The 56003-nt window shown below is 70.9% G+C and carries 52 protein-coding genes (2 of these 52 running past the window's edge); 18 read left to right on the plus strand and 34 right to left on the minus strand.

Going from position 1 to position 56003, the window contains the following annotated elements; all coding sequences use genetic code 11:
- Positions 1 to 21, minus strand: partial view of a hypothetical protein gene (locus ACFYWX_RS03460; protein ID WP_389422272.1) — the beginning only. The gene continues 561 nt to the left of window position 1, outside the view; 21 of the gene's 582 nt are visible here — the first part of the coding sequence; its start codon is at positions 19 to 21; the stop codon falls past the left edge of the window.
- A 92-nt stretch (positions 22 to 113) separates the two neighbouring features.
- Between ACFYWX_RS03460 and ACFYWX_RS03465 the strand changes: the two genes are divergently transcribed.
- A complete protein-coding gene (locus tag ACFYWX_RS03465) occupies positions 114 to 272 on the plus strand; it encodes a hypothetical protein (protein ID WP_389422273.1) in 159 nt (52 codons plus the stop codon).
- Between the two features lie 3 nt (positions 273 to 275).
- On the opposite strand, the gene ACFYWX_RS03470 is transcribed toward ACFYWX_RS03465, so the two are convergent.
- From ACFYWX_RS03470 to ACFYWX_RS03485, 4 genes are read right to left on the minus strand one after another with little or no spacing between them, the layout of a single operon-like run.
- Positions 276 to 1886: a hypothetical protein gene (locus ACFYWX_RS03470; RefSeq protein ID WP_389422274.1), complete on the minus strand. Its 1611-nt coding sequence runs from the start codon at positions 1884 to 1886 to the stop codon at positions 276 to 278.
- A complete protein-coding gene (locus ACFYWX_RS03475) occupies positions 1883 to 3805 on the minus strand; it encodes a hypothetical protein (protein ID WP_389422275.1) in 1923 nt (640 codons plus the stop codon). The genes ACFYWX_RS03470 and ACFYWX_RS03475 overlap by 4 nt, the downstream gene beginning before the upstream one ends.
- The gene (locus ACFYWX_RS03480; RefSeq protein WP_389422276.1) at positions 3802 to 5553 is read right to left on the minus strand and encodes a caspase family protein; all 1752 of its coding nucleotides are present in this window, start codon (positions 5551 to 5553) and stop codon (positions 3802 to 3804) included. Before ACFYWX_RS03480 ends, ACFYWX_RS03475 begins: the two co-directional genes overlap by 4 nt.
- Entirely contained in the window at positions 5550 to 5903 is a 354-nt protein-coding gene (locus tag ACFYWX_RS03485) for a hypothetical protein (RefSeq protein ID WP_389422277.1), read from the minus strand. The genes ACFYWX_RS03480 and ACFYWX_RS03485 overlap by 4 nt, the downstream gene beginning before the upstream one ends.
- Positions 5904 to 6105: 202 nt before the next feature.
- Between ACFYWX_RS03485 and ACFYWX_RS03490 the strand changes: the two genes are divergently transcribed.
- Positions 6106 to 6957, plus strand: a complete 852-nt coding sequence (locus ACFYWX_RS03490) for a hypothetical protein (RefSeq protein WP_389422278.1) — start codon at positions 6106 to 6108, stop codon at positions 6955 to 6957.
- A gap of 77 nt (positions 6958 to 7034) precedes the next feature.
- On the opposite strand, the gene ACFYWX_RS03495 is transcribed toward ACFYWX_RS03490, so the two are convergent.
- Together ACFYWX_RS03495 and ACFYWX_RS03500 are read right to left on the minus strand one after the other, a co-directional pair.
- Positions 7035 to 8381, minus strand: coding sequence for a hypothetical protein (locus ACFYWX_RS03495; protein ID WP_389422279.1), 1347 nt, complete (start codon positions 8379 to 8381; stop codon positions 7035 to 7037).
- A 190-nt stretch (positions 8382 to 8571) separates the two neighbouring features.
- The gene (locus ACFYWX_RS03500) at positions 8572 to 10281 is read right to left on the minus strand and encodes a lysyl oxidase family protein (protein WP_389422280.1); all 1710 of its coding nucleotides are present in this window, start codon (positions 10279 to 10281) and stop codon (positions 8572 to 8574) included.
- Positions 10282 to 10472: 191 nt separating this feature from the next.
- On the opposite strand from ACFYWX_RS03500, the gene ACFYWX_RS03505 reads away from it, so the two are divergent.
- Positions 10473 to 10967 (plus strand): hypothetical protein, encoded by a 495-nt coding sequence (locus ACFYWX_RS03505; protein WP_389422281.1) that lies wholly within the window; start codon positions 10473 to 10475, stop codon positions 10965 to 10967.
- Between the two features lie 90 nt (positions 10968 to 11057).
- Here ACFYWX_RS03505 and ACFYWX_RS03510 read toward each other — a convergent pair whose 3' ends face one another.
- Positions 11058 to 12536 (minus strand): MFS transporter, encoded by a 1479-nt coding sequence (locus ACFYWX_RS03510; protein WP_389422282.1) that lies wholly within the window; start codon positions 12534 to 12536, stop codon positions 11058 to 11060.
- Between the two features lie 336 nt (positions 12537 to 12872).
- Here ACFYWX_RS03510 and ACFYWX_RS03515 point away from each other — a divergent pair, with 336 nt between their 5' ends.
- Complete coding sequence (locus ACFYWX_RS03515) at positions 12873 to 13097, plus strand: hypothetical protein (RefSeq protein WP_389422283.1); 225 nt, start codon at positions 12873 to 12875, stop codon at positions 13095 to 13097.
- 49 nt (positions 13098 to 13146) lie between these two features.
- On the opposite strand, the gene ACFYWX_RS03520 is transcribed toward ACFYWX_RS03515, so the two are convergent.
- The 3 genes from ACFYWX_RS03520 to ACFYWX_RS03530 all read right to left on the minus strand — a co-directional run bounded on the left by ACFYWX_RS03520 (position 13147) and on the right by ACFYWX_RS03530 (position 16878).
- Complete coding sequence (locus ACFYWX_RS03520; protein WP_389422284.1) at positions 13147 to 13656, minus strand: hypothetical protein; 510 nt, start codon at positions 13654 to 13656, stop codon at positions 13147 to 13149.
- A gap of 338 nt (positions 13657 to 13994) precedes the next feature.
- A complete protein-coding gene (locus ACFYWX_RS03525; RefSeq protein ID WP_389422285.1) occupies positions 13995 to 15023 on the minus strand; it encodes a chitinase in 1029 nt (342 codons plus the stop codon).
- A gap of 244 nt (positions 15024 to 15267) precedes the next feature.
- The gene (locus ACFYWX_RS03530; protein ID WP_389422286.1) at positions 15268 to 16878 is read right to left on the minus strand and encodes an alpha/beta hydrolase; all 1611 of its coding nucleotides are present in this window, start codon (positions 16876 to 16878) and stop codon (positions 15268 to 15270) included.
- A 127-nt stretch (positions 16879 to 17005) separates the two neighbouring features.
- On the opposite strand from ACFYWX_RS03530, the gene ACFYWX_RS03535 reads away from it, so the two are divergent.
- Complete coding sequence (locus tag ACFYWX_RS03535; protein WP_389422287.1) at positions 17006 to 17638, plus strand: phosphoribosylanthranilate isomerase; 633 nt, start codon at positions 17006 to 17008, stop codon at positions 17636 to 17638.
- Positions 17639 to 17702: 64 nt separating this feature from the next.
- Here ACFYWX_RS03535 and ACFYWX_RS03540 read toward each other — a convergent pair whose 3' ends face one another.
- From ACFYWX_RS03540 to ACFYWX_RS03555, 4 genes are all read right to left on the minus strand, one after another.
- Positions 17703 to 19460, minus strand: a complete 1758-nt coding sequence (locus ACFYWX_RS03540) for a SpoIIE family protein phosphatase (RefSeq protein WP_389422288.1) — start codon at positions 19458 to 19460, stop codon at positions 17703 to 17705.
- 152 nt (positions 19461 to 19612) lie between these two features.
- Positions 19613 to 21190, minus strand: a complete 1578-nt coding sequence (locus tag ACFYWX_RS03545) for an alpha/beta hydrolase (protein ID WP_389422289.1) — start codon at positions 21188 to 21190, stop codon at positions 19613 to 19615.
- 334 nt (positions 21191 to 21524) lie between these two features.
- Positions 21525 to 21905, minus strand: a complete 381-nt coding sequence (locus ACFYWX_RS03550; RefSeq protein ID WP_389422290.1) for a hypothetical protein — start codon at positions 21903 to 21905, stop codon at positions 21525 to 21527.
- 79 nt (positions 21906 to 21984) lie between these two features.
- Positions 21985 to 22272, minus strand: coding sequence for a DUF4190 domain-containing protein (locus tag ACFYWX_RS03555; protein WP_389422291.1), 288 nt, complete (start codon positions 22270 to 22272; stop codon positions 21985 to 21987).
- A gap of 189 nt (positions 22273 to 22461) precedes the next feature.
- On the opposite strand from ACFYWX_RS03555, the gene ACFYWX_RS03560 reads away from it, so the two are divergent.
- The 3 genes from ACFYWX_RS03560 to ACFYWX_RS03570 all read left to right on the plus strand — a co-directional run bounded on the left by ACFYWX_RS03560 (position 22462) and on the right by ACFYWX_RS03570 (position 25281).
- Positions 22462 to 23295 carry an LLM class flavin-dependent oxidoreductase gene (locus ACFYWX_RS03560; RefSeq protein ID WP_389422292.1) on the plus strand — a complete coding sequence of 278 codons (834 nt, stop codon included), beginning with the start codon at positions 22462 to 22464 and terminating at the stop codon, positions 23293 to 23295.
- Between the two features lie 114 nt (positions 23296 to 23409).
- A complete protein-coding gene (locus tag ACFYWX_RS03565) occupies positions 23410 to 24252 on the plus strand; it encodes a PP2C family protein-serine/threonine phosphatase (RefSeq protein WP_389422293.1) in 843 nt (280 codons plus the stop codon).
- Between the two features lie 33 nt (positions 24253 to 24285).
- A complete protein-coding gene (locus ACFYWX_RS03570; RefSeq protein ID WP_389422294.1) occupies positions 24286 to 25281 on the plus strand; it encodes an MASE1 domain-containing protein in 996 nt (331 codons plus the stop codon).
- Positions 25282 to 25292: 11 nt separating this feature from the next.
- Here the strand turns inward: ACFYWX_RS03570 and ACFYWX_RS03575 are convergent, their stop codons facing one another.
- On the minus strand, positions 25293 to 25706 hold the full coding sequence (locus ACFYWX_RS03575; protein WP_389422295.1) for a VOC family protein: 414 nt from the start codon (positions 25704 to 25706) through the stop codon (positions 25293 to 25295).
- A 148-nt stretch (positions 25707 to 25854) separates the two neighbouring features.
- Here ACFYWX_RS03575 and ACFYWX_RS03580 point away from each other — a divergent pair, with 148 nt between their 5' ends.
- Positions 25855 to 26568: a flavodoxin family protein gene (locus ACFYWX_RS03580; RefSeq protein WP_389422631.1), complete on the plus strand. Its 714-nt coding sequence runs from the start codon at positions 25855 to 25857 to the stop codon at positions 26566 to 26568.
- Between the two features lie 178 nt (positions 26569 to 26746).
- Here ACFYWX_RS03580 and ACFYWX_RS03585 read toward each other — a convergent pair whose 3' ends face one another.
- The 13 genes from ACFYWX_RS03585 to ACFYWX_RS03645 all read right to left on the minus strand — a co-directional run bounded on the left by ACFYWX_RS03585 (position 26747) and on the right by ACFYWX_RS03645 (position 38817).
- Positions 26747 to 26950 carry a cold-shock protein gene (locus ACFYWX_RS03585; RefSeq protein WP_389422296.1) on the minus strand — a complete coding sequence of 68 codons (204 nt, stop codon included), beginning with the start codon at positions 26948 to 26950 and terminating at the stop codon, positions 26747 to 26749.
- A gap of 166 nt (positions 26951 to 27116) precedes the next feature.
- Entirely contained in the window at positions 27117 to 27803 is a 687-nt protein-coding gene (locus ACFYWX_RS03590) for an SDR family oxidoreductase (RefSeq protein WP_389422297.1), read from the minus strand.
- Entirely contained in the window at positions 27715 to 29430 is a 1716-nt protein-coding gene (locus ACFYWX_RS03595) for an MFS transporter (RefSeq protein ID WP_389422298.1), read from the minus strand. Before ACFYWX_RS03595 ends, ACFYWX_RS03590 begins: the two co-directional genes overlap by 89 nt.
- On the minus strand, positions 29427 to 30341 hold the full coding sequence (locus ACFYWX_RS03600; RefSeq protein WP_389422299.1) for an NAD-dependent epimerase/dehydratase family protein: 915 nt from the start codon (positions 30339 to 30341) through the stop codon (positions 29427 to 29429). Before ACFYWX_RS03600 ends, ACFYWX_RS03595 begins: the two co-directional genes overlap by 4 nt.
- A 3-nt stretch (positions 30342 to 30344) precedes the next feature.
- Positions 30345 to 30887, minus strand: coding sequence for a hypothetical protein (locus ACFYWX_RS03605; protein WP_389422300.1), 543 nt, complete (start codon positions 30885 to 30887; stop codon positions 30345 to 30347).
- Positions 30884 to 32575, minus strand: a complete 1692-nt coding sequence (locus tag ACFYWX_RS03610) for a class I adenylate-forming enzyme family protein (protein ID WP_389422301.1) — start codon at positions 32573 to 32575, stop codon at positions 30884 to 30886. The genes ACFYWX_RS03605 and ACFYWX_RS03610 overlap by 4 nt, the downstream gene beginning before the upstream one ends.
- Positions 32562 to 33500 carry a hypothetical protein gene (locus ACFYWX_RS03615; RefSeq protein ID WP_389422302.1) on the minus strand — a complete coding sequence of 313 codons (939 nt, stop codon included), beginning with the start codon at positions 33498 to 33500 and terminating at the stop codon, positions 32562 to 32564. The genes ACFYWX_RS03610 and ACFYWX_RS03615 overlap by 14 nt, the downstream gene beginning before the upstream one ends.
- Complete coding sequence (locus ACFYWX_RS03620) at positions 33497 to 34675, minus strand: beta-ketoacyl-[acyl-carrier-protein] synthase family protein (RefSeq protein WP_389422303.1); 1179 nt, start codon at positions 34673 to 34675, stop codon at positions 33497 to 33499. Before ACFYWX_RS03620 ends, ACFYWX_RS03615 begins: the two co-directional genes overlap by 4 nt.
- Positions 34665 to 34952 (minus strand): acyl carrier protein, encoded by a 288-nt coding sequence (locus ACFYWX_RS03625; RefSeq protein ID WP_389422304.1) that lies wholly within the window; start codon positions 34950 to 34952, stop codon positions 34665 to 34667. Before ACFYWX_RS03625 ends, ACFYWX_RS03620 begins: the two co-directional genes overlap by 11 nt.
- Positions 34949 to 35224, minus strand: coding sequence for an acyl carrier protein (locus ACFYWX_RS03630; protein WP_389422305.1), 276 nt, complete (start codon positions 35222 to 35224; stop codon positions 34949 to 34951). Before ACFYWX_RS03630 ends, ACFYWX_RS03625 begins: the two co-directional genes overlap by 4 nt.
- Positions 35225 to 35311: 87 nt before the next feature.
- A complete protein-coding gene (locus ACFYWX_RS03635; RefSeq protein WP_389422306.1) occupies positions 35312 to 36754 on the minus strand; it encodes a class I adenylate-forming enzyme family protein in 1443 nt (480 codons plus the stop codon).
- A gap of 6 nt (positions 36755 to 36760) precedes the next feature.
- Positions 36761 to 37978: a 3-dehydroquinate synthase II family protein gene (locus ACFYWX_RS03640; RefSeq protein WP_389422307.1), complete on the minus strand. Its 1218-nt coding sequence runs from the start codon at positions 37976 to 37978 to the stop codon at positions 36761 to 36763.
- On the minus strand, positions 37975 to 38817 hold the full coding sequence (locus tag ACFYWX_RS03645; protein ID WP_389422308.1) for a 2-amino-3,7-dideoxy-D-threo-hept-6-ulosonate synthase: 843 nt from the start codon (positions 38815 to 38817) through the stop codon (positions 37975 to 37977). Before ACFYWX_RS03645 ends, ACFYWX_RS03640 begins: the two co-directional genes overlap by 4 nt.
- Before the next feature lie 380 nt (positions 38818 to 39197).
- Here ACFYWX_RS03645 and ACFYWX_RS03650 point away from each other — a divergent pair, with 380 nt between their 5' ends.
- Both ACFYWX_RS03650 and ACFYWX_RS03655 read left to right on the plus strand, forming a co-directional pair.
- Positions 39198 to 40604: an MFS transporter gene (locus ACFYWX_RS03650; protein WP_389422309.1), complete on the plus strand. Its 1407-nt coding sequence runs from the start codon at positions 39198 to 39200 to the stop codon at positions 40602 to 40604.
- A gap of 112 nt (positions 40605 to 40716) precedes the next feature.
- Positions 40717 to 41505: an Fpg/Nei family DNA glycosylase gene (locus ACFYWX_RS03655; RefSeq protein WP_389422310.1), complete on the plus strand. Its 789-nt coding sequence runs from the start codon at positions 40717 to 40719 to the stop codon at positions 41503 to 41505.
- A 35-nt stretch (positions 41506 to 41540) separates the two neighbouring features.
- Here the strand turns inward: ACFYWX_RS03655 and ACFYWX_RS03660 are convergent, their stop codons facing one another.
- Positions 41541 to 41732, minus strand: a complete 192-nt coding sequence (locus tag ACFYWX_RS03660; RefSeq protein WP_389422632.1) for a hypothetical protein — start codon at positions 41730 to 41732, stop codon at positions 41541 to 41543.
- A gap of 212 nt (positions 41733 to 41944) precedes the next feature.
- Here ACFYWX_RS03660 and ACFYWX_RS03665 point away from each other — a divergent pair, with 212 nt between their 5' ends.
- Positions 41945 to 43084 carry a glutathione-independent formaldehyde dehydrogenase gene (locus tag ACFYWX_RS03665; RefSeq protein ID WP_389422311.1) on the plus strand — a complete coding sequence of 380 codons (1140 nt, stop codon included), beginning with the start codon at positions 41945 to 41947 and terminating at the stop codon, positions 43082 to 43084.
- 107 nt (positions 43085 to 43191) lie between these two features.
- Here the strand turns inward: ACFYWX_RS03665 and ACFYWX_RS03670 are convergent, their stop codons facing one another.
- The 3 genes from ACFYWX_RS03670 to ACFYWX_RS03680 all read right to left on the minus strand — a co-directional run bounded on the left by ACFYWX_RS03670 (position 43192) and on the right by ACFYWX_RS03680 (position 48799).
- Complete coding sequence (locus tag ACFYWX_RS03670; RefSeq protein WP_389422312.1) at positions 43192 to 45153, minus strand: glycoside hydrolase family 97 catalytic domain-containing protein; 1962 nt, start codon at positions 45151 to 45153, stop codon at positions 43192 to 43194.
- Between the two features lie 168 nt (positions 45154 to 45321).
- Complete coding sequence (locus ACFYWX_RS03675) at positions 45322 to 46599, minus strand: PE-PGRS family protein (RefSeq protein ID WP_389422313.1); 1278 nt, start codon at positions 46597 to 46599, stop codon at positions 45322 to 45324.
- A 4-nt stretch (positions 46600 to 46603) separates the two neighbouring features.
- Entirely contained in the window at positions 46604 to 48799 is a 2196-nt protein-coding gene (locus ACFYWX_RS03680; RefSeq protein WP_389422314.1) for an McrB family protein, read from the minus strand.
- Positions 48800 to 48928: 129 nt separating this feature from the next.
- Between ACFYWX_RS03680 and ACFYWX_RS03685 the strand changes: the two genes are divergently transcribed.
- Positions 48929 to 49873, plus strand: coding sequence for an RNA polymerase sigma-70 factor (locus ACFYWX_RS03685; RefSeq protein ID WP_389422315.1), 945 nt, complete (start codon positions 48929 to 48931; stop codon positions 49871 to 49873).
- A gap of 101 nt (positions 49874 to 49974) precedes the next feature.
- A complete protein-coding gene (locus ACFYWX_RS03690; protein WP_389422316.1) occupies positions 49975 to 51180 on the plus strand; it encodes an NAD(P)/FAD-dependent oxidoreductase in 1206 nt (401 codons plus the stop codon).
- A gap of 161 nt (positions 51181 to 51341) precedes the next feature.
- Here ACFYWX_RS03690 and ACFYWX_RS03695 read toward each other — a convergent pair whose 3' ends face one another.
- Positions 51342 to 51662, minus strand: coding sequence for a GYD domain-containing protein (locus ACFYWX_RS03695; protein ID WP_389422317.1), 321 nt, complete (start codon positions 51660 to 51662; stop codon positions 51342 to 51344).
- Between the two features lie 222 nt (positions 51663 to 51884).
- On the opposite strand from ACFYWX_RS03695, the gene ACFYWX_RS03700 reads away from it, so the two are divergent.
- From ACFYWX_RS03700 to ACFYWX_RS03715, 4 genes are all read left to right on the plus strand, one after another.
- Positions 51885 to 52373: a hypothetical protein gene (locus tag ACFYWX_RS03700; RefSeq protein ID WP_389422318.1), complete on the plus strand. Its 489-nt coding sequence runs from the start codon at positions 51885 to 51887 to the stop codon at positions 52371 to 52373.
- 219 nt (positions 52374 to 52592) lie between these two features.
- On the plus strand, positions 52593 to 53270 hold the full coding sequence (locus tag ACFYWX_RS03705; RefSeq protein WP_389422319.1) for an HNH endonuclease family protein: 678 nt from the start codon (positions 52593 to 52595) through the stop codon (positions 53268 to 53270).
- A gap of 389 nt (positions 53271 to 53659) precedes the next feature.
- On the plus strand, positions 53660 to 55714 hold the full coding sequence (locus ACFYWX_RS03710) for a flavin monoamine oxidase family protein (RefSeq protein WP_389422320.1): 2055 nt from the start codon (positions 53660 to 53662) through the stop codon (positions 55712 to 55714).
- Positions 55711 to 56003 carry the start of a thiamine pyrophosphate-binding protein gene (locus tag ACFYWX_RS03715; protein WP_389422321.1) on the plus strand. 1576 nt of this gene lie beyond the right edge of the window, so the window shows 293 of its 1869 coding nt (coding positions 1-293); the start codon lies at positions 55711 to 55713; its stop codon lies beyond the right edge, outside the window. Before ACFYWX_RS03710 ends, ACFYWX_RS03715 begins: the two co-directional genes overlap by 4 nt.

Genomic DNA, 56003 nt, shown 5'->3' on the forward strand with positions numbered 1-56003 from the left:
TGTGTGGTGGTCTCGTCGCATCTTCGGATCGTCGGACAAGGCGGGCCGACTGGTGGGATGGCCCGGGATTACACGCCGCCGTGTTCCTCCAGTTGGGCTAGGCGTCGACGGATATGGGTAACTCGGTCTCGGAGGTCGACCTCAGCCGCGGCGTCCGCTTCTGTGTCCAGACCACCGACGGCCGCACCGCCTACCTGCGTGTGCTCAGCGCCCCGGCGGAGGGGGAGGGCACGGTGACGTTGAAGACGACGGTGTGGGAAGTGCCTGAGTGACGACTACGCGGGCGCGGTCTTCGTCGGTGACGGCTGCTCGACCTGGTGGACGAACTCCACCCCGTTGACGATCACCTTGTCGTCCACCGGGCACACCCCGTCGTCACCGGGCGCCTGCGGGTCGTACGGCTCATAGACGATACGCAGGGCCCGCACGACTCCCCGTTCGACGGATTCCGGGCTGACGTGGACCGTGCCCTCCCCCGAGGGGTAGAGCTGCTCCGTGGAGAGCGAGCGCTGCCCCCAGAGCGGGATCGGCCCCAACTCCTGGGCCAGCAGGGTGTCCTGGTCGCCCTCGTCGACATACCGGGCGACCAGCCAGCCGTACATCTTCGGGTTGCGCCGTCGCCGGGCGTACACGGCCCCGACCGCCCAGACCACGGCGATACCGAACGCGCCGCAGGTAAGCGTCGGCCACACCCATCCCGGGACGCCCACCTGGCCCGTGCCCGACACGGTGGTGGGCGTCGCCTCCAGGGGCTGCGGGATCGTCCGGATCCCGAGGGCCGTCAGGTTCGGCTCCCAGGGCGTGGTCACCTTGGCGTGGACGGCCAGGCGCCCGGTCATCCGTACGGTCCTGCGCTCACCCTCGTACTCGTCCGACTTCCAGGACAGCTCGACCGTCACCCGCGCGGTGGCGCCGGGTTTCAGCTCCCCCGAGGTGCTCTTGCCGGCGGGGAGCTTCGCGGTGATCGGTACCGGGTCGTCCGTGACGGTGAACCCGAGGTCGGAGATCCACAGCGGCACCTTCGTCATGGTGGACCGCAGGGTGAAGGTGACCGTTGCCTTCCCCTCTTTCGGGGACAGCCGCACAGGCTGCTTCGGCCACTCGACGACGAGTCGCCCGGAGCGGTCCCTGGCCAGCGCGTCGAGGGCCGCGTGCCGCAGGACGTCGTCCCGCACCTGTGCCAGGTCCGGCCGGTCCCAGGGCGTCCACGATCCCGTGGTGATCGCGGCGGGGAAGACCCGTACCAGGGTGTCGAGGTGGCGGGCCCGGTCGTCGGCCGCGCCGAAGAGCGGGAACGGGTGGACGGTCAGCCTGGTGCGGGCTTCCAGGGAGTCAGCCCGTGACCGCAGTTCGGAGACCGGGTCGACGCCGGTTGTGGTCTGCTCCCCCGAGGCGAGTACGGCGATCGCCGCCCGCTTGGGGAGGTCGCCCTTCAGGGTCGTCAGCGCCGCGTCCAGGGCGGGCAGGAGGTCGATCCTCCGGTCCGGCGGGGCGGGCTGAGGCGCGCGAAGGGAGCCGACGTCCGCCCGGGTCAGCCGGGGGATGGTCCGGCGGACCCCACGGTCGTAGAGGATCAGGGTGACGTCGTCCTGGCGGGGCACCGCGTCCAGGAGGGTGGTGAGCTGGGTGCGCGTCTCTTCGAGCTGGGTGCCCTTGAGGGACGGGGTGTCGACCAGGACGACGTAACGCGTCCGGACGTCGGCGACGCCCAGCTCGTCGTAGAACTCGTCGGGGCTGAGCCGGCCCGAATGCGGCTCGGAGCTCTTGGTGGGGGTGGGTTGCCCGGCGGCCGTCGCGGCCGGGGCCAGCAGGGCCAGCAGGGCCGGCAGGGTCAGCGTGGTCAGCAGCCCCAGGAGTACGGCGGCGGTGCGGGTGGTGTGCCTCATGTGCGGTCTTCCTCGCCGGACGGGCCGGGGTCCTTCGAGCGTCGTCCCAGGCGGGGGCGCGACCAGCGGGCGGACCGGCGCGGGCCGCGGCGTTGCTCGGCGACGGCCTGCCGTACGCGGGGGTGGCTGAGCCTGCGCAGATGGTTCAGGAGCCAGTGGTCGTGGGGCAGGGTGGTGACCAGCGCGAGGGCCATGCGCTCGCGCCGCCCCTCCAGCCGTGGGAGGAGCCACACGCTCAGGAGGCCGGACAGGTAGAGCTCGGAGTCCGCCCTCGGCGTCCGTGCCGCCCAGGACGGCTCACGGCCGAACAGCGGGGCCAGCGCGTCCATGACGCTGCGGTTCCACGGGTCCCGGGGCTTCAGCAGGCCCAGGACCTCCCCGGCCAGGTCCCGGAGCGGCGGCGGGCCGGCGTCGGCGATCGAGATGATCTCGTCCCAGCATCCGAACAGGGCCACGTCGGCCTCCCCGGTCCGTGCCGCGGTCCGCAGCAGCGTCACCAGGGCGTCGGGGCCGAACCGGCCCACCAGGGCGCCGACCCAGTCCGGCCGTACGGCGGTGGAGCGGCCCGGCAGCAGCGTGCCGAACGCCCTGAGCCAGCCCGGGGTGTCGTACGCCGGTCGCCCGGGCGGGCACAGCCAGGCGAGCCACGCCTCCAGCGGGGCACGCGGGTCGGTGACCTGCCGGCACAGCAACGTGTAGGCGACCTCGGGGCGGGACAGGACGGTGGCGTGCAGCTCGGGCGACGTACCGGGCTTCGGTGGCTGCGCGCCGCTCAGGAACTCCGCCTGGGCGGCGGTCTCGTGGGACGGGGGGCACAGCGCCAGGACGTCGTCGATGAAGGACCCGGCCTGCCGTCCACGGGCGGCGACGGGGAGGTAGGTGCGGGCCAGGCCCGGTCGTCCTGCGGCCAGTTCGAGCCCGGCGGTGGTGACGATGTGGTCCCTGGTGTCGCTCCAGCGGCGCCGCAGCGTCTCGTCGTCCAACGACTCCGTCCGGGGGAGCAGCGCGGCGAGTGCCTCCCGCCGGTACCTCGCGCCGGACGACAGACAGTCCAGGGCGTCCAGAAGGGCCCGGTCGTCCAGTTCCCGCGGGGTACGGGCCCGCGCCAGCCGCTCGATGACGGGGGCCGGCCCGCCGTGCCGTGCGTAGTCGTCGAGCAGGGCGGACCGGTAGACGTGTCCGACGGTGCCCGCGGCCGGCTCGGCGTGTGCGTCCCAGCGGACCCGGTGCTGGTGCGGCTTGCCGACCCACTCGCCGAAGAACAGGCGCACGCCGTGGTCGGCGAGGTTGTCCGCCCAGGTGCTGGTCCGCAGGGCCGCCCGCATGCCGTACGGCAGCAGCGCGACGACCGCGTCCAGGCAGTCGATCCGTTCCGTCAGCGGCAGCGCGCCCGCCTCGGTGAGCGCGACGGGGCCGTCGAGGAGCAGGGCGGCCGCCGTGGCGTACCAGCCGAACCCGCGCGCGTCGGCCCGCATCCGTTCGGCCAGCGCGTCCGCGTCGAACGCGGGCAGGTCGAGGGGGACGGCGGCCGCGGCGGGGCGCGGCAGGGGAACGGGCGCCACCTGGTCGTACAGGCCCCGGTAGGTGACGGCGGGTCCGGCCGCGTCGGCGAACGGGAAGGTGAAGTAGCGGGTGGTGGTGACGGGGCGCGACGAGCGGTCGAGCTCCGTCGACCATTCCTTCAGCGCGATGCCCGACCAGTACGGTTCCCCGGCTCCGCCCGCGACGTCGAAGGTCACCCAGGGCAGTGCGCCGGGCTCGTCCGTGCCGCCGCGCTGCGGGGTGCCCGGGGCGGCACGGCGGATCAGGCCCTCGAAGTGGGCGTCCTCGGCGCGGTCCCGGCTGGAGCCGAGTATCCGGTAGTCGTGGGCGTCCCCGGCGTGTTTGCCGTGGACGGCCCACTCGGCGTAGACCGTCACGGGCTCACTCCGGCGCCGAGGCGGATCAGGCGTTCGAGTGCGATGAACGGTTCCAGCACGTTGAGGGGGCGCACGCTTCCGCGTATGCGGACATCGTCGGTGTTGGCGAAGTCGGAGGCGTCGAAGACGCCGTCGGCGCCGACGTGGAAGCCGATGGAGGAGGTGGCGAAGTACACCGTCCGGTCGGGGTCGAAGTGGTTCTCGATCAGATGGCAGAGCCGCCCGCCGCCCGCCCCGGCGAAACGCTCCGCCGCCCAGCCGAAGAACTGCCGGGCGTGCTGGTCCTTCACCCGGGGGAAGCGGTAGCGGTCGTCGCCCTGCGTGCCCCAGCGAGCGGCGCGGGCCTTCGGGAACACCTCCTTGGAGTCGAACTTGGTGACACAGACCGCGAGATGGTGGGGGAGGTAACGGCCGGACGGACGTCCCGTCTCCTCCAGGTGGGTGGTGATGCGCTGGATGATGCCGAAGAGGTACTCGGCGCTGGAGTTGGCGGGGCCGCCGGTCGGGTCGAAGAGGTAGACCAGCCCGTCGGACTCGGCGAGGCGCTGGGTGAGGGAGGCGTCGTCGATCAGGCGCAGGTCGTGGAAGTACTCGCCCGGCACGTCCTGCACCTCCACCACGAAGTCCGTTTCCTCGTCGCGGGCGTTGTCCTCCCCGCTGAACCTGAACCGCAGTGGCTCTCCGGCGGCCTCCGTGGCGGGCGGGAACCGGCTGCCGTCCATCAGCGCGTTCTTGTGCTGCACGAGGAATTCCTCGGCGACCCGGTCCGTGCCGCTGATCCGCCAACTGCCGTATTCCTGCTGGGTGTCACCCACGACATGGGCGAGTGCCGCGAGCAACGTGGTCTTGCCGCTGCCGGGGGCGCCCCAGAGGCCGATGCGGACGGAGGTGCCGGTGTCGAGGGGCTGTTCCTCGGCGGGGAGCGTCTCGTCCGGGCCCGAGCCCTCCTGGCGGGCGCGGGGGAGTGCGCCGTGCGGGCTCCGACGGGCGGAGGGGTGGGCGCGGTTGCGGGCGAGGGGCGCCTGTCCGCCCTGGTTGCGGCTGCGGAACTCGGGCAGGGGGCGGCTCTTCGCCTCCAGCTGGGCGCGCGCGTGGCTGTACAGGGTCTCCACGCTGAGCAGTTCCGGTCCGTCGGGCATGCCGTCGCGCAGCGCCGCGACCAGCTCGCCGGTGAACGCCGTGAACTCCTCGTCGGGCGGGGCGAGCGCCATCTTCGTCGCGGTGGCCGCGGTCAGCAGGCAGGCACCCTCGACCTCGGCGCGGTCGGCCACCGCGTCCACGACCTTCCGGTCCCCGCTCATCCAGGGAGCCATCGCCCGCCCGCTGAAGCAGCAGTCGAGGACGACGACCTTCTGCCGGGCCTTGCTCCTGAGGAGCTCCCGGCGTACCCACTCGAAGGCCAGCGAGGTGGCGACCACGTGCTCGGGGTCGGAGTCCGGCAGCGCGAGCTGGAGTTGGCCGTCCAGCGGATCGACGAGTCCATGACCGGCGTAGTACACGATCAGGGTGTCGGTGGCCTGCCGGACCACGTCCGCCAGCGCCTTCACGACGTCCTTCGCCGTGTCCGGCTGGGGCAGCGTCACACAGTGCTCCGGCGGCAGCCCCCACAGGTCGGGTGCGCACAGCAGGTCGTGCAGCACGGCGAGGTTCTGCTCGACGGCCGGAAGGTCGTCGAGGCTCTTGTAGGAGTGGGTCCCGATGAGGACCGCGTAGGACCCGGTCGGGTCCGCGAGGCGGGGGTCGTTCACCGCCCGTCCGCCGCGCTGAGGTCCGCGACCAGCGCGCGCACCTTCTCGGGGTCGTCACCCGTCACCGTCAGCACGAGGCCGTCGCGTTCGATACGGACCTCCGGGGCCCCGCGCCGGGTTCTGCGCCAGGCGCCGACGGTGACGAACAGGCCGGCGAGGGCGATCGAGTTGGAGACGGCCAGGTTGATCACCTCGAGCGTGCCGCTCATCGCACCGGGGGGTGCGGTGCCCCGCCCGTGGCGGACGTCGATGTGGTCGGTGACGTCGGAGTCCTGCAGGAGCCAGCGGTAGAGCGAGGCGAGATGGTCGCCGGTGTCTTCGCCGTCGGCGAGGGTGAGCGAGAGTTCCACGGTGTTTTCCCTGGTGTGCGCGCGCCCGCCTGTTCGAAAAGTGATCGATTGATGACGGTGCGTAAGGAGTTGGTGAGCCGATTTTGCAGCAAGGGGCGGACGGCCGCGACCGATTCGCGGTGATTGCCGCCGCGGCACGGCAACCTTTCCCCTCTCGGTGGCGACAGGAGGGCGAATCCCGTCCCCCACACGAGGAGTTCACATGGGCAGACATCTCGCGAGACTGCTCACGATCCTGGCCGTCTTAGCCGCTCTCCTCCCGGCGACCGCCACCCTGGCGGCGTCCCGGGCCGAGGCCGCCGACGACTGGAAGCCGCCGTCGAACCTGAGCCAGCCGCTCAACGAGGTCTGGAACCACGTCCAGTCGACGTACCCGGACCTCTACGGCTTCAAGAACTACGGCTGGGACCAGGTCATGGCCAACAAGGGCAGCATCAACTACTGCGTCCGCTGGGAGTCGGACGCCCCGGTGAGCGCGGCGCTGCGCGACCGCATCCACGCGGCGCTGAAGAAGCAGTTCGCCAAGTGGATGACGGCGATGGTGGACAACGGCAAGGGCCACAACGCCTGGCCCTACACCAACGTGCCGGTCAACATCGTGGGCTGGGCCGTCAAGAACCGCAGCACCCTGCAGTGGACCGACAACTCGGTCGACATCTACACCGGTCTCGACGGTGGCGGCGCCCCGCAGTGTGCCCCCGACTGCGGCCGCTTCTTCCACCAGGACGGCAACTACTCCAGGTGTCCCGGCGGTGTGACCCGCCACTACGACCAGTCCCTCTGGCTGACCAAGGGATTCCAGGGCGGCGCCGGCGGCGACTGGGGCCAGCGCGTCGGCCAGGAGTACTTCACGGGTGCCCTCTCCCAGGAGAACATCCACATCTATCTCCACGAGGTCGGCCACACCTTCGGCCTCGACGACTTCTACGACTGGACCCCGACCGGCCAGTGCTGCTTCATCATGAACGCCGGCAGCGCGACCCAGATCACCGACTTCGACAAGTGGATGCTGCGCGACTTCTGGCGGCATCTGAAGTATCGGTGGGGGTTGTGAGCACTGCCTCGCCGGCCGAACTCTGAACAACGAGGGGCGCCCCGCGGGTGCGGGGCGCCCCGGGTTCGTGCGGGTGTTTACGGGTTCACCACGAGCTTCGAGGTGTTGTTACGCGGGTTCGGGTCGAACGGGAAGGACGTGCCCCAGTCGGGGTGGGCGGTGAGCTTGCCGGTGGCGGCCTTCAGCACGGTGTCGATGGTGAGGGCGAAGGGGAAGTCGACCTTCGTGTGCTGCTTGACCCAGAAGGGGAGGTAGCAGTCGTAGCGGGGGGCGCCGAGGCGCTGGTCCAGGGGGGCGCCGGTGAGGGTGCGGGGCTCGCAGGAGTCGGGGACGGTGGTGGCCCTCGTGCCCTGCGGGACGCGGAACTCGACGACGGCGGCCGGGTCTCCGGAGCCGGTGTGGCTGACCCAGGCCGGGCCCCGGTTGAGGAAGCTGAAGGTGGCCGGGACCGTCGTACCCGCCTTGCCGCGGACCGTGCCGCCGCGCACCGCGAAGTCGGCCTTATTGGCGGCCTCGACGATGAAGGAGACGTTGTTGTCGTCGGTCTGGATGTCGGTGGCGCCGCCGGCCGGTTCGACACCGAAGTCGAGGCGCTCGTAGAGGGCGTGCTTCGCGATGTCGAGCTTCAGCGGCTCGGGCAGGTCGACGGTGGCGCCGGGCGCGACGACCGTGTCGAAGGCGCAGCTGACGCGCGTGACCGTGGAGCCGGTTCCCGGAGGGGTGTACGCGCAACTCGGGTACTTCGTCGCGAAGCCGAGGCCGTACGTCGCCCACATCTGCACGGTGAAGCCGTTCGCCGGCTCGTTGCCGGTGTTGGTGACGGCGAACGAGGGCGTGGTGACGGTGCTGCCGGGGCGCGCGCCCTCCAGCTTGGCGGGCGGGGCGACACCGAGGTCGGGGCCCGAGCCGACCGTCACGGTCGTGTCGAACGAGTTGTGCGGGGCGACGAGTTCACCGTCGGGGCCGCCCTGGGCGGTCGCCTCGTAGGTGATCTTCCCCTGTGCGCCCGAGGCCGCCTCGGGCAGGGCGCGCACCTTGAGCTTCACCTGCTCCTCGTAGCCCCACCCCTGGACGGGTACCTCGGGGACCGAGCACACGGCCGTGCTGCCGCTGGGCACGCAGTTGTCGGGCCAGGCCACCTCGGCGACACCGGCCAGTCCCGAGGCGTCCACGGTGAGGCGGCCGTCCGTGACGGTGAAGGTGCTGTTGTCGTGGTGCAGGCCGACCGGGAGGTCCCGGTACCGCGCGCTGCCCCCGGCCGGGGCGACGGTGACGGTCCGTTCGTACGGCACCTGGATCCACAGCTGGTCGGTCTGCTCGTCCTCGGCCGAGGCGGGCGCGGCGGCCAGGCCGGCGGTCAGCGCCGCGGCCGCGGCACCGGTGGCTCCGAGCCGCAGGGCGCGGCTGACGGAGACGGGTCTCATGGCATCCCCCTGGGTGACGGAAAGTGCGGTCGTGCCGGGTGGCCCGGCAGGTGTTGGACGGCCGCACGGCGTCGAAGGTTGTACGGCGCTCTTGGCGCGCCCTTTTGCATCTCATGGGGATGTCTTGGGACATGAGTGCGCCCCGGGAGCCGGCCGACGTGGCCTGCCCCCGGGGCGAAGGGATCGTGACTTACGGGGCGTTGACCAGGCCGACCGGTGCCACCTTGACCGTGCGGGCGCCGGACGTACCGCCCAGGGTCACCTTGCGCAGCGAGACGTTGTTCTTGAGGTTCGTCTCCTGCAGGCGCTTCGCCGGGTTGGCGGTCACCTTGATGTAGTACGTGCCGTTCGCCAGGCCCGTGATGTCGAAGGACTGGCCGGGACGGTACTGGGTGTACGTGTCGCCGGAGCCGACGTCGAGGACCTCACGCACGGAGATCGCGCTGTGCTCGCCGCAGGCGGTCGACAGATCGGTGTTGTACGGGTGCCAGTTGGCGTTCTTCACCGTGTAGTCGACGGCGTCGGTGTTGGCGAGGCAGAACGCCTCCTTGCCGCTGCGCACCTTCTTGGTCTGGTCCGCGCTCAGCAGCTCGTAGCTGGCGAAGTCCGTGAAGTGCCAGTGCTCGTGGCCGACGCGCGGGTCCCACTCCATGGTGCCCGCGGGCGCGTAGCCGACCTGCTTGCCCTTGGCGTCGTAGAAGTACTGGTACGAGTCCATCAGCTCGGCACCCGGCTTGCGGAAGCCGTCCACCACGAGGGGGGCCGGGCCCGCGTTCCAGACGTTGGCGCTGAAGGCGAGGTAGTCCTTGCCCGCGATGTCGCCGTCCTCTCCGTCGGTGACGGAGATGTCCCAGGCGGGCAGCGAACGCAGGTCCGGCTTCGGCACGTTGGCCGGGACGCCCGCGCGACCGGTGGGCCGCTTGGTGGCGGGCTTCAGCGCGGGCGCGATGCGCGAGCCGTCGGTGTGGCCGGGGCCGTCGCCCAGGTGGTGGGCGAGACCGCGGGCCTCCAGCGCGTGCGAGAGGGCGCCCGGAGTGGGGGCGTCCGCGCCGCGGGGCCCGTAGTGGTGGCCGGCGTGGCCGCTCTGCGCGCCGTGCGCGGAGTGACCGGAGCCGTGGTGCGACATCGACGACCGGGAGCCGGTCCCGCCCTCGCCCTCGTCGTCCTTGATCTCACGGACGGTGAGCTTGATGGTGACCTGGTCGTTCGGGATGCCGAAGAGGTCGCGGTACTTCTTGGCCACCGTCGCCTTGGCCGTGTAGCTGCCCGCCTTCAGGTTCACCGGCTTGTCGTAGTCGACGGTGCTGGTGTTGGAGGCCCAGCCCTTCTCGACGCCCCACACCGAGCCCAGCGTCCACGGGTTGGTGGGGCAGCTCTCCGGGTACTTCGCCGTCGCCGGTGCGTCCGGACGGATCCGGCCGGCGGCGTTGTTCGGACAGTAGGTGCCCGTGGTCTTCGACACCTCCTTGCCGGCCGCGTTCTTGATGGACAGCTCCATGAAGCCGGGCAGCCCGGAGAAGTCCTTCACGAGCCCGGCGGGCAGGTTCTTCACCTGGGTTCTCGTGCCGTTGCGGAGGATCTGCTGGGCGACCACGGGGTCCTTGTAGGACTTGCGGGTCACCTTGAACTCCAGCGGCGCGTTGTCGACCTGGAGGTAGGTGCCGAGGTCGAGGTAGACGCCCGCGTTCCCCTCGTAGCGGTCGAGCGTCACGGACTTCGACGCGGCGATCAGCTTCATCTTGGGCGTGCCGGGCGTGGCGGACTGCTGTGCCCCCGCGTTGGGCGCTGCCGCCGCCCCGGCGACGACGACGGTGAGCGCGGCACCCGTGGCGAGCGCGGAGCGCTTCAGGCGGCTGCGGTGTTCCTGACTGGTCATCGGTTCCTCGTCTGCGAGTGCCATGGTCGTGGCATCGGACCGGACAGCCCTCAGACCGGCACGAACACCCCGGACGCACCCCACGCGCCCATCGCCGACCTGTGAGCATCATGTGAGACCGGTGAGGGGGCGGTGTCGGTTGCCTGGCGAGAAATAAATGGCCGGATCCGGCAGTTGGGTCCGATTTCGCCCGGCCTGCTCCTAAAATGCGCCGCATGAAGTGGGGGAGAGCGGTGGGTGTCGGCGGGCTCGTCCTGCTGCTGGGCGCCTGCGGGGCGGAACACAGTCCGCTGTACGTGGAGAAGGACGGCGGGCAGACCGTCGTCGGGTGGCGGGAGTGTCCGGGGGGTGGGCGGGACGGGATCGTCGAGGTCGAGCTCTTCCGGTGGGACGGCTCCCGCACCATCGACGAGCCCGGTGAACCGCTCTGGCGCATCGAGGCGGAGGGGGGCGTGGTGGTGCATCGCGTACGACTCGGCAGCGCGCCCGACGGGTTCGTCACCCGGCTGCCGCTGACCGTCCCCCTGGACCCCGGGGCGACGTACGCCCTGCGCGCCAACCTGCCGTCGGAGGAGGTTCGCCTGGGCTTCGTGACGTTCCGGCCGGAGCAGCTCTCGGCGGGCCGCGTCGTCTTCGGCAGCGAGGAGAGCGAGTCGCGTGAGGACTATGACGCGCGGGACGAGGAGCAGTTCGGGTGCTTCGCCGGCTGAGGGCCGTCGAACGGTCTCCGCACACCTCGGCGGCCGCCACCCGGTGAGGGGTGGCGGCCGCCTTGGGGTGTCAGGTGGCGTGCGGCTCTCTTACGCCTTGGCCGCGGCGACCTCGGCCGTTGCGCCGGGGCCGTCCGTCGGATCCTCGGTGGCCGTGCGGCGGCGCGGGATGAAGGCGGCGACCGCGAAGGCGAGGAGGGCGGCTCCGGCGCCGATCGCCATGACGACCTTGAAGCCGTTCTCGGACGGCAGCGCGTACCCGCCGAAGTCGGTCGTCATCTGGGCGAGGATCACACCGGCGAGGGCGCTGGCGAAGGACGTGCCCAGCGAGCGCATCAGGGTGTTGAGGCTGTTGGCGGCACCCGTCTGGGACGGGTCCACGGCGCCCATGATCAGTGCGGGCAGCGCGCCGTAGGTGAAGCCGACGCCGGCGCCGATGACGCAGGACACCAGGATCAGGTGCCAGACCTCGGACATGAGGACGATGTTGAGGCCGTAGCCGGTGGCCACGATCAGCGCGCCGATCATCAGGGTGACCTTCGGGCCCTTGGCCCTGGTGACGGCGGCGGACACGGCCGACATGGCCATCATCACCAGACCCTGCGGGGCCAGCACCAGGCCGACGGTCAGCATGGACTTGCCGAGGCCGTAGCCGGTCTGCTCGGGCAGCTGAAGCAGCTGCGGCAGCACCAGCGACATCGCGAACATCGAGAAGCCGAGCGCGACCGAGGCGAGGTTGGTGAACAGCACCTGCTTCTTCGCCGTGGTGCGCAGGTCGACCAGCGGCTGCGGGCTGCGCAGCTCCCACCAGCCCCAGACCAGCAGGATCACCACGGCGGCGGTGCCGAGACCGAGCGTGGTGCCACTGGTCCAGCCCCAGTCGGCGCCCTTGGAGACGGCCAGCAGCAAGGAGACCAGACCGGCCGACAGGCCGAGCGAGCCGACGAGGTCGAAGCGGCCACCGGTGCGGACCTTGGACTCCGGCACGACGGTCAGGACCAGCAGGAACGCGACGACACCGAGGACGGCGGAGGCCCAGAACAGGAGGTGCCAGTCCCACTTGTCGGCGACGAACGCCGCGGCGGGCAGACCGAGCGCGCCGCCGACCCCCAGGGAGGCGCTCATCAGGGCGGTGGAACCGGCGAGCCGCTCGGCGGGCAGGACGTCCCGCATGATGCTGATGCCGAGCGGGACGACGGCGGCCGCCAGGCCCTGCAGGGCCCGCCCGATGATCATCGGGACCAGGGAGTCGGCCAGTGCGCACACCACCGAGCCGGACACCAGCAGCACGATGCTGACCAGCAGCATCCGGCGCTTGCCGAACATGTCGCCGAGCCGTCCGACGACCGGGGTGGCGACCGCCGCGGCGAGCAGGGTGGCGGTGACCGCCCACGCCGTGTTCGACGCCGAGGCGTTCAGCAGCTTCGGCAGCTCGGGGACGATCGGGATGACCAGGGTCTGCATCAGCGAGACGACGATCCCGGCGAGGGCCAGGACCGCCACCACGGCGTTCGACCTCGTCGGGGCGGCAGGCCCCGCCTCGGCGGGTCGGGTGGGGGCGTCGGACATGGCAGGGCCTCCGTCAAGGGTTCCGGCAGGGGCTATGTTGCTTGACTTACTCAACCATAACATTGCTTAACTTACGCAAGCATATTTGTGTTGTGTAGGTCACAGTCAGGCGGGAATGCGAACAGACCTGTCTCCCGGCGCTCACTCCTGAGCCCGACGCTCTCGTCCGATAAGCGCATGGCCCCTAACGGGGGACGCATCCTCATCCGATGGGGCCACGCGAAGGTCAAGGCGTACCACCGGCGTGCGCAGGCGCGTTGCAGAGGCATGCATTGCACTGTCACCACCGGGCGTCTGGTCCTGGAGAGTGGGGACCGGCAGACGCCGTACGGAGAAATGACCGGGGCCGGCCGGGGGGACTCGCCCATCTACGCGGCCCTCGTCAGGGAGTGGCAGGTCGGCGGCCGGACGATTCCGGGTGCGCGGGACCCGCAGTGGATCGTCCTCACGTCCGTCGGGCCCGCGGTGGCCGCGCGGGATCCGCTCACAGCCACCCCGCCCGGCCCGCCCCGGTGGCAACGGGCGGGAGCCCCGCCGGCCGAGTGGGCAGCGGGGCTCTGAATACCGTTGCGAGCGGGGCCGCCGCTGAGGTGTCGGCCGCCCCGCCCCGTCAGTCGCCCTGGACGACCGGGCCCGGCGCCGACGTCCCGCAGGTCGGGCATCTGCGCCCCGTGGGGGACTGCGCGGCGCGTCTGCCCAGCGCCAGTTGGAGGGCGAGCTCCACGGCGGCGGGCACGAACAGGGCGCCGGTGCCGTCGGGCGGTACCAGCCAGCGCAGCCGCCCGGCGGCCCGGTGCGGTGCGGGTACGGCGATCCAGGCGCCCTGGCCCGCGTACCGGATGCCCGAGCCGATCCAGCGGCCCTCCGGATCCGGCGGCAGGAAGAAGGCCACGCGGCGGGCGGCGGCGTCGGCGAGGACGGGGCCGGGCTGCTGGGGAATGCAGAGCAGGGCGTCGAGGGCGGGCATCCCCATCTCCTCCGGCACGCTCAGCACGTCCCAGAACCGGCCGCAGGCCAGTACGGCGATCCCGCTCTCTCCGTGCCACTGCTGCTTGCAGGCACGGGGGTCGGTCGCGGCGGCGGCGAGCCATTCCATGGCCTGCCGCGTGACTGTTCGCATGGTGCCCTCCGGGATCCGTTCGCCCGCGGACGCGGGACGCATCTTCCCCTCAGTGCCGGGGTGGCCGGACCCGGCAACGGCAATGCTGGTGGATATTTCTATGGCGCGGAAGGGGTGGCGAACCATGGCGATTACGCTCGAAATGTTCGCTCCTGGAGCACGTGTTCTGCGAACCTCGTGGCGCAGGACCCGGATACGGCTGCGTCACCACCCCTTGCGCCGAGACCCCTTGGCGCCTCTCGTGAAGACGGCCCGCGGTCTCGACTACGGCGCCGACCGGTTCCGTCGAACGCAGGACCTCGGCTGACGGAACCGGCCGGACCCGGCGTCAGCCGACGTCAGGCACCGTTCGTGAACGGCGCGAACGTGTGGCTGAAGTGCCAGGTGTCCTGGGCGATGCCGGAGCAGGAGTTGGCGCCGGCCGTGCCGACGCAGCCTCCGTTGTCGCGCTGGAGCGCCCAGAAGGAGAGCGTGTCGATGCCCTTGGCGGTGGCCCAGTTCTCGACCTTGACGGCGTCCTGGGTGGTGAAGGTCTCCTCGGGGCCGTAGTCGTCGATGCCGGGCATCTCGGTGACGCCGACCATGCCCCACAGCTTGGCCGGGCTCTTCTTCGGGTGGAGCGCCGCCAGTTGGTCGTACAGGCCGGCGGCGGCCGTCTCGGTGTCGGCGGCCATGTCGTGGGTCGCGCCGTCCCAGTAGTCGAACGTCATGATGTTGACGACGTCCACGTGGGCGCCGTTGTCGACGGCGTTCTTCAGCAGTGCCACACCGCTGGGCGCGAGGCCGGTGGTGGTCGTCGGCAGGGTGTAGGAGAACTGCACCTCGTGACCGGTGCGTTCGGCCCACCGCTGGACCTGGGCGATGGCCTTGTTGCGGCGGTCGACGCCGGCGGAGTTGTTGATGGAGTCGGCCTCGATGTCGAGGTCGATGCGGGTGACGCCGTAGGTCGTGACGAGGCTTTCGTACACCCGGGCGATGGCGTCGACGCTGGTGCAGCTGTCGGCCAGTTCGGTGCCGGTGGTGTCGGCCGTGTAGCCGCCGAAGGACGGGATGACGTTGCCGCCGCGCGCCTGGATGGTGCGGATGTCGCTGCCGAAGGTGGCCTTGGAGACGGGCTGGGTGGTGTCACCGTTCCAGTACGCGGTGCACGAGCCGGCCGCCTCCGTCTGGAGGAAGGCCAGGGTGAGGTACTTGTTGCCCGACGCGGCGGCGAGGGCGGCCGGGCTCTCCCCGGTCCACGCCTCGAAGTACGGCGCCGCCACATGGGAGGGCATGGGCCGCGCGAAGCCCGAGGGCGTCGACGGCGCGGCGAGCGCTCCGCCGCCTGCGAGGGCGACGAGCCCGGCCGACAGGGCGGTGACGGTCATACAGGACAGCAGAGTGCGAAGGGGACGAGGTCGTCTCATTGACGCTCCCAACGGGGCCGCGGGTGAGAGGGGGGTGGGGGCGAACAGCGACCATCGTTGGACTAGACCAATCCATTGTCAAGGTTCTTTACAGTTGTCTGACCGAGCACTCTGGGGCCGGGGGCCGGTTCGGCCGCCTGGGCAGCAGGGCGCCCCCCGGCTTCGGCCGGGGGGCGCCTTGTGTGTTCGTGCAGTCGGCTGCGGCTCAGCCGCGGAAGCCGAGGATCCCGTGCAGGGTGGCGCCGCCGCCCGTCGCGGTGGTGGGCTGGGCGGTGTCGCCGCCGCTCAGCGCCGCCTTCGCCGTGGCCGCCGGCTTCGGGTCGGGGGTCTTCTGGCAGGTGGCGTCGGCCACGCCGCTGCCGTGCGGCACCTTGCCGTTGGTCAGATACGTCGCCAGGTACTTGTCGAGGCAGGCGTTGCCGCTCAGCGTGATGCCGTGGTTGCCGCCGCCCTGCTCGACCACCAGGCTGGAGTTCTTGAGGAGTCGGTGGACGGTGACACCGCCCTCGTAGGGGGTGGCCGCGTCGTTGGTCGCCTGGAACAGCAGGACCGGGGGCAGCTTGGTGTTCTTGACGTTCACCGGCTTCTGCGACGTCGTGGGCCAGAAGGCGCAGGGCGCGTTGTACCAGGCGTTGTTCCAGGCGAAGAACGGTGCCTTGCCGTAGACGGCCCAGTTGTCCTTGCGCCACTGGTTCCAGTTGCGCGGCCAGCTCGCGTCACGGCACTGCACCGAGGTGTAGATGCTGTAGCCGTTGTCGCCGGAGGCGTCGATCGCCGCGATGTTCTCGTACGCCTGCACCAGCGGGCCGGCGGTCTTGTCGTTGACGTATGCCGCGAACGCCTGGGCGAGGGTGGGCCAGTAGCCGTTGTAGTAGCCGCCGGGCAGGAAGGTGTCCTCCAGCTCCGCCGACCCCACCTTGCCGCCGGCGGGCTTCTTCGCGAGCTCCGCCTGCATCGCGTACCACTTGGCCTCGATCCTGGCGGGGTCGGTGCCGAGCTTGTACGTCGAGTTGTACTTGGCGATCCACGCCATGAGCGCCTGGTGGCGGTCCTCGAAGGCGTAGTCCTGGGCGATGTTGTCGTCGTACCAGACGCCGGTCGGGTCGACGATCGAGTCCAGGACGAGGCGGCGCACCCGCTCCGGGTAGAGCTTGGCGTAGACCGCGCCGAGGTAGGTGCCGTACGAGTAGCCGAAGTAGTTGATCTTCTTGGCGCTCAGCGCCTTGCGGATCGAGTCCATGTCCCGCACGGCGTTTACCGTGTTGATGTACGGCAGGACGCTCTTGTACTTCGTGCCGCAGGCGGCGGCGAAGGACTTGGCGCGTTCGAGGTTGGCCTTCTCGATCGCCGGGGTGCTCGGCACGGACTGCGGGCGCACCGGGTTGAAGTACCCCGGCTTGCAGTCCAGGGCGGGCTTGCTCGCCCCGACGCCTCGCGGGTCAAAGCCTATGACGTCGTACTGCGCCGCCACCGCCTTGGGCAGCGAGGAGGCGACGAAACCGGCGAGCGTCAGACCGCTGCCGCCGGGGCCGCCGGGGTTGACCAGCAGCGGGCCCTGGTACGTCCTCGCGGTGTGCGGGACGCGCGACAGGGCCAGGGTGATCTGCCGGCCCGACGGCTTCGCGTAGTCGAGGGGTACCTTCAGCGACGCGCACTGGAGCGTCGGGTAGTCGTCCGTCGCGCACTTCTTCCAAGTCACCTGCGGGGCAGATGCGTTGCCCGCGGGATGCGACACACTCGCGTCGGCGGGGCCGGCGGTGAGCGTCCCGGCCAGTACGACGGTGGCGCCGCACAGCACGGCTGCGCTTCTTCTCATGGAGTTCTCTCAGAACGTGAGGGGGGTAGGGACCGCGGAGTTCACGGTCCATGCCGCATCGTTCCGGAAGAACGCGTACGCATGAAGGTTGTTGGACCAAAAACTTGACTCAAATCGGAGCGTCGGCGTGAGCAACCCCAGCCCCAGCCCCAGCACTTCCCTGTTCGTCAAGGTCTGTGGCCTGAAGACCGACCGGGACGTCGACACGGCCGTCGAGGCGGGCGCCGACGCGATCGGCTTCGTCTTCTCGGACAGCCCGCGCCGCGTCGACGCCGCGACGGCCGCGCGACTGGCCCGTCGGGTGCCGGAGCACGTCCTGACGGTCGGCGTCTTCCGCGCCGAACCCCTGCACGACGTACGGTCCCTGGCCGCCGACTCCGGGGTCCGCGCGGTCCAGCTGCACGGGCCGGAGGACCGCGGCTACTACGACGCCCTCGCGACGGGCGGCTGGACGCTCGTCCGCGCCACCGCCTTCGGCGAACCCGCCCCGCGCTTCGGTGACCTGGGCGAGGACATGCTTCTCCTCGACGCCCCCGTCCCGGGCTCCGGCGTCGCCTGGGACTGGTCCGGCAAGTCCCTGGCCGCCCCCGGCGAGAAGTGGCTCCTCGCCGGCGGCCTCACCCCGGCCAACGTGCGGGACGCCGTCGACGCCACCCACCCCTGGGGCGTCGACGTGTCCAGCGGCGTGGAGCGCAGCCGGGGCGTCAAGGACCCCGCACTGATCGCGGCGTTCGTACGGGCGGCCCGCGCCGCCGGCTGAACCCGGGCTGTCGGGCGGCCCCTGCCCGGGCGGCCCGGGCAGGGGCCTCCTGACAGCCCGGTCGTCAGGTGGCCCGCAGGCGGGCGGCCAGCAGGGTGACGTCGTCCTCGGCGGGGCCGTACACCAGGCGGGCGAGGACGGTGCCGAGGACGTCCTCCAGAGGGGCGTCCACGTCGAGGCTGAGGTCGGTCAGGCGCCGCAGCGAGGCGTCGATGTCCATGTGGCGCTGCTCCACCAGACCGTCCGTGTACAGCAGGAGCACCTCGCCGGGCGGCAGCGGCACGGTCACCGCCTCGTGCCCTCCCAGGTCGGTCCCCAGTGGCGGGCCCGCCGTGACCGGTACGAGTTCGGCCGGGGCCTCACGGTGCAGCAGGACCGGCGGAGGATGTCCCGCGCTGGCGACGGTGCAGGTCCCGGAGTCGGGGTCGATCAGGGCCAGCAGGCAGGTGGCCACCCGGTCGACCCCGATGCTCGCCACCCGGTGGTCGGCCTCCGCCAGGATCCGGTCGACGGGGGCGCCGGAGACGGCCAGGGTGCGCAGCAGCGAGCGGTACTGGCTCATGGCGACGGCCGCCGTGAACCCGTGGCCCATCACGTCCCCCATGACCTGGAGGATGCCGCCCGACGGCAGGGCGATCGAGTCGCACCAGTCGCCGCCGACCAGGGCACGCCGCCCCGCCGGCAGATAGCGGCAGGCCACCTCGATGTCCGGATGCGGGCTGCCCGGCTCGGACAGCAGCGCGCGCTGCAACTCCAGGGCCATGGTGTGCTCGAGGGTGTACTGGCGGGCGTTGTCGATGGCGACGGCGGCCCGTGCGGCGAGGTCCTGCGTCACGATCACGTCCTCGTCCGTGAAGGGCGCCGAGCCCCCGGCCCTGAACAGGTAGACGACACCGATCGGATGGCCCTTGGTCGGCAGCGGCACGAGGAGCACGGAGTGGATCTCCGCGGTGCGGATCACCTCCAGGTTGAACCGCGTCTGCACCACCTTGAGCAGGACGTCGTCCGTGAGGAGGTTCCCCACCCAGGGGCTGCCCTTGTCCATGCACCGCCGAGTGTGCGAGTCGCGTGGGACGTCGAAGTAGTCGCCCTTCTTGGCGATCAGCCCCAGCCGGCGGAGGATGTCGTCGCCTCCCGCGGCGGCCGTGATGCGCAGTCGCACGACACCTGGAGCGGGCGGCGGCGCGTCGGTGGCCTCGTCGTCCAGCGTCCACACGGACGACATGTCGGCCAGGGTCGGTACGACGAAGTCGGCCAGCTCGGCACAGGTCCGGTCGACCTGGAGCGTGGTGCCGATCCGGGTGGCGGCCGTGTCCAGCATCGCCAGCCGCTGGTGGGCCTTCTCCAGGTCGTCCATGTACTGCCGCAGTCCGCTCACCTCGACGGCGACTCCGCAGAGGCCGAGCGGCCGCCCTTCATGCTCGAGGCGGTGGTAGACGGCGCTCCACTGCCGGTGGGTGAACGGTGAGCTGTCCTCCGTCGTGCCGGTGAGGGAAAGCGCTCTGGGACGACCGTCGTTGAGGACCATGCGCAGGATTTCGTCGGAGCGGTGGATCCCCGGCAGCACCTCGGCCATGGTCCGCCCATGGAACGCCGAGGGCTCCACCCCGCTCATCCGCCCCATGGCGGCGTTCACGTACCGGTAGCGCAACCGCTCGTCCATCACGGCCACGGCGGCCGGCGTCCCGTCCAGGATGCTGCGCAGGATCCTGTACTCGTGGGCCTGCTCTACCACGTCTGAGGGCGCGTCCGTCAGGACGGACAGCAATACGTCCTCGGCGCCCGAGAAGAGCCACCCGGGGGGAGGCCGGTCACCGTCCACGCCGATCCTCCTCAGCCGCACCTTGACGAGGCCGTGCCTCGATCCAGTCTGGCTCAGCGGGCAGGACCCCGCACCCGGACCGGCTCCCGGGAAACGGCGAGGCGCCGGGCTGTGGCGGGCCCGGCGCCTCGCGTCCTGGAGGGGGGGTGAGGTCAGCGGCGCAGGACGCCCATGTGGTCGACGCGGTCGCTGACGCCGTTGCGGAGTTCGCCGAGCGTCGTGCCGGACGGGGCCACCGTGGGCGTGGAGGACGGCGGCTGGGTCTCGTCCGCGCAGGTCGTGCCGCGGGCCGGGACCTTCAGGTCGACCAGGTAGCTCGTGATCGCGTCCGTCGCGCACACACTGCGGTTGAAGGCGGTGTGCCCCTCGGCCTTGAACGTGAGTAGACGGCCGTTGTCGAGCTCGTGGGACAGCGCCACCGCGTCCTGGTACGGGGTGTCAGGGTCGCCGGTGTTGCCGATGACGAGGATCGGCGCCGAGCCCTTCGCGCGGTAGGAGCCCTCGTAGCGGCTGGGGTGCTCGCCGGTCCACTGCGCGCAGGCCGTGGCGTGCTGGTGGTCGTAGGTCGGCGGACCGTACGCCATGGCCGGGCCCAGCAGCGGTGCCAGCCTGGCGTTCTTCGTGACCTGCCGCTTCAGCAAGGCCGGGTCCTTCGGGTAGTCCTTGTCGACGCACTCGACCACGACGTTCGGGTTGAGGAAGTCGAAGCTGGCCGGGGACGGCGGCCGCAGCAGGAAGGACGTGTTGTCGCGCTGCTGCGCCTTGCGCAGGGCCTCGCCGAAGGAGGGCCAGATGACCTTGCCCTCGTTGATGTTGAACATCAGGCGGTAGACGAGGGTGTAGCCGTTGGCCTGGCCGCCGCCCGCGGTCGGCACCGGGTTGGCGTCGAGGTCGGCCTTGAGCTTCTCGAACGCGGCGCGCGGATCGCCGTCCCCGAACCCGCAGGTCGCCTGGTCGGCCTTGCACCAGTCCAGGAAGCGGCTCATCGCGCCGTCCAGGGCCAGGTACTGGGGCCGGTCGTACTTGTACGGCTGGTAGGAGTAGTGCTTCGGGTCGTACGCCCCGTCCAGCGCCAGGGCACGCACCCGGTCCGGGAACATGGAGGCGTAGACGGTGCCGATGTAGGAGCCGAACGAGCGCCCGTAGTACGTGAGTTGTTCCTCGCCCAGCGCCTGGCGCAGCAGGTCGATGTCCCGGGCGACGTACTGTGTGCCCACGTACGGCGCCAGGTTGCCCGCGCGGTCCTGGCAGGCCTGGTCGAAGGCGGCGGCCTGGCGCACGGCCGGCTCGTAGGCGTCCGGGCCGGGGACGCCCTTGGCCGCGGTGACGGCCTGCGTGTACGTCGGGTCGTCCCAGCACTCGACCTGGGAGCTCCGCCCGACGCCGCGTACGTCGTAGCCGAAGACGTCGAAGGAGTCGCGCAGGGCGGTCGGCAGGTCCGCGTAGTTGCCGCGGACGAAGTCCACCCCGGAGTTGCCCGGCCCGCCCGGCTGGAGGAAGAGAGTGCCCTTCTTCTTCGACTGGTCGGCGGCCTTCTTGCGTATCACCGCGAGGGTGATGGTCTTGCCCTGCGGATCGCGGTAGTCCAGCGGCACCTGGGCGTTCGCGCACTCGAAGCCGCCCTGGCAGTCCGACCACGCCAGGGTCGGCACGGGGGGTGCCGTGGGTGGTGCCGGCTGGGTCGCGTGGGCGGCCAGCGCCCCCGCTCCGGCGATGGCGAGCGCGGTCACCGCGGCCACGGTGATCCGCAGAGGCGTGAAGCGTCTGCGTGCTCTGGAGCCGGATCTCCCGGCGCGGTCTTGCGTTCTCACTACGTGTTGTCCCCTCGGGTCGATGTGCAGCCAAGACCCCCGTCAAGAACCTGAGTTCGGGGGAATCTAGCCCGATCCGAAGGTAAACGGGATCAGGAGAGCGGTTGTATGAGTCCCTTTGCTTGATCTCTCCAATACCCGGCGGTAGTTCGCGTGCCCGTCACCGCAGACGGGCACGCTGTACACCGACCTCTCCACCGCACAGCGCGCCCTGCCCGCCGGCGAAGGGGACGGTGCGGCCGAGGGTGGCGCGTTACGCGTCCGTGTAGCCGATGTCCCCGACGGTCCACGCGCTCACGTCCGCCAGGGCGACCCGGTACATCCCGCCCGTGTCGGGGATGCCGAAGTTGCCCTGGAGGATGCGGGCGAGGTGGAAGTGCAGGTGTGTGGGCCGGGGGCGGGGGTGCTCCGGTGGCTCGGTGCTTCCGTCCCGCGCGGTGAACGCGACGGAGAAGGACCCCAGTTTCCTGGAGTCCCGCAGCACCTCCGCCACACGCTGCTTCCACATGGTTTCCGGGGCGAGCCGTCCTGTGATGACCGCTCCGGGGACCACGACGGTGAGGGACATCTGACTGCTCTGCTCCGACTCCACCATCGCGGCGAGGTCGACCAGCAGCTCATCAGTGTGCGACATGGACGAGGAGCCTACCGCCGTCGAGGCCACCGTGGCCGCTTCAGCGCCCCTCGCATCGAGGACTGACCTGTTCCTGCCGTCAGCCGCCCACGTACCAGCTGAACCCGCCGTTGCTCGCGGCGACGGCGAGGAGCACGAGCCAGAGCACCACGTCGACGATGCCCAGGATGATGCCGGCCTTCGCCATGCCGCCGCCGTTCCTGCCTGCCGCCTGGCGCCGGGCGACGGCGCCGAAGACGATGGCCAGCGGGCCCAGGACGATGTTCAGGATGAACAGTCCGACGATCCCGCAGACCAGGCTCGCGATCGCCAGGCCGTTGGTGCGTGATCCGGAGGACGCGGCAGAGGAACTGCCGTAACTCGCCATTGGATACTCCCGGTTGACATTGGTGCGGACCGAATGTCCACACGCCCTTTGCCTTTCCGTCACACGTGCGGGTGCCCCTCCGAGGCGTCCCCATGCCAGCGACAGGGGGGCACATGGAACCGCACGATCGATACGGTCCGACTCAAGTCGTCAACCACAGAGGGCTCGTAGGCCCGGAAGAAGGTTGCTGTGAGCGAGAGTGTCCGCTTCGGGGTGTATCTTCCGCCCTTCGGTCCGTTCGGTGATCCCAATGTGCTGGTGGAGCTGGCGGTGCGGGCGGAGGCCGCCGGGTGGGACGGGGTGTTCCTCTGGGATCACGTGGTCAGTGAGGCGATGCCGATCGCGGATCCCTGGACCACGTTGGCCGCGATCGCGCAGGCCACGCAGAGACTGGTGCTCGGCCCGACGGTCACACCGCCGGCCCGGCGCCGGCCCTGGATCGTCGCCCGCCAGGCGTCCACCGTCAGCAGGCTCTCGCGGGGGCGGCTGATCGTCGGGACCGGAGTGGGAGTCGACGAGTCCGGGGACTTCAGCAGCTTCGGGGAAGCGGCGGACCTGGCGACCCGCGCGGCGATGCTCACCGAGGGGCTGGAGGTGATGCGGGCGATGTGGGCAGGGCGGGTTGTCCGGCACGCCGGGCCGCACTACCAGGTGAACCTGGCCGCCGCGGAGCCCGATCCGTACCCCATCCCGGTCTGGATGGCCAGCTCCACCGGCAGTCCACGGGTGATCAGCCGTGCCGTCGGCTGCGACGGCATCTTCCCCAACCCGGGCGACCACGAACTGCGCCCCGAGGAGATCGCCGGCCTGCGCGAGGAGCTGCACCGCGCCGGGCTTCCCGCCGGCCGGCCGTTCGACATCGCGGTGCGCGGCAACGCGAGTCCCGTGTGGGAGGAGGGCAAGGACGTGGACCTCACGGCACTCGGCGAGGCCGGCATGACCTGGTGGCTGGAGTCGCTGATCCACTTCGACCCGCTGGAACTGTCCATGGCCGTCGTGGACGCCGGACCGCCTCGCGTGTGAGAGCTCCTGGGCGGTCCCTTGAGAGCGCCTGGCGGTCCCTTTGGTTCCCCTCACCGGGGTACGGTGAGACCGTGACATATGGCGCAACTCCGAACGAACCCGGAGTGTGATGCCATGCCCCGCCGCCGTACCGCTTCATCCAGTGGCACCGAAGATCTGCTGCAGACCCTGGGTGACCTGACCGGCCGGATACTGGACCGGATCAAGTTCCAGCAGGCCCGCGTGGAGCTCGCTGCCGCGCTGCAGCGTCAGGTCCTCGCCGCCGAGATGCCCGCCCTGCCCTGCCTCCACGTGGCGGGCCGGTACGCGCCCGCGCGGGCCGGGCTGGACATAGGAGGCGACTGGTACGACGGCTTCCTCATGCCGGACGGCTCGGTGGGATTCGTGATCGGAGACGTGCAGGGCCACGACGTCGAGGCGGCGGCTCTCATGGGGCAGGTGCGCACCTGTCTGCGGGCCGTCGCGACCGCGACCACGGACCCGGCGGAGGTGCTCCGGCGCACCAATGACCTGCTCGTCGCCATGGACTCCGGACTGTTCGTGACCTGCTCGTTCCTGCGCTACGACCCGGTCTCGGGCGAGCTCGCCGACGCCCGCGCGGGTCACGTACCCGCCGTCTGGGCCAGGGACGACGGCCAGTGCGACATCGTGCTGGGCGACGGCGGACTGCCGCTCGGCGTCCAGGCCGGCGAGAACTACGTGTCGACCCGCCGAAAGCTGACCGGCGTGGGCGCGTTCGTCCTGTTCACCGACGGCGTGGTGGAAGGCCCGGGCTATCCGATCGAGGAAGGGCTCGCGCGGGTGGCCGCACTGGCCGGCGGCGCCTACGGCACCGACCCGGACGAGCTCGCCGCGCAGATCATCAAGGTGGCGGACTTCACCGGCCACAGCGACGACGCCGCCGTCCTCGTCCTCCGTCACGGAGGGCTCGGCGAGCAGCGGCAGGGCGAAGGGTGAGCGGCATGCGCGGCGGGTGGTCGGCGGTGATCGATGGCACGCAGTGAGCGGCTCCCGCCGTACGTCACCGAGGGTTTGCGGATGGCCGCCGTCGCGGTCGCCTACTACGCCACCGCCAAGATCGGGCTGCAACAACAGCTGGTGCGAGGGCAGGTCACGCCGTTCTGGCCGCCCACCGGCATCGCTGTCGTCGCCCTGCTGGTGTGGGGACGTCGCATGTGGCCCGGGATCGCCCTCGGCGCGTTCCTGGTGAACCTGGCGCTCGGGCCGTCGATCCTCCCCGTGCTCGTCATCACGGTCGGCAACACGCTCGCGCCGCTCTGCGCCTGCCTTCTCCTGGGGCGCGTGGGCTTCCGTACCGCACTCGACCGGCTCCAGGACGCTCTGGCGCTGGTCTTCCTCGGCGCCCTCCTCGGGATGGTGATCAGCGCGACGGTCGGCACCTCGGCCCTGGTGGCCTCCGGCGCGCTGACGGGCCACGACTTCTGGCCGACCTGGTCGGTGTGGTGGACGGGCGACGCGGTGGGGGTCCTGATCGTCACGCCGCTGCTGCTGGCCGCGCGCACCGCCCGATGGCCCCATGGCGTACCCGTCCTGCGCTGGGCCGAGGCGGTGGCCCTGCTGGGCGGCACGGCGGTGGTCTCGGTGCTGGCCACCCGCAGCTCCCTCAACCTGCTCTTCCTCGTCGTCCCCTTCCTGATCTGGGCGGCCTTCCGCTTCCAGCTGCCCGGAGCCGCGCCGTGTGTGCTGATCGTTTCGGTCAGCGCGATCTTCGCGGGTGCCGACAGGACCGGCCCGTTCTCCGGCCGTGATCTCCTCTCAGACATGGTCATCCTGCAGGCCTTCAACGGCACCGTCTCGCTGACGGCCCTGCTGCTCTCAGCGGTCGTCACCGAGCGCAACCGCACCCTCCGGGAGATCGAGCAGGTCTGCGACCGCCTGACGGAAGCACTGTCCCGCCTCGCACCGGACGAGCCGCTCGGCCTACAGCGCTCACCCTGGCCGGAGGAACGCGATCACCAGAGGTAGGCCACGGTCCCTCAGTCCTGCCGCCGGCTGATGTTGACCATCCACGGGATGCCGAAGCGGTCCGTGCACATGCCGAACACGTCGCCCCACATCTGCTTCTCCAGCGGGACGGACACCGAGCCGCCGCTGGACAGCTTCTCCCAGTAGCCGCGCAGTTCGGCGTCGTCCTCGCCGCTCAGGCTCACGGAGAAGTTGTTGCCGGGGTTGTGCTCGGTACCGGGTGGGATGTCGGCGCCCATGAGGGTGAGGCCGCTCGGCGTCTGCAGCGTGCCGTGCATGATCTTGTCGGCCTCCGGGGCGTCCGGTTGGCCGAAGGCGCCGTAGGTGTTGAGTGTCAGGGTGCCGCCGAAGGCCTCCCGGTAGAACTCCAGGGCCTGCCGGGCGTCACCGTCGAAGCTGAGGTACGGATTGAGTCGCGAGGCCATGGGAACCTCCCAGAGCGGGGTAAAAGGGTCAGTGGTGCGGAGACTGGACCGGGGCGCAGGCGACGGCATCCCCGGCAGGAAGTGCGCCGTAGGGGTGAGTGGCACCAGGACGGACCGGGAGCGGCGTGAGACGCTGCCCGACGTGGATATGTCCTCTTCCTACCGCTTTGATGATCTCACCGCGCTCTACGTCAACTGCACGCTCAAACCGTCCCCGCAGCTCAGTCACACCCAGGGCCTGATCGACAAGAGCCGCGCGATCATGGATGCGCAGGGAGTGACCACGGACGAGATCCGTGCCGTCGACCACGACATCGCCCCCGGCGTCCATCCGGACATGACGGAGCACGGCTTCGCCACGGACGCCTGGCCGGCGCTCTACGAGCAGGTGATGGCCGCGGACATCCTGGTGCTGGCCGGTCCCATCTGGCTGGGCGACAACAGCTCCGTCACCAAGCAGGTCATCGAGCGTCTGTACAGCTGCTCCAGCCTGCTCAACCCCCAGGGGCAGTACGCCTACTACGGACGGGTCGGAGGGTGTCTGATCACCGGCAACGAGGACGGGGTCAAGCACTGTGCGATGAACGTCCTCTACAGCCTGCAGCACCTCGGCTACACCGTCCCGCCGCAGGCGGACGCGGGCTGGATCGGCGCGGCGGGGCCCGGCCCGTCGTACCTGGACCCCGGTTCGGGTGGCCCGGAGAACGACTTCACCAATCGCAACACCGCCTTCATGACCTGGAACCTCATGCACCTGGCGGCCATGCTCAAACGCGCCGGGGGCATTCCGGCCCACGGTAATCAGCGCACGGAGTGGGACGCCGGCTGTCGGCCGGGGGCGGACAACCCCGAGCATCGCTGACTTTTACATGTCAAGGAATTCCCGGAGCCATGGAGCGGCGCCGAGAATTGCGGGATATCGCGAGAACGAGCCGAGAATATGGGGCCGTAATCCTTTTGAGGCGCCCTGAAACGCAGCGAGCCGGGGCCCGCACGTCAAGTGCGGGCCCCGGCTGTGAACTGTGCGTTCAGCGCGGGTGTCAGGCGGGAACGATGTTCTCGGCCGTCGGGCCCTTCTGACCCTGCGCGACGTCGAACGACACCTTCTGGCCTTCCTGGAGCTCACGGAAGCCCTGGGTGGCGATGTTGGAGTAGTGGGCGAAGACGTCGGGGCCGCCGCCGTCCTGCGCGATGAAGCCGAAGCCCTTTTCCGAGTTGAACCACTTCACGGTTCCCGTAGCCATATTGTTCCCCTTCGGGGCGGTGTACGGAGTCGCCCTGTGCGATCTCCGGTCGCCGTGATGATCACCCGTCGGAAAACTCTTCTGGGAACCACACCTGCAACTGGCATCGACAGTAGCACGACGCGATCGTCCGGGTGCGGTGAGTTTTTTCTCATCTGTCGCGCCCTCAATGCCCCAGCCCCGCGCCCCCGTCCACCGGAATCACCGCGCCCCGCACATACCCGGCTCCGGCCAGGAATGCCACCGCGTCGGCGACCTCGTCGGGGTGGGCCGGGCGGCCGGCCGGAGTGCGGTCGAGGAGGGTCCGGCGCTGCTGGTCGGTGAGTGCGCGGCTCATGTCCGTCTCGGTCAGGCCGGGAGCCACCACGTTGCAGGTGATGTCCCGGGGGCCGAGTTCGTGGGTCAGCGACCGGGCGAAACCGACCAGCCCCGCCTTCGCCGCCGCGTAGTTGGTCTGCCCGGGGGCGCCGTGCAGGGCCGCCGTGGAGGAGATGAGGACGATACGGCCATGACCTGCCCCGAGCATCCCGCGCACCGCGCGCCGGGCGACCCGGAAGGCCCCGGTGAGGTTGGTGTCGATGACGGAGGTGAAGTCCTCCTCGCTCATCCGCGCCAGCAGCCGGTCGTTGGCGGCGCCCGCGCCCGCGACCAGGACGGTGACCGGGCCGTGGGCCGCCTCGGCCTCCTCGAAGGCGCGGTCCACCTGCAGGCTGTCCGTCACGTCGCACCGTACGGCGAGGAGGTTGTCGGCGGCGGGTGGCCGCTCACCGCGGTAGGTCACCGTGACCCGGTCTCCCGCCGTCGCGAAGCGACGGGCTATGGCCAGCCCGATCCCCCTGTTCCCCCCGGTCACGAAGACCGACCGGGCCGCCGCCCGTTCCCGCGTCCCCACCACTGCCGTTCCCTCCCTTTCCGCTGTTGACGTCCCGTACCCGCAGCCCCACGACGGCCACGACGAACCCGACGAAGGCCAGTACGGCGGTCCAGAACGTGGCCGCGTACATGGCGTCGAGGAAGGCGCGGTCGGCCGTGGCCGCCAGCTCCGGCAGTCGCAGCGAGGCGGCCAGCGAGCGGGCCGCCTCGGCCGAGGACCGTGCCTGCTCCGCCGCGTCGGGCGACAGCCCCCGCGCGGCGGTGGGCAGTTCGGCGTCCGCCATGCGGTCCCGGTACACGGCGGAGAGGACCGAGCCGGCCATCGCCACGCCGAGCGTGCCGCCCACCTGCCGGGTGACGCTGTTGACGGCCGATCCGGCGCCCGCGAGCCGCGCCGGCACGGCGCTCATCATGACGGCTGTGACCGGGGTGCCGACCAGGCCCATGCCGAAGCCCTGAACCCACAGCAGCGCGGCGACGACCGGGATCGGGGTCCCTCCGTCGAACCACAGGTAGCCGACGTACGTGACCGCCGTGGCCAGGACCCCGGCCGCGACCGTCCACCGGGCCGACAGCAGCCTGCTCACCGCCGGGGACGCCTGACTGCCCAGGACGATCCCGACCGCGGCGGCGATCATCACGGTTCCGGCGTCGGCGGGGGAGAGCCCGCGGGGCCCCTGGAGATAGAACGCCGCGTAGTAGAGGTGCCCGGCCAGTGCCATGAACGCGATCAGCAGCACCACGCTCCCGGCCGAGAAGCCGGGCTGCCGGAAGAGCCGCAGGTCCAGGCTGGGCGCCGGGGACCTGCGCTGACCGGCCACGAAGACCGTGAGCAGCGCGCCGCCCAGGACGAGGGGCAGCAGGACGTGTGCCCCGTACCAGCGCTGTCCGCTGCCGAGCTCGATGATCCCGTAGACCACACCGCCGAGACCGAGGACCGACCACGCGAGACCCGGCAGGTCGAGCACCCTGCGCGCGGGGCCCTTCAGCGCGGGCACCACGGCCACCACCCCCGCCAGGCACAGGGCGACGATCGGCACGTTGACCAGGAACACCGAACCCCACCAGAAGTGGCTGAGCAGCGCCCCGCCCACGACCGGGCCGACGGCCACGCCCAGACCGCTGGACGAGCTCCAGATCGCGATGGCCCGGGTGCGTTTCTCCTCCGGGGTGCTCTGCACGATGACCGACAGGGTCGCGGGCATCAGCAGCGCGCTGCCCGCGCCCATGAAGGCGCGCGCCACGATCAGCCAGGCCGGGCTTGCCGCGAACGCGCCCGCGCCGGAGGCGGCGCCGAACAGGGCCAGACCGGCGAGGAGCGTGGTCCGCGGGCCGAAGCGGTCGGCGAGTGCGCCGCCCGCGAAGAGGGTGCCGGCGAAGACCAGGGTGTAGGCGCTCGCCACCCACTCCAGTTCGGCGGGGCTCGCGCCGAGGCCCGCGGCCGGGTCGGCCAGCGTGGTGACCGCGACGTTGAGGACCGAGGTGTCCAGCCAGATCAGCATCTGGGCGCAGACGACGACCAGGAGGACGGGCCACGACCGGGAGGGCGCGGTTGTCTCTTCGGCACGGTTGCCGACGCTCGTCGGGTGCCCGTTGTCCCTCGTCATTCCTGGCCCAGCCCGTCGCGCCAGCTCGGCCGCAGCGGCTTCCAGCCCAGCGTCGTACGGGCCCGGTCGCCCGCCGCCCCGCGGGCCGTGGTCAGTTGGTGGGCCATGAACCAGCCCAGCAGCCGGGGCGTGAGGGCCGCCGGAATCGTGCGCGGGGGTGGGGCGCCGAGCGTGCGGGCGTAGTGCGGCAGCCACTGCGCGGCCGGGGCGGGCTCGTCGTCCGTGATGTGGAAGCTGCCGGTGGCCTCCGACTCGACGGCGGCCACGGTCGCCCCGACGGCGTCCTCGACATGCAGGAACGACGTGATCCCGGCCCCGCCCTCGGGCAGCGGGAGCTTCCCGGCCAGCACGCGCTGTGCGGTCCCGCCGGTGCGGGCGTACGCGGTGCCGGGGCCGTACAGGGTGCCGTAGCGCAGCACCAGACCCGCGAGGGCGCGGCCCGTCACCTGACGCTCCAGCTCGGCGACGGCCCGTACGGTGGCGGCCCAGCCGGGGTCCGGGGCGTCCACGTACAGCGGCGCGTCCTCGTCGAGGATCCAGGGCCCGGCCGGGGCGGCGGCGAAGGCGATGGACTGCGCGACCAGCCGCCGGGCACCGGCCGCGCGGGCCGCCTCGACCAGGTGGGCGGTGCCCTCGGTGCGCAGCCGCGCGGTCCGCGCGAAGGCTTCCGGCGGGTCGTCGCGCAGCAGGCGCAACGCCGACAGCTGGTGGACGACCACCTCGGGCCGGGCGGTCGTCACCGCCGCCAGCACGGCCTCACGGTCGAGGGCGTCGGCGACCACGACCTCGTCCGCCTCCGGGGCCCGCGACTCCTCCCGCACCAGCGCGCTCACCTCGTGGCCCCGCGCCCGCAGTGCGCCCACCAGAGGACGTCCGACCACTCCGGTGGCTCCGGCGACCAGTACCCGCACGGCTCAGTCCCCTCTGCCCGGAGCGACCCGCATCAGCAGGCGGCACGCCGTGTCGCCGTCGCGCAGGCAGCTCTCGGCCCTGTTCTCCGCGAGGGTCACGCCGAGGCCCTCGGACCAGCCCGCGTGGATGTCGGTGCACGGGCAGCGGTAGCCCTCCAGCGAACCGGCCATCCGCACCATGGTGATGGCGAAGTTCCGCTTCAGCGTGAGCACGATGGTGTCGTCGTCCTCGACCTCGGTGGAGGCGTTGCGCAGTTCCGGCGGGAACATCCGGTCGCCGCAGTCGTCGTAGCGGCGGCGCAGTTCCTCCAGGTCCTTGCGGGTGTCACCGGTGTCGGGGAGCGGGCCGGACAGGCGGCCGACGCGCTGCCCCACGTGCAGGGCGACCTTGCGCAGCGCCTCGGCGTTGATCTCGTTCGCGACGTCCTGCCCGTACCGCGCGGCCACCCCCTGGTACCAGTTGGCGTCGTGCTGCCACCACAGCCGGTACGCCTCACCTGCCCGGGCGCGGTGGTTGACGCCGTCGGCGTCGCTGCTCGTGCTCATGCCTGCTGCTCCTTGGCGGCGAACCTGTCGCGCATCACTCGTTTGAGGACCTTGCCGGTGGCGCCCCTGGCCACGTCGTCGGGCTTCATCCGCAGGGCGCGGGCCACCGGCGGGAATCCCGCGGCCGCCAGAACACCGTTGACGCGCCCGGTCCACACCTCGTCACCCTCGCTGCTGTCCTCTCTCCCCTCTCTCCCCTCTCTCTCCTCGCCCTTTTCGTCGGCGAGTTGGAGCAGTGCGTACGCCTCGGCCTCCCCGTCGCCGTCCCAGTCGGCCCGTACGCCGTCCGGGGCGACCCCGACCACCGTGCAGTCGGCCAGCGCGGGCAGCTCGGCCAGCAGGAGTTCCTCGGTACGGGTGCTGAAGACGATCCCGGCGCGGGTGCGGATGGCGTCCGGGGCCCGGTCGAGGTGGTAGAAGTTGCCGTCCTCGTCCTGGTGGGCGAGGTCGCCGGTGAGCCAGTAGCCGCCGAGCCGCATCCGGTTCCAGGTCAGCGAGTCGTTCCAGTAACCGGGTGTGAGCGTCGGCGACTTCAGGCCGAGGCGGCCGATCCGCCCGGGCGGCAGCGGGGTGCCGTCCTCGGCGAGCACGGCGGCCTCGGCGAAGCCGATCGGCCTGCCGACGCAGCGCGAGTAGGCCGAGGTGTCCTTGGTGTGCCGGTTGTGGAAGACGGAGTAGCCGGCCTCCGACGAGCCGAGCCCGTCCACGAAGACCGAGCCCTCGACATGCGTTCGGCTGAGGTCCCGGCGGATCTCGATGCGGCTCCCGTGCCGGACGAGCGCCCGGATGTGCGCCTCGTGCGCCGCGTCCCCGGTGTTGAACCACGCCTGCACGCTCGACAGGTCCCGGCGTGTCAGGTCCTCGGCGGCCATCTCGCCGAAGGTGCCGGCGAAGGCCAGCACGGTGGTCGGCCGGAACTCCTCGACGGCGTCGAGCACGTCGGTGCCGCGCCGGCTGGAGAGCAGCTTGATGTCGGTGCGCAGGAGGAGGCAGTACAGCAGCGTCGCGACCATGGCGTTGTGCGCGCCCGGCAGCGCCACCAGGGTGCGCTCCATGTCGGTGCCGGTGGAGTAGCGCAGCCGGTGCAACTGCGCGTACATCAGCGTGCGGTGGGTGTGCGGCACGCCCTTGGGCATTCCGGTGGTGCCGGAGGAGTGCGAGATGAGCACCGGGTCGGTGGCATCGTGCCGGTACGGGTACGACGGCGGCAGCGACGCGCGGTGCTCGGGCCGGATGTCGTCGGCGGTGACGCGGAAGCCGAGCCCGGACAGCACGTCCTGGTGCGCCTCGTCCGTGAAGGCGCCGACCGCGCCCTGCCGGCGTACGTACTCCCGGGCGGTCTCCGGCGCCAGGTTGCCGTTGACGAACGACGGGATCGCGCCGAGGGACGTCAGTGCCAGGAAGTTCACGGCGAACTCGGCGCTGGAGGAGGTGTGGACGGCGACCGGATCGCGGGGCCGCACCCCCTGGGCTGCGTACCGGCCCGCGTACGTCTCGACCGCCTCGCGCAGCCGGCCGAGCGTCAGCACCTCGGGGCGGCTGCCGTCCGGCGCCCGCCAGTCGCCGGCCGTCCGCAGCACGGGTTCGTCGAGCGGACGGCCGTACGCCCGCAGGCGCTCCAGCACGTTGCCGGCGCCCAGTTCGGTGTCGGAGCAGATCCGTGCCCGCTCCTGCCTACTGATGAGCATGGGTCTCCGTCTCGTTCCTCGCGGCGTGGTCTCGCGCGGTCGCGTCCGGGCCGGCGGTGAGGGTGAACGCGGTGGGGCCGCGCCGTGCCCGGGGTTTTGTCACCAGGAGGTGGCTGCCGCCGTCCCGCAGCAGCCGCCGGTGGGTGGCGGCCAGCTCGAACAGGCCCTGGATGCTTCCGTGATGCCAGGCAGCGCCGCCGTCACGGGTGTCAGGCGCGCCGTGACCGGTGTCGTACGGCGTCTCGGCCGACCGGACCGTCACCGGTGCCCCGGCGTCGGGGCGGCCGAGCAGCACCGCCGCCGCGAGGCCGGCGGACTCCGGGAGCTCCGGGACCGGGCGGCCGCTGTCGGCGGCCAGTTCCCGGTACGCGGCGGCCAGCCGCTCGCTCCCGCCCAGCTCCACGCCCAGCACCAGGACGCGGTCCAGCTCCGGGTCCTCCAGCAGCAGATCCGCCATGGCGAGCAGCTCGGTCACCGGGTCGTCGAGGGAGGAGAGGCTGAACGTCTGCCCGGTGATCCCGAACTCCCGGCTCATGTGGCCCAGTACGGAGTTGGGGGTGGCCTGCATGAACAGGATCGGGTTGTGGACCTCCCCGGACACCATGCGCCGGCTGGCCAGGTCCGCGGTGGTGGTGTCACCCATCAGGCTCGCCAGCGCCACAGCGGTGCGGGAGCCTCCCCCACTCTCGGCTTCGCTCGAGCGGGAGGTGCCCCCATCGGGCCGCTCGGTCAGGCACCGGCTGCTCACCTCGAACGCCAGCGGACTGAAGGCGGACCACAGGAAGCCGGGCAGCTTCGGCAGCGGGATGTCGTCGTCCCGGCCGGTGCCGTGGGTGGCGGTGGCGGCGGCGAGGACACCGAGGGCGGAACGCAGCACCGTCTTCTCGGGGTTGTCCTTGTTCGATGCGTTCCCGGTGGTCGTCATGGCCGCTCCAGGACGAGTGCGGTGTTGGCGCCCCCGAAGGCGGCGTTGACGGTGAGGGCCCGGCGCAGGTCGGCCTGGCGCGGCCGGTTCGGCACGTAGTCGAGGTCGCACTCCGGGTCCGGTGCGGTGAACCCGGCGGTCGGCGGGAGTACGCCGTCCGTCAGGGCCAGCAAAGTGATCACGAACTCCACGACGCCCGCCGCCTCCAGGAGGTGGCCGGTGGTGCTCTTGGTGGAGCTGACCGGGATCGACTCCGCCCGCCCGGGGAAGGCGGCCCGCAGCCCGCGGGTCTCGGCCCCGTCGTTGTAGCGGGTGCCGGTGCCGTGGGCGTTGACATAGCCGAGGGTCGTGCCGTCCGGGTCGCCGGCGAGCCGCATCGCCTGCCGTGTCGCGTGGGCGAGACCGGCGCCCTCGGGGTGCGGCTGGGCGATGTGGTGGGCGTCCGTGGCCGCGCCCCAGCCGACGACGGACGCCAGCGGCCGGGCACCGCGGTGCCGGGCGTGCTCGGCGGACTCGAGCACGACGACCGCCACCCCGTCGCCCAGCAGCAGTCCGCTGCGGTCGGCGCTGAACGGGCGCACCATGCCGTCCTGGGACAGCGCCCGCCCGGAGTCGAACTTCCCGAAGGTCTCCTCCTCCACGAGGTAGCCGCCCGCACAGACCGCCACGTCGGTCCGCCCGGAGGAGATCAGCCGGCAGGCATGGATGATCGCGGCGGCGGAGGCGACACAGGCGTTGGTGAAGGTCAGCCGCGGCCCGCTCAGCCCGAGCCCGTCGGCCAGCACCTCGGCGAGCCGCGCGGGTACGGCGTCGGCGACCCGGTCCTCGGCCCCCGCCGGGGAGGAGTCCCCTGTGCCGCGCCAGTACCGCGTGACGCTGGTCTGGTCGCCGGCGATACCGAGCAAAACCGCCGCCTCGCCGCCCGGGCGCAAGCCCGCCATGTCGAGGGCCTGCGCACCGCACCGGGCGAGCGCGGGGCGCAGGGCCCAGTCCTCGACCGCGTCGGGTCCGTCGGGGGCGGCGGCCGCCATCGGCGTACGGTACGGGCCGGTGTCGAACCTCGTGGTGGGCGTGAACGAGGGGACTCCGGCGAAGACCCCGCGCCGTAGGGCCTCGGCCCCGGTGCCGAACGCGGTGCGTACGCCGAATCCGGTCACCGTGACGTCACCGCTCATCGCGGCCGCCCCCCTCGGCCGGGCCCTGCTCCGCGGCCCGCAGGTAGTCCGTGAGCCGCCGGAGCGAGACCAAACCGGAGATGTCCTCGTCGCTGGGCTTCACGACGAGGCCGTAGCGCTCCTCCACCAGGTGCAGGAGCCACACCAACCCGAGGGAGTCCAGGACGAGTTCGGCGTCCTCGTCGAGGTCGTCCGGCAGCCCCGGGAAGATCTTCCGGTCCGACAGCAGCTCCCGGACCGTGTCGGTGGTGAGGGGCGCCGTCGCTTCCGCGCTCATGCCTTCGCACCGCGTCGGACGACGTCGGCGACGAGTCCGCCGAGGGTCAGGGTGGCCAGGGGCTCGATGTCGGTGTCCGGTATCTCCACGCCGAACCGCGACTCGAGCCGCAGTGTGAGCTCGATCAGGCTCAGCGAGTCCACCTCCAGCCCGCCGACGGTCACCGGGCTCTCGTCGGTGATGCCGTCGCGGCTCGTCAGGAGGTTCATCTCGTCGATGACCGCGGTCAGGACGAACTCGCGGATCTCGTCTTCCAGGGTCGACGTACTCATGATCAGTATCTCCATGTGAAAGGCCGACAGTGCATGCAGGGGAGTTCATGCAGAGGAGTGCACGCAGGGGAGTGCATGCAGGGAAGTTCAGTCCGTCGCCGCCGCCTGCAGTGCCGCCGCCTGGCGCAGCAGCTTCCCGTTGGACGTGCGGGGCAGGGTCTCCAGCAGCCGGATCACGCGCGGCAGCTTGTAGTCGGCCAGCCGCTCCCGGCACCAGCGCAGCAGTTCCTCCGCGGTCGGCCGGCCGTCGCCGGCGGCCACCGCGACGTACGCCTCGGTCACGTCCTCGTGGACCAGGACCGCCTGCTCGACCCCCGGATGCTCGCGGAGCACGTTCTCGACCTCGACGAGGTCGACCTTGAGGCCGCCGATCACGACGACGGAGTCCGCGCGGCCGTGCACCAGCACGGCCCCGGTGCCGTCCACCGTGGCCCGGTCGCGGGTGTGCAGCCAGCCGTCCGCGTACTGGGTGCCGCCCGAGTCGAAGAGGTACGGCGACTGCGCGAGGGCGACGTCCAGTTCGCCCCGGTGCTCCCGCAGCACCACACCCGGAGCGGCCCGGCCGACCGACGGGCGCAGGGTGCCGCCGGCGTCCATGGCGACCACACCGGTCTCCGTGGTGCCGTAGGACTCGCCGACGGGAACGCCGTACCGTTCGGCGAACCGTGCCGCGACCCGCGGGGGCATCAGCTCGCCGCCGGACACCGCGACCCGTAGTTCGGGCAGCGTGGGGGGATCGAGGGCGGCGGCGAGCAGTTCGTAGTGCAGGGGCACCCCGAACAGGGCGGTGATCCGGTGCTCGACCGCGGTCCGCAGGAGGTCGCCGGCGGAGATCCGGGGGGCGAAGACCACGGAGACACCGGCGGCGAGCGAGTGCAGCAGCCCGGCGATCAGGCCGAAGCTGTGTGCCGTCGAGCTGAGCAGCAGCAGCCGGTCGCCCTCGCCGGGCATGCCGGGGATCCCGGCGAACCGGTCCACCTCCGCCGCGAGCGACCGGGCGGTCCTGCCGATCACCTTCGGCCGCCCGGTGGAGCCCGAGCTGAACTGGACCAGCCGGTGCCCGGTGGCGGCCGGCCGCCCGGTACCGGGGCGCTCGGTGACGACCTCGTACTCGGAACGGAAGCCGAACGTCGCCCGGACGTTGGTCCCCGCGCTGATCATGAACTGTGGCCGGCAGGTCGCGCAGAGCCCCGCCACCTCGGCCGGTTTGAGCCGGTAGTCGAAGAGCAGCACCTGGGCGTCGAGCCGCCACAGCGCGAGCAGCACCTCGACCTGGGTGAAGCTGGGGGGTGTCCGCAGCCCCACGGTGCTGCCCGGCCCGATGCCGTGCCCGGCGAGGACGGCGGCCTGCTTGGCGACTCTCTCCCGCAACTCGCCCCGAGTCACGGTCTCCTGCCGGTGTGTCAGATAGGGGAGACGGTCGTCCTGCGCGTCGAGGAGTCGCTGGACGAGGGAGTACGCCCCGTCGTCCGTGTCCCTTGCCGTGCCCGCCGCCGTATCCGCGGTCGTATCCGCTGCCCGTTGGCCCATGAGGTCTCAGACCTCCTTGCAGAACTCGCCGATGGGCAGGCCGACATGGCGCTTGTCCGTCGCCAGGTAGCCGAGCAACTCGTCGCCCGTCTGCAGTTCGGTGACGTTGAGGACCTTGCCGCCCGGGCCGAGCACCCGTACGTGCCAGTCGTCCTGCACGGTCAGGCTGACCAGTCGGCCGTCCTCGGCGTGGGTGCGGATCTCCAGGAGTGGCCGGGACTCCAGTTTGGCGCGGCCCACCACCACCCGCCGGGTGCGCCCGTCGGCGCCGACCGCCAGCAGGGCGCTGCCGGAGCCCACCTCGCTCAGGTAGTTGGTGCGGTTGTCGGGGCCGAGCGTGTACGAGTGCAGGGCGCCGGCGTTGACGCGGAACGGCCTGGTCGGCATGTACGGCAGGGGGTGGGTCTCGCTGCAGCACAGCACGAACCCGGAGGAGTACGAGCCGACGAGGATGCCCTCGTCCTCCTCGAAGTGGGAGCAGGTGTCGACGCAGACCCGGTCGCCGAGCCCGACGTGCCGGATGCTCTCCACGGTCAGCGTGGACAGCGTCAGCTGGGGTGTGGTGGCCTCCAGCAGCCGGGCCAGCGCGAACACGTCGTCGGCGCTGCGGGGTGTGAACAGGATGCCGTCCGAGCCGCGTTCGAGGACGTCGAAGACGATCGCGGCCTCCTCCAAGTCGCCGACGACGGTCACCAGCTTGCCCTCGGCGGACTCGGCCGCGGCGAGCACGATCTCCAGCGGGATCTTGGTCGGATCGGCGAAGTGGATGACGGTGTACGGCAGCGCCATCGCGCCCGCGCACGACAGGTGCAGGGTGCGGTCGTCCCGCACGTCGACGAAGCCGGCGACGGGCGTGCCGGTGCCGGCGGCGCGGTGGAGGGCGGCCAGGGCGTCCAGCTCGTCCTGGGTGGAGAACGTGCGCAGCAGGACGTCGACTCCGGTGCCGGCGGAGGACGAGTCGTCGGTGGCGGGCTTGGCCTCCGTGGCCTTGCCTTCCGTACCCTTCCCCGCCGTGCCTTTCCCCTCCGCGCCCTTCGCCTCCTTGGCACCGGGCTTCTTCGCGGGGTCGGTGACCAGCACCCGCGTGACGGTCGGCGGCAGTGACCCGAGCAACCCGGCATCGATGGCCAGCACTCCTGCCATCCGGGTGTGCACGGCCGCGTCCACCACCGCCTGGAGCTGCGGCTTGGGGACTCCCCGGAGATCGATCCACGCGAACCTCATGCGACTCCTGCCACGATTGTCGAGTAGTTGGGCGTGCCGGTAGTCGTGCTGCTAGCCATGCTCATGTCATTCGAGGGCTCGTCGCCGCCGTGCACGACCGACCAGAGCCGGGACACCAGCGGGGCGGGGGAGGGGGACGAGAAGATCCTGCGGCCGATGGCCAGCCCCCGGCAGCCGGTGGCCATGACCGCGGTGCCGTACTCGACGAGGTCGGAGCCGTCCGGCGGACCGCCGGCGGCGAGGACGGGGATGGGACTGCCCGCCACCACCTCGGCCATCCGGTCCAGCGGCAGCGCTACGGAGGTCTTCACCAGGTCCGCGCCCAGGTCGGCGGCGACATTGGTCAGATGGGCGAGGAGGGCGGGGTCGCGCGGATCCTCGATCCGGGGGCCCCGGGGGTAGATCATCGCGATCAGCGGCATGCCCCACGCGTCGCAGGAGCGGGCCACCGCCCCCAGGTCGGCGAGCTGCTGGGCCTCGGTGTCCGAGCCGATGTTCACGTGCACGCTGACCGCGTCCGCGCCGAGTCTCAGCGCCTCCTCGACATCGGCGACCAGCACCTTGGCGTGCACGTCACCGGAGCAGGCGGTGCTGGCGCTCAGGTGCACCACCAGCGCGCAGCTCTTGAGGATGTCCGGAGCGAAGGCGCGGGCGCGTCCCTTGTGGACGATGATCCCGTCGGCCCCGCCGTCCACCAGGGCGCGCAACAGGTCGTCCCACTTGCCGGCGGGGACGATCGGGCCGTCGGAAACGCTGTGGTCGAGCGGGACGAGGAGATATCGGCCGTCACCCGCCAGTGAAAGTCTTCTCAAGCGTAATAGCTTGCCAGTTTTCAGCATGGGTAAGGCGCCTTTCCTGTCGCGGTCTCCATGTCCGAAAAACGATGGTCGTAGAACTTTCAAGTTCAGTTCCGCTTCAGCTTTTCGTGCGTGATCGACCGTTGGCAAGGCGTCATCACCGCTAAATTTTTATGCTGCCCCCGGTATGAATATTGACAGCGATTCGACAGGTATGGCTGGGTTGACGCCGTCGAAGGGTGCTGTTCGTGGGTTGTTGGGCGGCAAATGGCGAGGTATTCGCATCTGACGCTTTGTTACCATTACCGAGGGTAAATGGGTGCTTATTCTTTGCGTGACTGCTTCCTTGTCGAAATTCAATTTCCGCGCTTAGGGTGACGAGACCGCTCCCCTCCCCATGCCTGTACGGGAAGTGACTCCCCATGCCCGAATTACCGTTCAAGACCGTTCCCGAGATCGTCGGCCCCGGACCGGCCGTGTCAGCACCACCACCGCCGGCGGCGTCGCGGATCGCCGTCGCGAGCCTGGTCGGCACGACGATCGAGTACTACGACTTCGCGGTGTACGGCACCGCCAGCGCGCTGGTCCTCGGACCCGCCTTCTTCCCCTCCGGCAACGCCACCGTCTCCTCCCTGGCCGCGTTCCTCACCTTCGCCGCGGCCTTCCTCTCCCGTCCCCTGGGCGTCGCGCTGTTCGGGACGATCGGTGACCGTCTCGGCCGCCGCCGGGCGCTGGTGGTCTCCCTCCTGCTGATGGGCGTGGCGACGGTCGGCGTGGGTCTGCTTCCGACCTACGAGACCGCCGGACTCCTCGCCCCCGTACTGCTGGTGACGCTCCGTCTGCTGCAGGGCGTGAGCATGGGCGGCGAGTGGGGCGGGGCGGTGCTGCTCGCCGCGGAGCACGCGCCGCCCGGACGCCGCGCGCTGTTCGCGTCCATCCCGCAGGCCGGCCCCTCGCTCGGCTTCCTGCTGTCCAGCGCGGTCATCCTGCCGACCCTGAACCTCGCGGGCCGGGACGCCTTCACGGACTGGGCCTGGCGCATCCCGTTCCTGCTCAGCACCGTGCTGGTCGTGGTCGGCCTGTGGGTGCGGTCGACGGTCTCCGAGTCCCCGGTGTTCACGTCGGCGACGGGCGGCACGACGCAGACGCAGGCGGCGGGCGGCACGCCACAGGCGCAGGCGGTGGGCGCGAGACCGAAGGCGCCGGCGTCCGTCCCCCGCTTCCCGCTCGGTGCGCTCCTGACCCGGTACCCCGGCCGGCTGCTCCTCGGCGTCGGAGCGGCGATGGGCGGCTCGGCCGTCTACTACCTGACGATCGTCTACAGCCTGTCGTACGGGCCGAAGGAACTCGGCATCCCGCAGAACACGATGCTGACCGCGGCGAGCGTCGGCGCGGCGGCCGGAATCGCCATCACCCTGCCCGTCGCCAGGCTCGCGGACCGGATCGGCCGCCGCCCGGTGATGCTGACCGGAGCCGTCGGCTGCGTGGTCTGGGCGATCCCCATGTACGCCTCGCTGAGCTCACGCGACATCTGGGTGATCACCGGCGCCTACACGATCGGCCTCATGCTGCTCGCGCTGATGTTCTCCCCGGTGGCGGCCTTCCTCCCCGAACTCTTCCCGGCCCGCCTGCGCTACACCGGCGCCTCCGCGGCCTTCATCCTCGCCAACACCCTCGGCGGCGGCTTCGCTCCACTGGTCGCCACCTGGCTGAACAGTCACTGGGAGTCACCGCTCGTCCTCGGCTTCTACAGCGGCGCCCTCTGCCTGCTGAGCCTCCTGTGCCTGCTGGCCCTCCCGGAGACCCGCGACCACGACTTCACCAGCTGACGGCGCGGTGCGACGGCGCTCGTGGGCGTGGGCCTTGAGGCGCGTACTGCGTCGTCGCTGCCCGGGAGTCACCATGGTTTGAGGGGCCGCGGCCCGTGAGAGGACGTACCGCATGCCTGAGCTGCCGGACGTCGAGGGATTCCGGAAGGTGCTCACGTCCTGTGCGCGGGGCAGGGTCATCCGACGGGTCGACGTGCGCGACGCCGGCGTACTGCACGGGGTGAGCGCGCGGCGGCTGCGGGAAGCTCTGGAGGGCCGGCGTTTCACCGAGCCGGAGCGGCGCGGGAAGTGGCTGCTCGCCCGCACCGGCGGCCCCACCCTCATGCTGCACTTCGGCATGACCGGCCAACTGGTCTGCGCCCGCCCCGACGACGATTACGCACCCCACGACCGCGTCCTGTTCACGGTGGGCGCCGACCGGCAGCTCCGCTACCGCGACCAGCGCAAGCTCCAGGGCCTCTGGCTGGCCCACGACGACGCCGAGGCGGCGCGGCTGCTGGACCGCCAGGGTCCCGATGCGCTGGCCGTGGACCGCGAGGAGTTCGAGGCCGCGCTCTCCGCCCGCCGCGGCGGTGTCAAGACCGTCCTCACCGATCAGTCCGTCCTGGCCGGACTCGGCAATCTGCTGGCCGACGAGATCCTGTGGCGGGCCCGGCTGCGCCCCACCGGCCGGGCGAGCGATCTCACCGGGGCCGACCGTCGCCGCCTGTACACCCAGATGCGCCGCACACTGCGTTCCGCGGTCACCGCCGGATGCGTCCCGCCGCGCGACGCGTGGCTCACCGGTCACCGCGACGACCCCGACCCGACCTGCCCCCGCTGCGGCAGCCATCTGCGCCGCTCCCGTGTGGGGGGCCGCGGCACGGTGTGGTGCCCGCGGTGCCAGGCGGGGCAGGCCTGATCCCCCGAGCGGGCCGGAGCGCGCGGGTTCTCAGGTCACACGCGGGGTGTGTCGTCCGGCTGGGTGTCCGCGAATTCCCACCAGGCGAGCGGCAGCCAGTCGCCGTCGACGAAGCCGTCGACGGACGCTCCGGTGCCCCGTATGGCCACCTGGGTCCCCACCGGATAGCTGGTGCCGGACAGCCCGGAGACCGGGACGAGCAGCACGCCGAGACGTCGTGTCAAGATTCCTGATCCTTTCCGCATTGCACACAAGTGGAACTTTGCATTCCCTAGATGCAAATCATCTCATCGTGGACCAGTCTGGACAGTGAGGGAACACACAAAAGGCTGGACGAGCTGCGCGGATCGAGACTCCTTCCCGAGGGACGCAGAGAGCTCCCCGGAGTCATCGTTTCCATGCGTGACCGAGTGAGTGCGTTGAGTGGAGGTGCTCGACCATGAGGGCCGTCGTGTACAAGGGACCGTTCGAAGTAGCGGTCGAGCAAGTGGAGGACCCCAGGATCCAACACCCGAACGACGTGATCGTACGTGTCACGTCCACCGCCATATGCGGCTCCGACCTGCACATGTATGAGGGCCGGACCGCCGCCGAGCCGGGGATCGTCTTCGGCCACGAGAACCTCGGCGTCGTCGAGCAGACCGGTGAGGGGGTGACGTCCCTCAGCCGCGGCGACCGGGTCGTCATGCCCTTCAACGTGGCCTGCGGCTTCTGCAAGAACTGTACGGCCGGATTCACGGGCTTCTGCCTGACCGTGAACCCGGGGTTCGCCGGCGGCGCGTACGGCTACGTCGCCATGGGCCCCTATACGGGTGGCCAGGCCGAGTTCGTACGGGTGCCCTACGCCGACTTCAACTGCCTGAAGCTCCCGGAGGGCACCGAGAAGGAGACCGACTTCGTCCTTCTCGCGGACATCTTCCCCACCGGCTACCACGGCAACGAGCTGGCCGACGTGCGCCCCGGTGACAGCGTCGCCGTCTACGGTGGCGGCCCGGTCGGGCTGATGGCCGCCTACTCGGCGATGGTGCGCGGCGCGAGCAAGGTCTTCGTGGTCGACCGGGTGACCGAGCGGCTGCAGAAGGCCCAGGAGATCGGCGCCATCCCGATCAACTTCACCGAGGGCAACCCGGTGGAGCAGATCAAGGAGCAGACGGCCGGTCAGGGCACGGACAAGGGCATCGACGCCGTCGGCTACCAGGCCATGGCGCGCGGCGAGGAGCGCGAGGAGCCGGCGACCGTCCTGAACTCGCTGGTCGAGACGGTCCGGCCGACAGGTGCCCTGGGTATCCCGGGCCTGTACGTCCCGCGCGACCCCGGTGGACCGGACGAGTCGGCCAAGAAGGGCATGCTGATGGTCTCCATCGGACGCCTGTTCGAAAAGGGCCTGCGTCTGGGTACCGGCCAGTGCAACGTCAAGCGCTACAACCGGCACCTGCGTGACCTGATCATCGAGGGACGTGCGCAGCCGAGCTTCGTCGTCTCGCACGAACTGCCCCTCGACCAGGCGCCGTCGGCGTACGAGAAGTTCGACAAGCGTGTCGAGGGCTACACCAAGGTCGTCCTCCATCCGCACGCGTGAGGACACTCGGGCCGGTCGGACCTACTGGATCCGAACCGGCGTGGACAACAGTGAACCCCCAGGTCAATGACCTGGGGGTTCACTTGTTCCCGTGCTCGAACGTCGGGTCAGCTCGGCTCGAGGATGATCGCCTGGCCGCCCGAGGCGGCCATGGCCACGTCCAGCACGGTCGCCGACGTGACGGTCTGGGTGCTCACCACGACCGGCGTCCGGTACGGGCTGTCGCCCGGCGTGCCGTCGGCGTGGACAGTCGCCGTGTAGGTGCCGCTGTCCAGGAACGACAGCGGCAGCGACAGCGTCCGGGCCGCCTCGTTGGTCATGGCCCCGAGGTACCAGGTGGAACCGCTCCGGCGGGCGACGGCCACGTACTCGCCGATCGACCCGGCCAGGGTCCTGCTCTCGTCCCAGGTGGTGGGGACGGCGTTGAACCAGGGCAGTCCGGGCCAGCCCGCGGTGTTGGCGTACTTGGACGGCTTGTCGTACCAGAAAAGGAAGTTGAGGGGCTGGTAGTACACGGCGGCCATCGCCATCTGGTGCGCGTTGGTCGTCTTGTTGCGCGACTGCCCGTAGCAGATGGTGTAGTCCAGCGGGCCGCCGATGTTGCGGGCGAACGGCAGCGTCACGTTGTGGGTGGCGGTCGGGAACTGCTCGTTGCCCCGCACGCCTTCCAGGCTGATGTAGTTCGGGTACGTGCGCTCGTAGCCGAAGGGCCGTACGTCGTCGTGCATGTCGATCAGAAGCTCGTACTTGGCGGCCGTGCGGGCCCACTCGGTGATCTGGTCGGTCATCGCCTGGGTGCCGTCGTTGATGAAGCCGAGCTTCATGCCCGCGACGCCCCAGCCCTTGTAGAGGCCGAACAGGGAGTCCGCGTCGGACAGCGCGAGCCGGTTGACGTAGAGGAAGACGCCGATGCCCTTGCCGGTGGCGTACGAGATGACCGACGGCATGTCGATGGCGGCGATCGGGGTCGTCGCGTCGACGGTGGTGAACTCGGGGCCGTACCAGCCGGCGTCGTACTCGATGTAGTCGATGCCGCGGGCCACGGCGAAGTCGGCGCCCGCGATGCCGGCGGCGGTGGAGAGCTCGCAGCGGAAGACCTTGCCCGGCTTGATCCACGAGGTGTCGGAGAGGGCGACCGGCGGGGCCAGGTTGAGCACCAGCTCGGCGTGGTCGACCAGTTCGGCGTGCGTGGACCCGATCACCACCGCGCGCCACGGCGTGGCGAACGGTGTCTCGACCGTGGTGGTCGTCTCGACCGGGCCGGTGCCGCGGGCGGTGTGCTCCATCAGGAAGGCAGAGAGGGCGCCCGGCTGCCCGGGGACCGAACCGAGCATCAGGCGGGGGAAGTTCAGGCGGGAGGACTCGCAGACGCAGGCGATGAGTCCGCCCGAGAGGTCGGCGGTCAGCGGCAGGTCGGTCAGCGGGCCCTGGTCCGTGGTCGACGTCCCGGTGGACGGGATCGCCTCGGGTGCGACCGGGAGGTAGGCGTCCTCGTCGCGGGCGCTGTAGACGGTGGTGTTGTCGGGGAAGGCGAACGTCGTCAGCTCGTCGGCGATGGTGGCGGTGCCTTCGCCGAGCAGGACGTAGCGGAGGGCGACGCCGGTCTTGTAGGCGCGGATCTGGACACCGAAACGGGTGCCCGAGACGGTGTCCCGCAGCTCCCAGCGTTGCTCCTGGTAGTGGTCGGTGACGATGGCGTTGCGCCCGTACACCGGGGACCAGGTGTCGTGAACGGTGCAGCGTCCGTTCCGGGTCACCGTCACGTCGCTGCCGAGGACGGTTCCGTCGCCCAGCCTGAGCCCCAGGGCCGAGGTCTCGATCACGGTCCGGCCGTCGCGCCGGGCGGACCACTGGAGCGTGCCGTTCGCCACCGACATGGTGATGGACGAACCGCCCATGCGCGCGGTAGCACTGACCTGGGCGTCTCCCGCGAGGGCGGGTGCATCCGCCGCGTGGGCCGGTCCCGTGGCACCGAGCCCCACCACTGCCAACCCGGCGGTGGTGGCCACACCCTTGAGTATTCCGCGGCGCGACAGCGTCGGCTCCGCCTGCTCTCCTGCAGCTCTCATCGTGAAGGGACCTCTCCTTCATGTCCTTCAGGGGGCGCACAGAATTTGGGTAGTAACCGTTTACTTCCGGGGAACGTACGGGCCGGGAAGGCGGGGGTCAATCCCGCTGCAGGCAAAAGGCGCGGCAGTCGCGGCCGGGCATACGACGAGCGCACTCACCGCTCCCCGTCACGGCGGGGCGGTGGAAGCGGCGAATGCGGAGATCGCTCCGCGCAGTGGTGCGGCGGCGTCCCAGGGGACGGCGTGGGTGTCGAGGCCCAGCACCTTGATCAGCCCCAGGCGGCCGTGCGGTCCCTCGATGCGCAGGTCGCGCTCGGTGGGTGAACCGTCCGGTGCGGGATGGACCACGAGGGCGAGCGGGTGCTCCGGGTCGGTGTAGCCGGCGATGTAGGTGAGGAGTTGGTGACGGTCGGCGGAGGAGACGTTCCTCGCCCCGTAGTTCTTGTACTTCGCGTCCACGGCGAGGAAGCGAGGCGCGGCCGACCCCCCGGCCCGCGGAGGGAAGGCCAGCAGCACGTCGGGCTTGAACGGCGGGGTGGTGGCCGTCAGCCCTCCGTAGGTGCGGATCGCCCCCTCGTTCAGTCCCGCCCCTCTGCCGCCCGAAGCCACGGCCGCGTCGAGCGCCATCCGGCGGACGACGTTCTCCCACAGAACGTCCAGATTGAGCAGCAGGCTCTTCGCTCCGAAGCCGTACGGATCCAGCAGGTCCCGCACGCCACCGCCGCCGAGCACCATCCGAGCCCAGGCATGAGCGGCCCGGTAGTGGGCGTTCAACCGTGTGTACTGCCCTCGCGCGAGCAAGGAGACCGCATCCAGCGGCCGGCGCGGTGAGGGGAACCGCGCTGCGGTGTCGAGGAGCCACCGGGTCTGTTGCGGGTCGGTGGACCGGTGGGCGGCGACGGAGAGCGCGGCTCCGCACACCAGGTTCTCCCAGCCGCCGTTCTCGTACTCGAAGGTCTGCAGATGGAGTCGGTCGACCGCGCCGTAGCACCGGGTCGCCTGCGCCTCCACGTCGAGCCGGCCGCGCAGGGCCGTGTCGACCCGCGGGCGGCGTACGTAGTCTCTGCGCAGGCCGCGGCGCAGCAGCAGGCGGCATTCGTGGAGCAGGGCGGCGGGCACCAGCCCGGCGTATCCGTCCTGGCCGATGGGCCAGTTGCGCAGGGTCTCGTCGGGCTCGTGCCGGCCGTTGGCGTAGCAGAGCCAGTCGATCAGCCGTTTCCCGGGTATCGGGAACTTGGGGCGCAGGACCAGCCGTATCCGGTCGAGTTGGAGCACGCCCGTAGAGGTCCGCGCCTTGAGGACGTAGCCGTCGCGGGTTTCGGCCACGTGAACGGCCGTGCCGGAACGAAGTGTGTCGAGGTCGCCCCCGTGCAGCCTGGAGCGCGGAACGGCGACGGACTCGTACTCCCTGAGGATCACTTCGTGCCGGTCGGTGATCCGGGGCACGCGCCTACTCCCCGTCCCAGCGGGCCGTTCCCGCGTCGCCCGTGCGCTCCTCGCCCACGGATTCCGTACCCGCGAACTCGTCGGCCAGCATGCCCGGCAGGTCCTGCGGATTGGTCTGCACGACCCGACCGGTCCGGTCGTCGACCAGCTTGCCGAGCACATTGCGCAGCAGATCGGTCCGGCCCAGGCAGTAGTCCGACACGAGCGGCACGATCTCGTGGTGGAAGGCATGGGAGAGCTGCTCGGCGGTGACCAGAGGCCGGTCGCCGGCGAGCAGATAGGCCTGGCCGAGCAGATGATCCGGCCCGAAGCTTTCATCGAGCTTCGCGTTCAGACCCTCCAGGAAGTCGGCGAGGCCGAGTCCTTCGACCTCACCGTCCAGCACATCGAGATCCGGTGGTACGTCGAGGAAGGCGAACCTGCGCCTGATCGCGGCGTCGATGTGCCCCACGCTGCGGTCGGCGGAATTCATGGTGCCGATGATGCGCACGTTCCGAGGCACGGTCTGCTGTCGGCCACTGGTGGGCAGGGTGACGGAGACGGAGCCACGTTTGTCGAGTTCCAGGAGAGTGATCAGCTCGCCCAGAATGCGCGGCAGATCACCGCGGTTGATCTCGTCCACGACGATCAGGAAGGTCTCGTCGGGGGCTGCCTCGGCAGCTGCGCAGACACGGCGGAACAACCCGTCCGTCATCGTCAGGTGGAGCCCCGCACCGGCCGCTGCCACGTCCGGCTTGAAGCCCTCGATGAAGTCCTCGTACCCGTAGGACGGGTGGAAGGTCACCACGGTGAGGCGCGCCGCTTCCGCGCCGTCGGGCGCCTTCGACAACTCGGCCAGCGCCGACGCCCGTTCTTCCGGTGCGGCGTCGATCCGATCACCGCGGCCCGCCAGGGCGAGCGCCACGCTGAGTGCCAACCGCGTCTTGCCGGTGCCGGGCGGGCCCTGCAGCACGACCTGCCCCTTGTGGTCGAGCAGGTCCCGCACCTTGCGTACGGCATCGGGGAGTTCGGCGTCCGTCGCGGCCCCCGGCTCAACGACTTCCGTGAGGGCAGCTGCCGCTCTGCGCTGATTGCGGATCTCCCTCCACAGCGTGGCGGGAACCTTGGCGAGAGTCTGCTGCCAGGCGTGCCGCGGAGAGTCGAAGACCTGGGCGTAGGACGTGTCCCAGTCCACTCCCACGATGTGCCGATGGCTCTCCGTACGCGCATCGTAGGAATAGCCATCGGCGACGGTGCCCACCGCCAGCACTTCGGACTTGCCCCGGTTGGCCACGATCAGATCGCCGGGCTCCAGGTCGCGAAACGCGATCAACTGGCGGGCGAGCCGCAGATTTCCGCCCACGCTGTGCGGCCAGTACTGGTTCAGCGCTTCCTTGAGTTCCTGGTCGCTCTCGTACTGTCCGAGGCTGCCGACCTCGTCCCAGCCGATCCGGATCCGGCGGTTCGCGAGGCAGTCGTCCCAGAGACTGGCGCGCTCTCCCGGCGCGATCTTCCAGATCACCCGGTCCTTCGGTCGGGGATCGTGGAATGCGTAAAGGAACTCCATCACCTCGTGCGGGAGCCAGCCCTCGAACGCCTGCACCTCTTGTACAAGGGCGAGCAGTTCACGGTTGGCGCGCCAGGTTCGTATGCCCGAGAACTGCTGGTGCGGTCGGCCACCCAGCAACGCGGTGAAGTGCCGGACGTGAGAGGCGGAGAAGATCGGCATGAAGTCGCCGGGGAAATAGACCGCCAGCGCCTTGGTGGTCAGCGCCTGGCCGTACGACAGCGACTCGAGGTCGTCGATACGGTCGAACAGGCCGTCAGCCGCTGCCGTGAACGCGGCGACGAACTCGGCGCGCACCTGCGCCCACGCCTCGCGTACGCCGAGTCCACGCAACGCGGTTGGCACGATCCGCCACTCACCGGTTCGGTGCTGGTACACGATGTGCTTTGCCGCGCTGCCGCCGCGGATGCTGCCGACGGTGTTGGTGCCGTACTCCAGCAGACGGCAGAAGGAGGGTGCCGGGCCCCAGTGGTAGGCCGCCTGTCCCAGTGCGTACCGCTCCAGGGGCAGCTCGGCCCAGGTCGCCAGCGGGAATTCCTCCACGACCCGCCGCCGCTCCGCCTCTGCCGCGTCGGCGGCCTGTGCGACCTTGTTCCGATCGAAGGCCGCGATGCGCCCCGCCAGGCCGTCCCAGAAATCCCCGCCGTCAGCCATGCGGCCATTCTTGCGCATCGCTCGCTCGCCACTTCGGCCCCATCCCGAGTGCTCTCCGTGCACTTGGGCCTGCGGCGCAGGGCCGCAATGCTGCGGCCGTCGCGCGCCGTGCGGGCTAGGATCCGGGCCATGGCCCTGACCATGAACGACGTGGACCGGTTCGAGGCGTCCAGGCCCCGCCTGGAGGCCATCGCCTACCGCCTCCTCGGCTCCGCGAGCGAGGCCGAGGACGCCGTGCAGGAGACGTTTCTGCGCTGGCAGGCCGCCGACGGCGACCACATCGAGGTCCCCGAGGCCTGGCTGACGAAGGTTCTCACCAACCTGTGCCTCAACCAGCTCACCTCGGCCCGCGCGCGGCGCGAGACCTACGTGGGCCAATGGCTCCCCGAGCCGCTGCTCGCCGGGGACCCGATGCTCGGCCCGGCCGACACCGCCGAACAGCGCGAATCGGTGTCGTACGCGGTCCTCGCCGTACTGGAGCGCCTTTCCCCCAACGAGCGGGCGGTGTACGTGCTGCGGGAGGCCTTCGACTACCCGCACCGGGAGGTCGCCGAGATCCTCGACATCAGCGAGGCCGCCAGCCAGCAGATCTTCCATCGCGCCAAGAAGCATGTCGCGCAGGGCAAGGCCCGCACGGAGATCGACGAGGCCGCCGCCCAGCGGATCGTCGAGGAGTTCCTCGCGGCCGCCACCAGCGGCCGGACCGAGCCGCTCGTGCGGCTGCTCACCCAGGACGCCATCGCGATCGGCGACGGCGGCGGGAAGATCCCGGCCCGCTCCAAGGCGTTCGAGGGCGCCCTCGCCGTCGCGAAGTTCATGCGGGGCCTGTTCAAGCCCAGCGAGGCCAAGCGCGCCTTGGTCGGCGGCTCGCCCGACATCTACGCCACGACCGCCAACGGCGCCCCCGCCCTCGTGGTGGTTGTCGACGGCCGGGTCATCGGCGTCATGTGCCTGGAGATCACCGACGAGGGCATCGCCGCGTTCCGCAACCAGGTCAACCCCGACAAGCTCGAACGCGCGACCGAGCGGTGGGCGGCCTCCGACCACGGCGAACCCCTGCTCCACGCGTTCTGACGCTGTCGACGCTGATGTGACGTGCTTCACATCCCGTTCCTGTCAGGAAACGGCGGGCTGCCCGGTTCAAGAGGCGAACCCGCTGAAGACAGGAGCGAGAAATGCAGCGCATCATCGTCCTCGGAGCCGGCTACACCGGAGCCATCGCCGCCGGGCGTCTCGCCAGGCGGCTGCACCGCGAAGACGTCACCATCACCCTCGTCAACGCCGAGCCCGACTTCGTCGAGCGCGTCCGGATGCACCAGCTCGCGGTCGGCCAGGACCTCAAGCCCCGGCCCTTCAGTGAGATGTTCGCGGGCACCGGCGTCGAACTGAAGCTCGCGAAGGTCACCGGCGTCGACGTCGACCGCAAGATCGTCGCCGTCATCGGCGCGACCGGCGCCGAGGAGCCGGCGGCCGAGGAGCTGGAGTACGACACCCTCGTGTACGCCCTCGGCAGCGGCTGGAACGACCAGGGCGTCCCCGGCACCGCCGAGCACGCCCACGAGATCGCCAGTCGCCCCGGAGCGCTGCGGCTGCGCGAGCGCCTGGCTGCCCTGGACGCCGGACAGCCCGTGGTCGTGGTGGGCGGCGGCCTGACCGGCGTGGAGGCCGCGACCGAGATCGCCGAGGCCCGCCCGGACCTCGACGTCGCCCTCGCCGCCCGCGGCGGTCTCGGCGACTGGCTCTCGCCCAAGGGCCGCCGGCACCTGCGGAAGGTCTCCGACAAGCTCGGCATCACGGTGCACGAGCACGCCGCCGTCACCGGTGTCGAGGCCGACCGCGTCGCCACCGCCGACGGCACGTCCATCCCGGCCGCGGTCACCGTGTGGACCACCGGCTTCGCCGTCCACCCGATCGCGAAGGCCACCACCCTGCAGGCCACCGACACCGGCCAGATCGTGGTCGACCGGACCATGCGCTCGGTCTCGCACCCGGACGTGTACGCCATCGGCGACGCGGCCATGGTGACGGGCCCCGCCGACAAGCCGCTGCGGATGTCGTGCGCCTCGGGCGTCCCCACCGCGTGGCAGGCCGCCGACGCCATCGCGGCGCGCCTGACCGGCGGGAAGCTCCCGAACGTGCCGTTGCGCTACTTCAACCAGTGCATCTCGCTGGGCCGCAGCGAAGGCCTGATCCAGTACGTCACCGCCGACGACCGCGCCGTACGCGCGGCCCTGACAGGACGGCTCGCCGCCTTCTACAAGGAGCTGATCTGCAAGGGCGCGGCCTGGAGCGTCGCCAACCCGCTGCTCATGCCGACCCGGCGCCGCCGCGTCGTGCGGCAGCCGGCCCTGGAGGTCTCGGCGGTCAAGGTGTCGGCCTGACTCGCAGAGCCCAACGGGCGCCCTCGACGGGAGGGCGCCCGGTCGTTGCCGGTCCACGCGGCGACACAGTGGGACTCCGCATGCCTCCCCACTCGGTTGGTGGGGGTGGTGGGCCGAGTGGCCGACGCCTTCGGCCGCTACACCCGACCTCCCCCTTCGGCCTACGTGCCGGGGGCGCGGAAGGTGAACTGCCGGCGCGCGGCCTCGTCGATCTCGTCGAGGGTGACGAGGGGAGTGGCCCGGGTGTGGAGGGCGCCGCTCGCCTTGACGGCGAGGCTGACGGCGGCCATGGAGACTTGGTCGGGGAAGTCGATGATGAGGACGATGTCGTCCTCCCCGAAGGCGAAGTACATGGCTTCGACCTTGCCGCCGAGGTCGGTGACGACCTGGTCGACGGCGGCGCGGCGGCCACCCGCGCCCTCCTTGAGCAGCCCCTTGGCGCCCTCGGGCGTGTAGGTCGCCTGGATGAGGAACTTCGGCATCGGGACGCTCCCTGCCCATCGCTTGTCCGGTACGCAGAATGCCCTTCCCGCTGTGGGACCGGCTGCCACTCACCGCACTGCTGGATTCACCCGTTGGAAGCCTGGTCCTGAAAAGGCGGATCGACACGGGGAGCCGGTCGCCGTTCGGCGGGGCCGTCCGGATCGCAGGGGCCGCCGAGCCGTGCAAGGCTGAAACGTGGGTTTCCGCCGAAGGGAGCTCGTATGTCTGTCCCCGCAGCTCTCGAGCCGGTCCTCATCGACACGATCGAGCGGTACTTCACTCTGCTGCAGGCCCACGCCCCACCCGACGAGATGTACGCCGGCATCCTCACCGAAGACTTCGAGACCGGATTCGAGGGCGGACACATGTGGCGGGGGAAGGCGGGGCTGCGCGACTTCCTTCAGGCACGCTCGGTCTTCTTCGACGAATCACACGAGATCCTGCAGATACTCGACGTCCGCCGGGAGGGGCCCGAAGCCCTCACCGCCCGTACCCGGCTGCGCTTCTTCCTCCGCGGGCGCGAGGACGCGGCGGCCCGGAGCGAGACGTACACCGGGGAAGCGTTCCACGGCTGGCGTCTGCGTCGGCAGCCCCAGGACGGTGACTGGCGCGTGGCCGCCCAGATCGTCGAAGGGTTCGCGGCACTCGACGCGTCGGCCCGCCGCCTGTTCTCCACCCCTGACAAGGGCCTGCGCTCCACGAGCACGTGACCGGCGCGGCCCTGGCGGCAGCGGTGCCGGTGTCGGCGGCCTCGGCGGGCATGGCAAGCGCACCGGATCAAGGTGGGCCGGCGGTGACCGCTCCGGTACAGACGCTCCCCCGGGCGGGTGACCCGTGGCACACCTGTCCAGTGAACTCAAGCGCCCACATGGCTCTTTAGTTCGAGTCGAACCCTTCGGATCAGGTGCACGCAGTCGAGTCTGCGATGCATGATCAAGAATCTCGGGCGTGCCGCGATTGCGGCCGCGCTCCTCATCGTGCCCCTCGCGGCACCCACGCCGGCTCATGCGCAGGATCGTTCCTTCGAGACGTACGCGCTCCCGATGGCGGCTGCCGTCGACGCCCTCCCGCTCGCGGCGGAGGTGAGGGACGGCTACCAGCGCACGAGCTTCAAGCACTGGAACGCGGGCCAGAACCCCACCGACGGCTGCAACACCCGAGCGGAGGTGCTCATCTCCGAGGCGGTCGTCCCGCCCGATGTTCTCCCCGGCTGCAAGCTGTCGGGAGGGTCCTGGTGGTCGTACTACGACGCCAAGTGGGTAACCCCGGCCTCCGCCCTGGACGTCGACCACATGGTGCCGCTTGCCGAGGCCTGGGACTCCGGGGCATCGCAATGGACCGCGCAGCGGCGTGAGGCGTACGCCAACGACCTCGGTGTCCAGACCTCCCTCGTCGCTGTCTCCGCTGCCTCGAACCGCAGCAAGGCCGACCAGGACCCGGCCGAGTGGCTGCCCACGGCCGTCGACGTCACGTGCCGGTACACCTCGGAGTGGATCGCCACCAAGCTCCGCTGGGGACTCACCATCGACGCCGTCGAACTCGAAGCACTCACCCAACTCGCGGAAGCGTGCCCCGGCACCGTCGTGACCTACTACCCCGCTCCATAGGACTGTGGCCCGCCCCATCAACGGGGTGGGCCACCGAACTGCCCTCCGTCGGTGATGTCCGGGGCTGACGCCGACGCCCAGCGGCCGGAAGTGCATGCGCCGAGCGGTTGTTCGTGAATGGCTGGACGGATATCACCGTCCTCACGCCCTCCCCGCTCCGGTCGGCTGGCGAGACCGCTGTCATCGACAGCACAGGATTTCCGCATTCCGTGGAGGAATCGTGGATTCGACTCCGTAGCCCTTTCTCTTCCGTCCCTGACGCAACTCAAGCCCTCATAAGGAAATGTCGAGCAAGTCGAAATTCCGTCAGGAAGTGCGATCGGCTTTTTTTGGACTTTATCTGCCGGAGAAACCCACAAATCGTTTCTCCATATCTACGATCGCAAGCTATGACCGACATTCCTCGGGACAACTCCGCCAACCGTGCCCGTTGGCAGACGTGTCTCAAGCTCGCCCGCGAACTCCTCCTCGTCGGGCCGGACGACAAGGACCTCAAGCTCGGCTATCTCCACACCCTGATCGACACGGGCCGCCTCGGCCCCACGCACCACCCGCGCAAAAAGATCCTCGTCATCGGCGCCGGCATCACCGGCCTCGTCGCCGGCCGCCTGCTCAAGGACGCCGGCCATGACGTCACCATTCTCGAGGCCAACGCCAGCCGTGTCGGCGGACGCATCAAGACCTTCCGCGCCACCAAGCACCACCAGCCCTTCGACGACCCCGCCCAATACGCCGAGGCGGGCGCCATGCGGCTGCCCGACTTCCACCCGCTCGCCCTCGCCCTCATCGACAAACTCGGGCTCGGCCGCCGCCAGTTCTACAACGTGGACGTCGACCCCTCCACCGGCAGCGGCCCCGAGGTCTCCGTGCCCCCGGTGACGTACAGCTCCTTCACCGGCCGCACCTGGACCTACGGCGACGACAGCCCCGACTTCCGCGAACCCGACAAGCGCGGCAACTCCTGGATCCGCACCAACCGTGTCCAGGTGCGGCGTGCCGACTACACCACCACCCCCGAACGGATCAACGAGGGCTTCCACCTCACCGACGACGAGGTCCGCGCCCCCGTCGTGAAGATGGTCGACGAGGCACTGGAGAGCGTGCGCGACTACTACTCCGACGTCGTCGACGGCCGGCGCGTCAACAAGCCGTTCGACGAGTGGGTCGAGGGCTGGGCCCGAGTGATCCGCGACTTCGACGGCTACTCGATGGGCGGCTTCCTGCGCGACCACGCCGGGCTCAGCGACGAGGCGGTCGAGGCCGTCGGAACCCTCGAGAACATGTCCTCACGGCTGCATCTCTCCTTCTTCCACAGCTTCCTGAGCCGCAGCGACATCAACCCCACCGTCCGCTACTGGGAGATTCCCGGCGGCAGCTGGCGCCTGCCGGACGCCCTCCATCAGGGCCTGCGCGACGAGGTGCGGCTCGGCCACCGCATGATCCGCCTCGAGTACCACGACCCCAGCCGCGACGCCGACCCCGAGGGCACCGGCGCCGTCGGACCCGACGGGTGGGGCGTGGCCGTGCAGACCGTCGCCGAGAACGACCCGCAGGCCCCGCCGCGCCTGTGGACCGCGGACCTGGCGATCGTCACCGTCCCGTTCTCCGCCCTGCGCTTCGCGGAGATCGTCCCCTCGATGTCGTACAAGAAGCGCCGCGCCATCATCGAGACCCACTACGACCAGGCCACCAAGGTGCTGCTGGAGTTCAGCCACCGGTGGTGGGAGTTCACCGAGGACGACTGGCGGGGCGAGCTCGACCGCATCGCGCCGGGGCTCTACGAGTACTACCGGCTGGGCGGTGAGGACGGCACCGGTATGACCCTCTCGACCGCCGAGGCGGGGGCCGCCCCGGCGGCCTCCGGGCTGCTCGGTGCCGCCGTCAAGGACAGCACCGTCACCGAGGAGATGCGGCAGCTCAACAGCACCCTGCCGCTGCGCGGCCCCGCCGTCCGCCCCGCCACCCACTGCTTCGGAGGGGGCTCCGTCGCCGACAACCCCAACCGGTTCATGTACTACCCCTCGCACCGCGTCGAGGGCAGCACCGGAGGAGTCGTGCTCGCCTCGTACTGCTGGTCCGACGACGCCGCGCGCTGGGACTCCATGCGCAGCGCCGAGCGCTACGTCTACGCCCTGCGCAACCTCCAAGCGCTGCACGGCCGTCGCATCGAGGTGTTCTTCACCGGACGGGGCGCCACCAAGAGCTGGGCCCGCGACCCGTACGCCTTCGGCGAGGCCGCCATCTACACCGCGCACCAGATGACCAGCTTCCACCTGGACGTCTCCCGGCCCGAAGGCCCCGTGCACTTCGCCGGGGAGCACACCTCCCTCAAGCACGCCTGGATCGAGGGCGCCCTGGAGAGCGCCGTCCGCGCCGCCGTCGCCGTCCACCAGGCCCCGCCGGTCACCAGCCCGGGCCCGAACCGGGAGGAGGAGAGCTCGTGACCGCGGTCACCCGCGCGTGCACGGTCGCCCGCTACCTCGCCCTGCGGCTGGCCGAGTTGGGCATCACCCACCTGTTCGGCGTCCCCGGCAACCACCTCGGCCCGTTCCTGACCACCCTGCGCACCGAGGGCGACATCGAGTGGGTCGGCACCCCCACCGAGGGCGGCGCGGGCCAGGCCGCCGACGCCTACGCCCGCATCCACGGCATCGGCGCGGCCGCGGTCACCTACAGCGTCGGCGCGTTCAACCTGCTGAACGCCTGCGGCGGCGCCTATGTCGAGCAGGTCCC

Origin of the sequence: Streptomyces sp. NPDC002888 (genome assembly GCF_042888465.1) — a bacterium.
Taxonomy (GTDB): Bacteria; Actinomycetota; Actinomycetes; order Streptomycetales; family Streptomycetaceae; genus Streptomyces.

Coding starts and splice junctions, on each gene's coding strand:
- ACFYWX_RS03465 (WP_389422273.1), top strand. CDS start 114: ATGGGTAACTCGGTCTCGGAGGTCGACCTCAGCCGCGGCGTCCGCTTC.
- ACFYWX_RS03470 (WP_389422274.1), bottom strand. CDS start 1,886: ATGAGGCACACCACCCGCACCGCCGCCGTACTCCTGGGGCTGCTGACC.
- ACFYWX_RS03490 (WP_389422278.1), top strand. CDS start 6,106: ATGGGCAGACATCTCGCGAGACTGCTCACGATCCTGGCCGTCTTAGCC.
- ACFYWX_RS03495 (WP_389422279.1), bottom strand. CDS start 8,381: ATGAGACCCGTCTCCGTCAGCCGCGCCCTGCGGCTCGGAGCCACCGGT.
- ACFYWX_RS03500 (WP_389422280.1), bottom strand. CDS start 10,281: ATGGCACTCGCAGACGAGGAACCGATGACCAGTCAGGAACACCGCAGC.
- ACFYWX_RS03505 (WP_389422281.1), top strand. CDS start 10,473: ATGAAGTGGGGGAGAGCGGTGGGTGTCGGCGGGCTCGTCCTGCTGCTG.
- ACFYWX_RS03510 (WP_389422282.1), bottom strand. CDS start 12,536: ATGTCCGACGCCCCCACCCGACCCGCCGAGGCGGGGCCTGCCGCCCCG.
- ACFYWX_RS03515 (WP_389422283.1), top strand. CDS start 12,873: ATGACCGGGGCCGGCCGGGGGGACTCGCCCATCTACGCGGCCCTCGTC.
- ACFYWX_RS03520 (WP_389422284.1), bottom strand. CDS start 13,656: ATGCGAACAGTCACGCGGCAGGCCATGGAATGGCTCGCCGCCGCCGCG.
- ACFYWX_RS03525 (WP_389422285.1), bottom strand. CDS start 15,023: ATGACCGTCACCGCCCTGTCGGCCGGGCTCGTCGCCCTCGCAGGCGGC.
- ACFYWX_RS03530 (WP_389422286.1), bottom strand. CDS start 16,878: ATGAGAAGAAGCGCAGCCGTGCTGTGCGGCGCCACCGTCGTACTGGCC.
- ACFYWX_RS03550 (WP_389422290.1), bottom strand. CDS start 21,905: ATGTCGCACACTGATGAGCTGCTGGTCGACCTCGCCGCGATGGTGGAG.
- ACFYWX_RS03555 (WP_389422291.1), bottom strand. CDS start 22,272: ATGGCGAGTTACGGCAGTTCCTCTGCCGCGTCCTCCGGATCACGCACC.
- ACFYWX_RS03565 (WP_389422293.1), top strand. CDS start 23,410: ATGCCCCGCCGCCGTACCGCTTCATCCAGTGGCACCGAAGATCTGCTG.
- ACFYWX_RS03570 (WP_389422294.1), top strand. CDS start 24,286: ATGGCACGCAGTGAGCGGCTCCCGCCGTACGTCACCGAGGGTTTGCGG.
- ACFYWX_RS03575 (WP_389422295.1), bottom strand. CDS start 25,706: ATGGCCTCGCGACTCAATCCGTACCTCAGCTTCGACGGTGACGCCCGG.
- ACFYWX_RS03580 (WP_389422631.1), top strand. CDS start 25,855: ATGTCCTCTTCCTACCGCTTTGATGATCTCACCGCGCTCTACGTCAAC.
- ACFYWX_RS03585 (WP_389422296.1), bottom strand. CDS start 26,950: ATGGCTACGGGAACCGTGAAGTGGTTCAACTCGGAAAAGGGCTTCGGC.
- ACFYWX_RS03595 (WP_389422298.1), bottom strand. CDS start 29,430: ATGACGAGGGACAACGGGCACCCGACGAGCGTCGGCAACCGTGCCGAA.
- ACFYWX_RS03605 (WP_389422300.1), bottom strand. CDS start 30,887: ATGAGCACGAGCAGCGACGCCGACGGCGTCAACCACCGCGCCCGGGCA.
- ACFYWX_RS03610 (WP_389422301.1), bottom strand. CDS start 32,575: ATGCTCATCAGTAGGCAGGAGCGGGCACGGATCTGCTCCGACACCGAA.
- ACFYWX_RS03615 (WP_389422302.1), bottom strand. CDS start 33,500: ATGACGACCACCGGGAACGCATCGAACAAGGACAACCCCGAGAAGACG.
- ACFYWX_RS03620 (WP_389422303.1), bottom strand. CDS start 34,675: ATGAGCGGTGACGTCACGGTGACCGGATTCGGCGTACGCACCGCGTTC.
- ACFYWX_RS03625 (WP_389422304.1), bottom strand. CDS start 34,952: ATGAGCGCGGAAGCGACGGCGCCCCTCACCACCGACACGGTCCGGGAG.
- ACFYWX_RS03630 (WP_389422305.1), bottom strand. CDS start 35,224: ATGAGTACGTCGACCCTGGAAGACGAGATCCGCGAGTTCGTCCTGACC.
- ACFYWX_RS03635 (WP_389422306.1), bottom strand. CDS start 36,754: ATGGGCCAACGGGCAGCGGATACGACCGCGGATACGGCGGCGGGCACG.
- ACFYWX_RS03640 (WP_389422307.1), bottom strand. CDS start 37,978: ATGAGGTTCGCGTGGATCGATCTCCGGGGAGTCCCCAAGCCGCAGCTC.
- ACFYWX_RS03645 (WP_389422308.1), bottom strand. CDS start 38,817: ATGCTGAAAACTGGCAAGCTATTACGCTTGAGAAGACTTTCACTGGCG.
- ACFYWX_RS03650 (WP_389422309.1), top strand. CDS start 39,198: ATGCCCGAATTACCGTTCAAGACCGTTCCCGAGATCGTCGGCCCCGGA.
- ACFYWX_RS03655 (WP_389422310.1), top strand. CDS start 40,717: ATGCCTGAGCTGCCGGACGTCGAGGGATTCCGGAAGGTGCTCACGTCC.
- ACFYWX_RS03665 (WP_389422311.1), top strand. CDS start 41,945: ATGAGGGCCGTCGTGTACAAGGGACCGTTCGAAGTAGCGGTCGAGCAA.
- ACFYWX_RS03670 (WP_389422312.1), bottom strand. CDS start 45,153: ATGAGAGCTGCAGGAGAGCAGGCGGAGCCGACGCTGTCGCGCCGCGGA.
- ACFYWX_RS03680 (WP_389422314.1), bottom strand. CDS start 48,799: ATGGCTGACGGCGGGGATTTCTGGGACGGCCTGGCGGGGCGCATCGCG.
- ACFYWX_RS03685 (WP_389422315.1), top strand. CDS start 48,929: ATGGCCCTGACCATGAACGACGTGGACCGGTTCGAGGCGTCCAGGCCC.
- ACFYWX_RS03690 (WP_389422316.1), top strand. CDS start 49,975: ATGCAGCGCATCATCGTCCTCGGAGCCGGCTACACCGGAGCCATCGCC.
- ACFYWX_RS03695 (WP_389422317.1), bottom strand. CDS start 51,662: ATGCCGAAGTTCCTCATCCAGGCGACCTACACGCCCGAGGGCGCCAAG.
- ACFYWX_RS03700 (WP_389422318.1), top strand. CDS start 51,885: ATGTCTGTCCCCGCAGCTCTCGAGCCGGTCCTCATCGACACGATCGAG.
- ACFYWX_RS03705 (WP_389422319.1), top strand. CDS start 52,593: ATGATCAAGAATCTCGGGCGTGCCGCGATTGCGGCCGCGCTCCTCATC.
- ACFYWX_RS03710 (WP_389422320.1), top strand. CDS start 53,660: ATGACCGACATTCCTCGGGACAACTCCGCCAACCGTGCCCGTTGGCAG.